This window comes from Knoellia pratensis, assembly GCF_042666395.1.
In the GTDB taxonomy this organism is placed as follows: Bacteria; Actinomycetota; Actinomycetes; order Actinomycetales; family Dermatophilaceae; genus Knoellia; species Knoellia pratensis.
In genome coordinates, this window is the sequence record NZ_JBHTDJ010000004.1 from 340306 (window position 1) to 396883 (window position 56578).

Consider the following 56578-nt stretch of genomic DNA (forward strand, 5'->3'; position numbering starts at 1 on the left):
CGTCGTGGTGGTGATCGGTGTGGTGATCATGGGCGTGGTCGCGTTCGACGGATCGAATCTCGACCTCGAGGCCCTCGGTCTCTGGTGGCATCGTGACGATGAGGGCGCCGACGGTCCCACCGATGTCGAGCAGGACCGAACCTTGGCCCGCCCACGGGTTCTCCGAACTGGGCATGATGACCTCCGCCCTGCGTCAGGCGGCCGGCACGCCGGGCGCGGACTGGTAGCCGCCCGCCGGGTCGCCCAGGTAGGGGAAGTGATCCAGGTACGGCAGGTTGGTGTTGGTGGTGCCGTCCGTCAGACCACCGCTGGCCGCGTCGGGCGTGAACGTCGGGTCGACGAGGGGAATCGTCGCCCCGGCCACGGCGCGCAGCTCGATGGCCACGACGTCGTCGATGATCCGTCGCCCGTTCGGGAAGCCGGCAGCGTCGCCCGCGATCAGCCCGATGGGGTTCGGGTTCGCGGTGGGCGGGACGGCCACGTTGAGGCGCAACATGTCCGCCTGGGTTGGCCCGGTGTAGTTCTGGAAGCCCGCAACCACGCCGGAAGGAATGCCGGTGAGCAGGATGGCAAGCAGGTCGGCGCGGTCCTTCGTGTAGGCGGCGAGGTTGGGAAACACCGTGGGATAGAGGACGGGGAGGAGGCGGGCGAGCTCCGGCTGCGCGACGTACTTCGCGAAGGCGGAATCGTCATACGGGCTCGACGTGTTCCACGCATCCTTGCGGGCCATCGGGGTGATGACCTCGTTGAAGAGCGGGTTGCCGAGACGGGACACCTGACTCCACGGGCCCTGGAAGACGTGCTTGGCCCGCTTTCCGTCCCAGATGCGGGACTTCTGTCGGCTCGCCGTGGCCCAGACGCCGATGACCGAGGTGGCCGCCGCAACATCAGTGGGCCGGATGCCGCCACGCGTGAGGTCGCGAATCGGCACCTGGATGGCGATGCTGTGGACGTTGAGGCCCTGGGTTCCGTTGACCCCGGCTGCCGTCGCGGACGGGATGAGGTGAGCCATCTGGAAGGGGCGCAGCGTCCCGAGGTCGAAGATGCTGCCGAGGTCCACGTGGAAGCCGTCGCTTCGCTGGCCCGCGAACACCTTGCGGCCACCCTGGATGGAGTGGACTGCCTGATCGGTGAACCGGGCATAGTCCGGCGTCGAGCGGGGCCCGATGTTGACCGGGGGGCAGGGCAGGTTGTTCGCCAGGACACTGCGCCGGTTGCCTCGCGTCAGCCGAGTGACCGAGTAGTGCTGCGGCCGGTTCCAGGCCGGGTCAGAGATCGAGCCGATCGGTCCGGTGTTGTAGAGGAACGTGTTCTCGTTGCGGATGGTGGTGTTGAACCGGAACTGGTACGTCACGTCCGCACGAGCATCACCCCGGTTGCTGACGTGGATCTGGTAGAGGACGTCGTCGCCGAACTCGTAGAAGTTCGGTCCCCCTTGGGGGTTCTGGAACGGGATGAAGTTCGCGACGAGGGTCACGGTGTCGGGCGCGTCCGGGCTGACGAACGCGTAGACGTCGGTGTTGTCGGCGACAGGGTCCTTGGAGACCTCGGGCGCTTCGCGGTGGGAGGACATGGCGTCAGCCCCTTGCCGCGCGGGTCAGGCGAGCGATGAGGTCGGGATCATGGACGGTGACTTCGTCCTCCCCGAGCATGAGGGTCAATCGACCGGTGTGCGGATCGTCGACCCAGGCGACGAGTTTTTCGAGTGCAACGCCGGACTCGGTCGTGGAGGCGGCCTGCGCGGGGGCCGCGAACGCAGCCGTCGTCACCACAGCAGCAGCGGCACTGCCTCCGGCTCCGACGATGAACGACCGTCTGTTCGTGTCTTTCATTGTTCTCCTCCGCTCGAGCGCAGCCGAGATGTTCGGCTGGGCTACCGGGCCAATGAGCTCGAACGGGGATGCTCGCGCGTGCAGTGACCCACCTCACATTCGGAACCGACGGGGTGCGGATTGGAGTGATCACAGTTCATTTCAGGAGGTGCCGCCACCGGACTTGGGGGCCATGCGGAAGTCGAGGTGCGCCGGCACGGGTTCGCCCGGGCACAGGCGCTCCCAGAGCTGCGACAGGGTCTGGTCGCCCTCGGCGAGGTCGGGCACCTCGATGTCCTCGAGGATCGTCAGTGCTGCTGCGTTTGCACCTGCCATCGCGAGGGCCTCGGCGAGCAGCATCTGGCTGCGGCCGTGGGTGCGCACCGGGTCCGGGAGCGCTGCCACGGTGGCCACGACCTGGTCGGCACGTCCGGAGTCGAGCAGGTCGGTGAGCAGCTCGACGGCCAGGCGACGGTCGTCCGGCGCGAGGGCGAGCGCCCGCCGGTAGAGGTCGGCGCGCTCGGTCGCGTCCGCGGTGAGGAGAGCCAGTCCTCTCAGTGCCACTGCCGTCGGGGCCAGTTCAATGCTTTGCCGGTATGCCGTGTGCGCACCTTCCGTGTCGCCCCGCACGTGCCGCGCGGTGCCGAGGGCGTAGTGGGCCCACCACCCGGCTCCCGAGTCGGCCACTGCCGCTGCCGTCAGCCGGGCCAGCCACCGGTCCGAGGTGACCGGCAGCGTCGGCCGGTGCCCCGAAATGTGCTCCAGGGCAACGGAATCGCCCTCCTGAGCGAACCGAAGCAACGGCATGCTCTCGTCGTCGACTTCCGGGAACGGTGTGCCTGTGGGGCCCGCGGCCCCGCGCAGGGCGAGCTCCGCGCGACCCCAGCCGGATCCGGTGTGGACCAGCTCGGTCGGAGCGACGTCAGCCACCTCCGAGAGCCACCGGTCGTGTTGTTCGGCGAGCCACGCCGGTGGTGCGGCAGCATGCACAGCCCGCTGGACGGCATACGCGGCAGTGTCGTAGTCCGCTGCCACCTCGGCAGGTGAGAGTTCGATCGGCAGGAACGCCTCGGTCCACGACCGGCTCGCGTTCCCGTCGAGGAGGTCGCTCTCCATCTGGGTCGTGCACACCCCGGCCTGGATCTCGAGGTAGCGACTGCCACGTGCGCCGAGCCAGTCCTGCCATCGCTGCCCACCGGGTCCGTGCCCCCAGAGGAAGAGCTTGCGACCGTGCAGGGCCTCGGTGGAGGTCTGCGCCAGGCCACGCCCATCGGGTTCCACGGCGCAGATCAGGCGGCCCTGACGTTCGCCGACCTCGTAGAAGTAGTCAGCGGGGTAGCGGCTCGCGCTGGGGACGCTCACGTCAACCGAACCGTCCGGGAAGGGAACGGCCACGCGCTCCAGGACACCGGTGTAGTCGGTGCGCCACGCGGTGGCGGCGGGCGTGAGCACCCGGGTCCCCGGGGTCTCGGGCACGGCGATGTTGGTCCAGTAGTACAGGGGCTTGGGTTCGGGGTCGGGGTTCATGACGCGGGTCGACGCCATCAAGCGGGCGCCACTGAGCCACAGGTCGACCTGGAGGATGAGGTCGCGGGTGCGCTCCCACTCCCACAGGCGCACGACCGGCCCGAGGGCAGTGTCGACGATCGCGGCGTGCATGGGCTGGTTGCCCAAGGTGGTGTGGCCGGTGGAGCCGAGGTTCCACTCGATGCCGCCGGCGAACCACGCGTCGGTGAGGCCGAAGTTGGCCCAACGCAGTTGCGGGTTGACGTGGACCAGCTCGCGAGCGCCGGCGTCGGTGGTCAGGGTCAGCGACCAGACCCGTCCGCCGAGGGAGGGAAGTATGGTGGTATGGACCAATCCGTTGTCGAGCTCGATGGCCTGGAGCTGCACCTCGTCGTCGGCGCGGTCGTAGTCGCTCAGGACGCCGTACGGCAACGGCGAGGAGAGGCGGCCCTGGTTGATGCGCTGAACCATGTCGTGCGGGGCCTCGTCGCTCACCTGCGACGTCGTGATTCGACGCACCGGGGCAACTGCAGCCATCACGCTCGGTTCACCCGGTAGCGTGCCCATAAGGGCCAGGGGCCGGATGCGCGCGTGCGTCGTTCGGGGGATTGTCACGCGCCTAGAGTGATTGATTGTGAGTGGTTTGGTCAATATCCTTGACACAAACGATCATGCACAGCACGATGTGGCCATTACGACACATCACCATGTGTTGCCCAATGACGGGCCTAGAGCGCCCGCCCTCGACTGGAAGTAGGCAGTGGATGAACCCTCGAGGTAAGCAGGTAGAACGGCGCACGATCCTTCAGTTGGTCACGGCGGGGGCGCTCGCAGTTCCTGCACTGTCACTCGCTGGATGCGCCACGGGAGGCGGGAGCGACGAGCCCACCGCCACGGCAGCTGGTGGCGCCAAGAGCGACACCAACCCGTTCGGGATCGCCGACAAGGCCACTGTCGAGGCAGTCATCTTCAACGGTGGCTACGGCTTCGACTACGTGACCTTCGCCGCGACCCTGGCGCAGAAGAACCACGCCGGCAGCACCTTCACGGTCAAGCCGTCCACGCAGATCGCGCAGGAGCTCCAGCCGCGCTTCGTGGGTGGCAACCCGCCCGACCTCATCGACAACTCGGGCGCGAACGCGATCGGTCTCAACACGATCGCGGACCAGCTCGAGGACCTCAAGGAGGTCTTCGAGTCGAAGAACCTCGAGGGCACGGTCATCAAGGACACCCTGTACCCCGGTGTCGAGGCCCCCGGCACGATCAACGGCAAGCTCGTCGCGATCAACTACGTGCAGACGGTCTACGCGATCTGGTACTCCAGTGCCCTCTTCGAGGCCAACGGCTGGACCGCACCGAAGACGTGGGACGAGGCCATCGAGCTCGGCGCCAAGGCCAAGGCCAAGGGCAAGTTCCTCATGCTCTGGGGCAAGGAAGCCGCCACGTACTACCAGACCCTCGCGATTGCCTCGGCAATCAAGGAAGGTGGCGACGACGTCCGCCTCGGCCTGGAGAACCTCAAGCCCGACAGCTGGTCCCACGCTGCCGTCCAGGGTGTCTTCAAGGCACTTGAGACGATCATCAAGAACGGCTACATGAAGCCCGGTGGTGGTGGCACGCAGTTCACCGCCGCCCAGGCTCAGTGGAGCAGCGAAGAGGCCGCCCTGCTCTACCCCTCGGGCTCGTGGATCGAGAACGAGATGAAGAAGCAGACCAAGGACGGCTTCAAGATGACCGGCGCGCCCGAGATGACGCTCACGGCCGGCTCGAAGCTTCCCTACACGGCGCTGCACTCCGCTGCGGGCGAGCCCTTCATCGTGCCGTCGAAGGCCAAGGGCGCTGCTGGTGGCAAGGAGCTCCTCCGGGTGATGTTGTCCAAGGAGGCGGCGACGAACTTCGCGAAGACCAAGCTGTCGCCGACGATCGTCAAGGACACCGTCCCCGAGGACGGCTTCGGCTCCACGGCCCTCCAGGCGCAGGGCAAGATGCTCAAGGAGGCGGGTTCCGACGTCTTCACGTGGAACTTCATCGACAACTACGGCATGAACCAGGACATGCTGGTTCCCTGGAACGCGTTCCTCTCGGGTCAGATCAATGCGGCCAAGCTCACCAGCGAGCTGCAGAAGATCACCGACAAGGTCGCGAACGACTCCTCGGTCAAGAAGGTCGAGGTCAGCTGACCCCTGTGCCCGGCCCGGTGTACCACTGCCGGGCCGGGCACACTCCTATCCGCCGCCCCATCCGTGTGCCCGTCGGTGCGTGGTAGGTCGGGGGCCGGGCTCTGACGCGCGACGATCACGTGCCGACCCGGCGCAATCCAGACAAGGACTCGCATGACCGCAGTAGTCGTTCCCAAGAGCTCCAAGAAGGTGAAGGTCCGACGCAAGCGCATGCCGCTGGCGCGCAAGATCTTCCTTCTCGTGACCCTGGGACTCCCCTTCGCCTTTTACTCGGTGTTCGTCCTGTGGCCGTTCGTCCAGGCGTTCATCTACTCGCTCACGAACTGGAGCGGGTTCACCGACACCTTCGCCTTCATCGGCTTCGAGAACTACACCAAGTTGCTCCATGACGACATCTTCCTCAAGGCGCTGCGCAACAACCTGCTGCTCGCCCTCGTCGTCCCCTTCGTGACGATCGTGCTCGCGCTCGCCCTCGCGACGATGGTGACGGTCGGCGGCTCCAGCACCGGCACCGTCAAGGGTCTGTCGAAGTCCTCGGTCTATCGGGTCGTCTCGTTCTTCCCCTACACGATCCCCGCGATCGTCATCGGCCTCGTGTGGGCCCAGATGTTCGACCCTTCCAGCGGGCTGGTCAACGCCGTGCTGACGGGAATCGGCCTGGACAAGTTCGAGTCGTTCGCGTGGCTCGGCGAGGTCTCCACGGCGATGCCGGTCACCATGTTCGTCATCATCTGGGGCTTCGTCGGCTTCTACATGGTGCTGTTCATCGCGGCGATCAAGGGCATCCCCGCCGAGCTCTATGACGCAGCGCGCGTCGACGGCGCCGGGCGCATGCGCATGACGATGATGGTCACGCTGCCGATGGTGCGTGACACCATCCAGACCGCCTACATCTACCTCGGCATCCTCGCCCTCGACGCCTTTGTCTACATGGCGGCCCTCAACGCCAGCGGTGGTCCGCAGAACTCCACCCTGACGATCACGCAGGACCTGTTCAACACGGCGTTCAAGAAGGGCCAGTTCGGCCTGGCGAGCGCGATGGGTGTCGTCCTGGCAGTCCTCACGCTGAGCTTCGCCGGCATCGTCTTCACCATCAACCGCTTCACCGGCGGAAAGGACCGTTGATGTCCACCGCATCCGACGTACGCAGCGCCGTGACCACTGCTCACAGTGACAAGCCGGTGCCCCTCGGCAAGGGCGACCGCAAGTTCACGATCGTGGCCCACATCGTTCTGACGATCTGGGCGATCATCGTCGTCCTGCCCCTGTTGTGGGTCTTCCTGTCGTCCTGGAAGACCACCGGCGAGATCTTCCAGTCGCCGCTGGCCCTGCCTCAGCACTGGTCGTTCGACAACTACATCAAGGCGTGGACCGACTCCAACATCGGTCGCTACATGCTCAACTCGGTCATCGTGGTGACCGTCTCGTTGGTCATCGTCATGATCCTGGGATCCGCGGCGGCATACTCGCTCGCTCGCTATCCCTTCCCCGGCAGCGGCATCGTCTACTACCTCATCCTCGCTGGCCTGACCTTCCCGGTCTTCCTCGCGATCGTGCCGCTGTTCTTCGTCCTCAAGAACCTCGGGTTGCTCAACACGTTGCCAGGGCTCATCGCGACCTACGTGGCGTTTGCGTTCCCGTTCACCGTGTTCTTCCTCTATCCGTTCTTCCGGGCGCTGCCCGAGGAGATCGCCGAGGCCGCCGAGCTCGATGGCGCAGGGGAGTGGCGGATCTTCGCGCAGGTGATGCTGCCCATGGCCAAGCCCGGCATCATCGCCATCGCGATCTTCAACTTCCTCGGCCTGTGGAACCAGTTCCTGCTTCCGGTGGCGCTCAACACCGACGAGAGCAACTACGTCCTCTCGCAGGGCATGGCACGCTTCGCGTCACAAGCTGGGTATGCCGTGGACTTCGGCCAGCTCTTCGCGGCCGTCGTCATCACGATCGCCCCGGTCCTCGCGGTCTACATCTTCACGCAGCGACAACTCCAGGGTTCCCTGTCCCAAGGAACGATGAAGTAGTCAGGACCCCACTCGCGGGAGCCGTGACCGCACGAGCAGTGGGATCACGAGCCAGTTGACGACGAACACGACGCCGGCCGCGGCAGCAGCGGTGACCGCAGCTCCGCGGCCGACGACGACGTCGAAGATGAGGTACGTCGCCGAGACGATGCTGATCGAGAGGGTCGCCAGGCCGACCCTGGCTGCCACGTCCGCGAACCCGACCAGTTGGTGCTTGGCGTGGCGACGAAACATCAGGCGGTGGGCGCTCACCGGCGCGACCAGCAGTGTCGTGGCGACGATGGCGGACGCGAGCGCCACGAGATAGGCAGTGCGTTGCGACTCGGTGATCGTCGCGAACCGTTGCTGGAAGGGCAGCGTCAGCAGGAAGCCGGCGAGGAGCTGGACGCCCGTCTGGGTGACGCGTAGCTCCTGCAGCAACTCGTCCCAGTTGCGGTCGAGGCGTTCCGTGGGCGTCTCATGACGATCGTTGTCGAGCGGTGAGGACTCCATGCCCCGACCGTACCCATCTCAGTCATCCGACGCGTTGCACGAGCAATGCCACGCCCTGCCCGCCGCCCACGGCGATGGTCGCGAGACCCAGTTCGCGACTGTCCACGCGCAGCATCTGGCTGAACAGTCGGACCGCGAGCACCGCGCCGGACGCGCCCCAGGGGTGTCCCAGGGCAAGCGCGCCACCCTCGATGCACACCCGGTCTTCGTCGAGGCCGAGCTCGTCGCAGCACGCGAGGACCTGGGCGGCGAAGGCCTCGTTGATCTCGATCGAGTCGATGTCGGCAAGCGTCAAACCGTTGCGGTGCAACAGGGTTCGCACCGCCGGAACCGGGCCGACACCGGGAAGGTTGGGGTCCGACCCGACCGTTGCCCAGTCGAGACAGGCCAAGCCGGGTATGCCGTCCGCCCGCCTTTGTGCCTCGGTCACCATCGCGACTGCGGCGGCTCCGTCGTTGATCCCGCAGGCGTTGCCTGCGGTGACGGTGCCGGCGGGTGAGAAGGCCGCGGGCAGGCGGGACAGAGTGCCGGGGGTGAGGTTGGCCCGGATGCGCTGGTCCCCAGCCAGGTGGGGGAGCGGCACGAGTTCGTCGTCGAACCGTCCGGCAGCGCGAGCTGCGGCGGCACGGGAATGCGAGCGGACGGCATACGCGTCCTGTCGTTCTCTGGTGATGCCCCAGCGGCGGGCGACGTCGTCGGCGGCCGGGCCCATTTCCGGGTCACCGATCTCGGCCGGCGCGAAGGGCGCGCGTGAATAGCGCCGCGGCTCAGCGCCATCGATGGGCGGCCACAGGCGCCACGGTGCGCTGCTGGCGCTCTCAGCGCCTCCGGCAAGGACCGACTCGGCAGAGCCCGACTTGATGAGCGCGCAGGCCGTCGTGAGTGCGGCGAGTCCACTGCCGCACTGCAGGTCAACGGTCATCGCCGGGGTCGTGACGTCGAACCCGGCGGCCAGCGCGGCGACGCGGGCGACGTTTCCGCCCGGGCCCATGCAGTTGCCCAGGACGACCTGTGACGGTGCGGCGAGGTTGGCGTCATCGGAGACCGCGCGCAGAGCCGGAGCGGCCAGGCCCACGACGTCGACGTCTCGCAGGGCCAGTCCGGCCGTGCCGATCGGAGTCCGGCGCGCGGCCACGATGACGGGGGTGCGGTCGTCGATCACGGTGACGCCTCCAGAGCTCGATCTGCCGCGAGACGACGTCGCACCTCGGCACGGTCGACCTTGCCTGCGGGCGTCAGGGGCAGCTCGGACCAGACATGCCAGCGTCGAGGGATGTGGGTGCGTGACACGAGTTCGGCTGTGTGAGAACGCAGTTCATCAAACCCATCGGCGAATGCGCCAGTGACGACGACCTCGAGCACTTCACCGAGCGCTGCGTGAGGGGTCCCGATGGCCACGGCTGCGGTCACCGCCGGGAAGGCCAGGACGGCGGCCTCGACGTCAGCACACAGCACCGTCGCACCGCCTGTCGTCACGGATTCGTCGCCTCGACCGAGAACGACCAGGCCCAGCTCGTCATGGAAGCACCCACGGTCACCGACGGTCGCCCAACCGTCGGCATCGCTCACCAGGGGCACTGTCTGCCCGTGTGCATATCCGTCAGCGAGCCATGGGCTGCGCGCCCAGATGACACCGCCGCGCAGGTCCACCTCAACCTCGGGGAACGGATCCAGCCGAGCCCCGACCCGCATTGCCACGAAGCTCAGTTCGGCAGCGCCGTAGTAGTCGACCACCTCGACGCCGGCGTCCTGAGCCCGCTCGCGCACGGACCGGGGGAGTGCCGCCCCTGCACACACGACCGTGCGCAGCCGCCCGAGGTCTCGGTCGAGCAGACCGGTGAGCATCGCCGGGGTGACGTGGGCGATCGTGCAGGACGCAAGTGCAGCCTCGGCGTCGCGCAGGCTCCACCGGTCCAGAGCCACGACCTCGGCGCCGACGTGGGCGGCATGTGCGTGCGCGAACGCGAACATCGAGCCGCTCGGCGGTGCGGGCACCAGCACCACGTCCGACGCCACTGTCCGGGTGAGGCGGCTGACGTGGTCGAAGCTCCTCTCCCACGACGCGAGCGAGCGACGCACGGTCCGGGGAGCTGCGGCCGTCCCGGAGGTGCTCAGCTCGAGCCAGGACCGACCATCGGCCTCACGAAGGAAGCCCATCTGCCGCAGGGCTGCCCGGGCCGGAGTGTCGCGCACGGCGCCACGCTCTCACACGAGGTCAGGCTGAGGGGCGGACTCGCTGCTCTGCGGACCGTGATCACGTGACCACGCGACGGCGAGCTGGTCGGCAAGGAGGAAGGCCATCCGGAGCGAGGCCTCGGAGGGCCGAGAGACGTGAGCCGACGCCACCAGGTCGACGCGGCCGAGAGTTTGGCCCGTCAGGTTGACCGGGAAGCGAGACGGCCGTGTCGGTGGGGAACCCCTGGTGGCCGCCGTCTTGAGCCACCCCCGCCCCGACGATGACACCGTCGCGGCGCAGCACGGCAGCACTGGCGGCCGGTGTGCTCGGGATCCACGTCGCCCGGTCGAGGTCCAGCAGTGCCGTGAGCTGCTCCTCGACCTCTCGCACGATGAGCTCGCTCTCCTGGTGATCAGCGACCGAACGGGCGGTGGCCACGAGGACCTCCAGTCGTGCCGCGTTCTCGGCTGCGTCGGCGTGCCACCGCTGCCCCCAGAGCGCGAGTTCGGTGACCGCGACACCGACGACGAGCGCGAGGACCACCGTGGCGTGCGGGATGCTGTCGCGCCAGATCGCGAGAGTGCCACTCACGACGAGCGGTGCGAACACGGCATACGCAACGATCGTCGGTAAGCGTGACTCCCAGGTTTGCGTGAGTCTCATGAGGCCATGACGCGCCCCGGAGCGACTGGCAGTCAAGGGCCTTGACGCCATCTGTACGCCCCCACGTCAAGAAGTCGTCAACGCCTGTCAGGGAGCCGTCAAGGGCGGTCCGGCCCTTGTCGCGGAGTCGTTGACTGCAGAGGTGATCGAAAACCTCATTGGCGCAATCGCCGGCATCGCCGTCCTGGCCTACCTCGTGTATGCGCTCATCCGACCGGACAAGTTCTGATGAGCGACACCGTGAGCGGTCTGCTCACCCTTGGAGTGCTCATCGCCCTGCTCGTGGCCGCGGGGCTCCCGCTCGGCGCGTGGCTGGCGAAGACGCTGACCGACACCTCGCACTGGAGGGTCGAGCGCATGGTGCACCGCCTCGTGCGGGTGGACGCGTCCGCCGAACAGAGCTGGAAGTCGTATGCCGTGAGCGTCATTGCGTTCTCCCTCATGGGAATCGCGGTGCTCTTCGCGCTCATCACGAGCCAGGGTCACCTGCCCCTGGCGCAGGGAACCGACGGCATGTTCTGGCACACGGCGCTCAACACGGCGGTCTCGTTCGTGACGAACACGAACTGGCAGTCGTATGCCGGTGAGATCGGTGTGGGTCCCCTCGCCCAGACCGTGGGGCTCACCGTCCAGAACTTCGTCTCGGCGGCCGTGGGCATCGCGGTGGTGGGCGCCCTGATGCGTGCCATCGCGCGCTCCAGCGGGCAGACGATTGGCAACTTCTGGGTCGACATCACCCGCATCGTGGTGCGGATGCTGCTCCCCGGTGCGTTCATCGCTGCTGTGGTCCTCATGGTCGGTGGGGTCATCCAGAACCTGCGGTCTCCCTTGACGGTGACGGGCCTGGACGGGGTCGAGCAGGTCATTCGCGGCGGGCTCGTCGCTTCGCAGGAGGCGATCAAGCAGTTCGGCACCAACGGCGGCGGCTACTTCAACGCCAACTCCTCCCACCCCTTCGAGAACCCGACCGCGTTGACCAACCTCTTCCAGATCTTCCTCATGCTCGTCATCCCTTTCGCGCTGACCCGCACCTTCGGGATCGTCGTGGGCGACCGCCGTCAGGGCTGGGCCCTCGGCGCGTTCGCCGGCATCCTCTGGCTGGGCAGCATCGCCCTCACCACGTGGGCCGAGGTCAGCGCCGCATCTGGTGCCACGGGTTCGATGGAGGGCAAGGAGGTGCGGTTCGGCCTCTGGAGCTCGACGATCTTTGCCGCCTCGACGACGGGCACGTCGACGGGTGCGGTCAACTCGATGCACGAGAGCTACAGCCCCCTCGGCGGAGGGGTCGTGCTCGGCAACATGCTCCTGGGCGAGATCTCGCCCGGTGGGGTGGGTTCGGGCCTCTACGGGATCCTCATCATCGCGATCCTGTCCGTGTTCGTCGCTGGCCTCATGGTGGGCCGCACGCCGGAGTACCTCGGCAAGACGATCGGACGCCGCGAGATCACCTGCGCCGCGCTCTACTCACTCGTCATGCCCGTGCTCGTCCTCGGCTTCACCGGTGCCTCGTTGGCGATGTCCGGTCCGCGCGAGACGATGACCGCCAGTGGGCCGCACGGCCTGTCAGAGGTGCTCTACGCCTATGCGTCGGCCGCCAACAACAACGGCAGTGCCTTCGCAGGCCTGGGTGCCGACAACCCCTGGTACAACCTCACGCTCGCACTCTGCATGCTCCTCGGACGGCTCCTCCCGATGCTGCTCGTGCTCCGTCTCGCCGGCCTGCTCGTCGAGCAGAAGAAGCGGCCGGACACGGTGGGCACCATGCCCACGCACACGCCGCTCTTCGTCGGACTGCTCATCGGAATCGCCCTCATCCTCGCCGGCCTGACCTTCTTCCCGGCACTCGCACTCGGTCCCCTCGCGGAGGCACTCGCATGAACACCTCAACCATCGCCGCTGTCGCTCCCCAAGCCCTGCTGAAACTCGACCCCCGCCACGTGTGGAGGTCCCCGGTGATCTTCGTCGTGTGGATCGGATCGGTTCTCACGACAGCACTGGCCCTCGTCGACCCGAGCATCTTCGCGTGGTCGATCGCTGTGTGGCTCTGGGCCACGGTGCTCTTCGCCAACGCGGCCGAGGCCGTCGCCGAAGGGCGCGGCAAGGCCCAGGCAGCCAGCCTGAGGGCGTCGAAGCGTGACGCCGTGGCTCGCCGTCTGACCGCCTCCGGCGAGGAGAGCGTCCCGGGCAGCGAGCTCCGCATCGGCGACGAGGTCGTCGTCGAGGCGGGCGAGGTCATCCCCGGTGACGGTGACGTCGTCCAAGGTGTCGCCACGGTCGACGAGTCGGCCATCACGGGGGAGTCCGCCCCCGTCATCCGCGAGTCAGGCGGCGACCGCAGCGCGGTCACCGGTGGCACGACGGTGCTCTCGGACCGCATCGTCGTGAGGATCACGACCAAGCCGGGGGAGAGCTTCATCGACCGGATGATCGCGCTCGTCGAGGGTGCCGAACGTCAGAAGACGCCCAACGAGGTCGCGCTGACCATCCTGCTCACGACGCTCACGATCATCTTCCTGGCCAGCGTCATGGCGATCCAGCCCTTCGCTGCGTACTCCGGCGAGCTGCAGCCGGTCATCGTGCTCGTCGCCCTGCTCGTGTGCCTCATCCCGACGACGATCGGCGCGTTGCTCTCTGCCATCGGGATCGCCGGCATGGACCGACTCGTGCAGCGCAACGTGCTCGCCATGTCCGGTCGTGCCGTCGAGGCCGCCGGTGACGTGTCGACGCTCCTGCTCGACAAGACGGGAACGATCACCTTCGGCAACCGGCAGGCCCGCGACATCGTGGCCGTGCCCGGATCGCAGGTCGCCGGAATGTCATTGACGGAGGCGACGCTCCTGTCCTCGCTGGCGGACCAGACGCCAGAGGGCCGGTCCATCATCGACCTCTGCCGCATCGACGGGCAGGTCGACGACGGCCGCACGGCCGAGTCGCTCACCCGCGAAGGCGCCCTCTTCCACGAGTTCACGGCGACGACCCGCATGAGCGGCGTCGACCTGCCGGACGGCACCCGGGTCCGCAAGGGCGCGTCCTCGGCGGTCGCGTCGTGGGTCACGGACCAGGGCGGCACGGTTCCTCCCGAGGTCGGCGAACTGGTCAACGGCATCTCCGAGCAGGGTGGGACCCCGCTGGTCGTCGCCCTCGCGCGCCCGGGTCAGCAGGCAGAGGCCATCGGCGTCATCCACCTCAAGGACGTGGTCAAGCCCGGCATGAAGGAGCGCTTCGACACGCTCCGGGCGATGGGTATCCGCACGGTGATGATCACCGGCGACAACCCGCGCACGGCTGCCGTCATTGCCCGCGAAGCCGGCGTCGACGACTTCCTCGCCGAGGCCACACCGGAGGACAAGATGGCCCTCATCCGCAAGGAGCAGGAGGGTGGCCGGCTCGTCGCGATGACCGGCGACGGCACCAACGACGCACCCGCCCTGGCCCAGGCCGATGTCGGCGTGGCCATGAACACCGGGACCTCGGCCGCGAAGGAGGCCGGCAACATGGTCGACCTCGACTCGGACCCCACCAAGCTCATCGAGATCGTCGAGATCGGCAAGCAGCTGCTCATCACCCGCGGCGCCCTCACGACCTTCTCGATCGCCAACGACATCGCGAAGTACTTCGCGATCATCCCCGCGATGTTCGTCATTCTCTTCCCGGGGCTCGATGCCCTCAACATCATGGATCTGAGTTCACCCAAGAGCGCCATGCTCTCGGCCGTGATCTTCAACGCGCTGATCATCCTTGCGCTGATTCCGTTGGCGCTCAGGGGAGTTCGCTACCGACCCTCCTCCGCGGCCGCACTCCTGCGCCGCAACCTCCTCGTCTACGGAGTCGGAGGAGTGATCGTGCCGTTCATCGGCATCAAGCTCATCGACCTCGTCGTCTCCCTGCTTCCTGGAATGAAGTGATCGCCATGCCCCTCATCCGCCAGCTCGTCGCCTCCGCGCGCATGATGCTCGTCCTCACGCTCGCCCTTGGCGTCCTCTATCCCGCGCTCGTGTGGGGCATCGGCCGCGCCGTCCCCGCCCAGGCAGACGGCTCGCTCATCACGCGCAACAGCCAGGTGATCGGCTCCAGCCTGCTCGGCCAGGCCGTCACGGACCCGACGCTGTTCCACCCCCGTCCCTCGACGAGCGAGTATGCCGGCGGCACCAGTGGCGGTTCCAACCTCGCCGAGTCGTCGAAGGACCAGGCGACCGCGGTCGCGGAGCGGCACGCGGCATACGCAAGGGTCGCCGAAGGCGAGCCCACGGCAGACGCACTGACCACGTCAGCCAGCGGGCTTGACCCCGACATCAGCCCGAAGTTTGCTCAGGCACAGGTGGTCCGGGTCGCGACCGCGACCGGCCTCGACCCGGCCCGGGTGGCTCGACTCGTCGAGGAGCACACGGCCGGACGACAGCTCGGATTCCTCGGTGAGCCGCGGGTCAACGTCCTCGAGCTCAACCTCGCGCTCGATCGCCTTCGCTGACAGGCACAATCAACCCATGACCAGAGGAGTGCTGCGCGTCTACCTCGGAAGCGCGCCCGGTGTCGGCAAGACCGTCGCCATGCTCTCCGAGGCGCAGCGCCGGATCGAGCGCGGCACCGATGTCGTCATCGGGGTGTGCGAGAGCCACGGCCGCGCCTACACCGCGTCGATGATGGCCGACATCGAGGCACTGCCACTGCGAGTTGTGACCCATCGAGGGTCCGCCCTGACCGAGCTCGACGTTCCGGCCGCCATCCAACGGCGGCCCGAGGTCGTCCTCGTCGACGAGCTGGCCCACACCAACGCCCCCGGGTCGCCGCACGAGAAGCGGTGGCAGGACGTCGAGGAGCTCCTCGACGCGGGGATCGACGTCATCTCCACGGTCAACATCCAGCACCTCGAGTCCCTCAATGACGTCGTCGAATCCATCACCGGCGTGCGCCAGCTCGAGACCGTGCCCGACGAGTTCGTGCGAGCCGCTGACCAGGTCGAGCTCGTCGACATGTCCCCTGAAGCCCTGCGTCGACGGCTCGCTCACGGCAACGTGTATGCCGCGGAGAAGGTCGACGCGGCCCTGGCCAACTACTTCCGGGTCGGCAACCTGTCGGCGCTGCGCGAGCTGTCACTCCTGTGGGTTGCAGATCGGGTCGAGGAGGGCCTGACCCGCTACCGCGCCGACCAGGGGATCACCGAGTCCTGGCCGACCCGCGAACGCGTCGTCGTGGCCCTCACCGGCGGTCCCGAGGGTCGCACCTTGCTGCGACGCGGTGCCCAGATCGCCTCTCGGGGGTCTGGCGGTGAACTCATCGCCGTCCACGTCACCAGGTCCGACGGCCTGGTGGCCGCCGAGATCAACGAGATGGAGGCTCTGCGACGGCTGACGGGTGAGCTTGGCGGGACGTTCCAGACCATCAAGGGCGATGACACGGCCCAGGCGATCCTCGCGTTCGCTCGTGGGGTCAATGCGCGTCAGGTCGTCCTCGGAGCCTCGCGCCGCAAGCGTTGGCAGGAGCTGTTCAGTCCCGGCGTCGGGCAGCGCGTCGTCGAGGAGTCCGGGGACGTCGACGTCCAGCTCGTGACCCACGACTGGACGCGCTCGGTGCGAGCGCCCCTGCGGATCGGACCCGAGCTCGGTCATGCGAGGTCGTCGGTCGGCTGGGCCATGGCCCTGCTGGGCACGCCTCTCCTCACCTGGCTGCTCACCCTGACCGACGAGTGGCACGACCTGCCGCTCGAGGTCCTGCTCTTCCTCGTGCTGACGGTCGGCACGGCCCTCGTGGGTGGTCTGTGGCCGGCGCTGGCCGCTGCCGCCGTGTCGAGTCTGCTCATCAACTGGTTCTTCACCCCGCCGGTCTCCACGCTGAAGATCTCGGACCCCCAGAACCTCGTGGCGCTCATCGTCTTCCTCGGGGTGGCCGTGGCGGTGTCCTCGGTCGTGCACCTCAGCGAACGCCGTGCCGCGGCGGCCCGAGCGGCCCAACGTGAAGCGGCTGCCCTCGCCTCGTCTGCGGAGTCCTTGCTGGGTGAGGAGGATCAGCTGCGGGCTCTGCTCGTCCAGGCGGTGGAGTTCTTCGGGCTCGAGTCGGCAGCGGTGCTGTCCCGAGCCAGCGTTCGGCAGGAATGGGCCGTGGTGGGGGCCACGGACGGTTTCGACATCGAGAAGGTCCGGCGGGCGTCCGTCCAGGCGAGCATCGATGACGAGAACTCCCTCGTCCTCATCGGCGGAGTCCTGAGCGGTGACGATCGCCGTCTGGTGTCGGCCTTCACGACCCGGGCCGAGGCGATCCTGCACCGCGCCGTCCTCGTGCGTGAGGCGGCGCGGGCCAAGTCGCTCGCCAAGGACAACCGGGCCCGCACCGCCCTGCTCGCTGCCGTGTCGCACGACCTGCGCACCCCCTTGGCGTCCATCAAGGCAGCGGCATCGAGCCTTCGGGCCAGCGACGTCTCCTTCAGCGAGGCCGACCGTGACGACCTGCTCGAGACCATCGAGGAGTCCTCGGACACGCTCACCGGCCTCGTTGCCAACCTGCTCGACATGTCCCGTCTGCAGAGCGGAGCCGTGGCTCCGCGTCTGGAGGCGCTGCACGTCGCGGAGGTCCTGTCCGACGTGACTCAGCTCCTCACCACCTCGGGTCGGCTGCGATCGACCGCTGCAGCGGACACGCCACTCATCGAGGCCGACCGCGGTCTGCTGGAGCGCGTCCTCGTCAACGTCATCGAGAATGCCCACCGGCACTCCTCGGGTGAGGTGGTGGTCACCGCCGCCGCGATGGCCGAGCGGATCCAGCTGCGGGTGGTCGACCGTGGGCCGGGGGTCCCGCGGGACGCCAAGGAGTCGATCTTCGCCCCGTTCCAACGCTTGGGCGACGCGCCACAGGGCAACGGTCTGGGCCTCGGTCTGGCCGTTGCGCGTGGTCTCATGGAGGCCATGAACGGGACGATCACGGCCGAGGACACCCCCGGTGGTGGCCTGACGATCGTCATCGAACTGCCTCGGCTCGAACCGGCCCGCAACGTCGCCGCCCGGAAGACGTGGTCATGAGCCGGATCCTCGTCGTCGACGACGAACCGCACCTCGTCCGCACTCTCGCGATCAATCTGCGCGCCCGGGACTACGAGGTCGAGACGGCGGGTGACGGCCGCTCTGCGTTGCAGGCCGTGCACGATCAGTTGCCCGATCTCGTCATCCTTGACCTGGGCCTGCCCGACATCGACGGTGTCGACGTGCTGCGCCGGATCCGCGAGATGTCACAGACGCCCGTGATTGTCCTGTCCGCGCGCGCCGACTCCATCGACAAGGTGGAGGCGCTCGACCTCGGCGCCGACGACTACGTCACCAAACCCTTCGCTGTCGACGAGCTCCTGGCCCGGATCCGGGTGGCGCTGAGGCGAACCCACGACGAGACGATCCCTCCCATCGCAGCGTTCGTGACGCAGCACTTCGTCCTCGACTTCACGGAGCGACGGGCCGTCGTCGCGGGAGAACTCGTGCGTCTCACCCCGACCGAGTGGAGTCTCCTCGAGGTCCTGGCTCGGCACGCGGGACACCTCGTCCCGCAGAAGGACCTGTTGCGGGAGGTATGGGGGCCGCACTACGGCCGCGAGTCGAACTACCTGCGCGTCTACGCCAACCAACTGAGGCGCAAGCTCGAGCCCGACCCGTCCGATCCGCGCTACCTCCTCACCGAGCCCGGGCAGGGCTATCGCCTGATGGGTGACGGGTCCGCCGATGCCGTGGACACCGCCTAGCATCGACGCGTGGCATGGGCGAGGTTCAGCTCCCTCGATGGGGGAGTCATCGAGGGCAGCGGCGTCGAGGCCGTCACTCATGACATCGACGACCTCACCGCTGGCTTCTGGGCGGTCACCGTCACGTTCGAGGGCCACCTCACCGCAGTTCGCCTGTCCGAGGTCTCGCGTCGTGGCGCTGGCGCGCCGTCGGGCCGGGCGGACGCCACCTGGCCGGGAGCCGAAGGCGAGTGGACCAACAGCCTGGACGACACGGCATACGTCGAAGGGGTTGACGAGATCCGCGAGCGGATCGCGCGCGGCACGGTCTACCAGGTCAACCTGTGTCGCGTCCTGAGCGCTGCTGTCGGCGACGTGAGTGTCCGAGCGCTGGGAGGCGTTCTCGCACAGGGCAATCCGGCTCCGTATGCCGCGACGATCGACATCCCCGAAGCCGGACTGGAGATCGCGTGTGCCTCGCCGGAGGCCTACCTCGTGCGACGCGGGAACACCCTGACGTCGAGTCCCATCAAGGGCACGGCGGCGACGGCGAGCGAGATGCTGCCCAAGGACTTTGCGGAGAACGTCATGATCGTGGACCTCGTCCGCAACGACCTCCAGCACGTATGCCGTCCGGGCACCGTTCGTGTGGACCACCTGTGCCGCGTGGAGCAGCACCCGGGGCTGGTGCATCTGGTGTCGGACGTGACGGGGGAGCTGCGTGACGGTGCGACGTGGCACGAGATCCTGGACGCGTCGTTCCCGCCGGGGTCGGTCTCGGGGACGCCGAAGCACACGGCGGTGCAGGCCATCACCGATCTGGAGCCGGTCGCGCGGGGGCCGTATTGCGGTGCGATCGGGTGGATCGACGCCGACCGCGACGAGGCGCTGTTGGCCGTGGGGATCCGCACTTTCTGGATCGAGCGAGAGGCATCGGGTCAGCGGATGCTGCACTTCGGCACCGGCGCCGGGATCACTTGGGGATCGGATCCTGAAGGGGAACTGCGCGAGACCGAGCTCAAGGCATCCCGACTCGTGTCTCTCGCGCGAGGGCCATCTGGAAGGGTAGGAGCATGAACACGATCCAGGTGTGGGTGGATGGTCAGATCGTCGATGCGGACGTGCCGTCGGTGCGCGCGCTCGACCATGGGGTGACCGTCGGGGACGGCGCCTTCGAGACGTGCAAGATCGTGCGCGGTGAGGCGTTTGCGCTGACGCGCCACATGCGCCGACTCGGACGGACCTTGGCTGGGCTGGGGTTGCCCGCTGTCGACGAGGGTCGGGTGCGTGACGGTGTCGCGGCCGTCCTCGGGGCCGGGGAACCCATCGAGTTCGGGCGCGTGCGCATCACCGTCACCGGCGGGGCTGGTCCGCTGGGTTCTGACCGCAACGACTCACCGGCCACCATCATCGTCGCGGCCACGCCATCAGCGCCACATGCACCGTCGGCGGCCGTGGTCACGGTCCCGTGGGTCCGCAACGAACGCGCCGCGACGGTCGGCCTCAAGACAACCTCATATGCCGAGAACGTCATCGCCGTCACCCATGCCCGATCCCTGGGCGCCGAGGAGGCGCTGCTCGCCAACACGCGTGGTGAGCTGTGCGAGGGCACCGCGTCCAACGTCTTCGTCGTGACCGACGGCGTCCTGCGCACCCCGCCTCTCGACAGTGGATGTCTGGCTGGCATCACCCGCGAGCTGGCGATCGAGTGGTGCCGTGCCGCGGGTATGGAGGTGGTCGAGGAGGTCCTGCCGTTCGACGTGCTCAGGACGGCCGACGAAGTCATCATCACCAACTCCTCACGCGACGTCCAGGGGGTCCACCTGATCGATGACCGCCAGCTCGTGGCGCCCGGGCCGGTGACTGCGCGCGCGGTCGACGTGTGGCGCACCGCAGAGGCCGACCTGGGGATCGACCCGTGAGCCAGCCCCCTGCGTCAGGAGATTCGCCTGAGGCCCGCGCTGCGAACGAGGACCTCGACAGGGATGCCCTGATCGACGCCGAGGAGGACGACTGGGCCTGGCGCCGACGCATCCGCGCCAACCCCGCGACGGCCAAGGTCTATCGCGTCGCCGTGTTCATCGTCGGACTGATCATCGTCGTCGTGGGTCTGTTGCTCATCCCGTTCCCCGGCCCCGGCTGGCTCATCGTCATCGCCGGCCTCGCGATCTGGGCCACCGAGTTCGAGAAGGCGCAGCGTGTCCTCGAGTTCGTCAAGAGCAAGCTCCGCATCTGGGAGGAATGGGTCAAGCGCCAGAACCTGTTCGTCAAGGGCATCGTCGGCATCGTGGGGGTCGCGTTCATCGCCACGGTCCTGTGGCTGACGTTCCACTTCTCCGGCATCCCCGGGTTCTTCCCCGACGACCTCGCGAGCTGGATGCGGACGACCGCCAGGATCTGAGGGGTCTCGGCGTCTCGGACCCTGATTTCGTCGGGGGAGAGGCGCCGGGTATTCTCGGTCCGCCCGCTCAGCAGCGGGTGCCGGACGTGTAGCTCAGCTGGTTAGAGCGCTCGCCTCACACGCGAGAGGTCAGGGGTTCGAGTCCCTTCACGTCCACAATCAAGACCTGGTTGGCGCTGGCGCGCCACCAGGTCTTTCTTGTGTCCGTGTTGGGGCCCGCCTTCACGTCGTCGCCGGCGCGATGGGGACTTCTTCGTGGGCGGACGTGTTGAGGCCCGCCTTCACTCCACCCCTCACGACCCGGTCTCTGCACCAACGGACATGCAGAGGGGCTGGTCTCGGCCTAGGCCCCGCACGGGAGCGGTTGGACCGGCGGCGCACTGCATGTCCGAAGGCACGCGCGGCCGCGCTGAGAACCAGCAGAACGGCATACGCGCACGTCAGCGGCCTGTCCCACAAGCTGTCCAGTCCGACACGCACAACTGACGCGACGGACGTCACACCAGAGGCGTAACGTGCGCAACATGGAGAGAACCCTCCCGGTTTCGACGCACACCGCAGGGGAGCGACGGCTGCTGCACAGCTTCGCCGCCATCCCGCCGACCGAGCGCGTGCGTCTGGCCAAACGCACGTCGAACCTGTTCCGTGAACGCACGCGGACGACGACACCGGGCCTTGACACCTCCGGCCTCACGGGCGTGCGGGTCGTCGATGTTGGTGCTCGCACAGCCGACGTCGACGGGATGTGCACCTACGAGGACCTCGTCGCCACCACCCTGCCGCTGGGCCTCGTGCCACTGGTCGTGCCCCAGCTGCGCACCATCACCCTCGGTGGCGCCGTCACCGGGCTCGGCATCGAGGCGTCATCGTTCCGTAGCGGGCTGCCCCACGAGTCCGTCATCGAGATGGACATCCTCACTGGGTCAGGCGAAATCGTCACGGCGCGCCCGGACAACGAGCACGCCGACCTCTTCCACGGGTTCCCCAACTCCTACGGCTCCCTCGGCTACGCCACCCGGCTGCGCATCGAACTCGAACCCGTCAAGAAGTTCGTGGCCCTGCGCCACCTCCGCTTCCACGACATCACCACCTTGTGCGCAGCAATCGACACCATCGTCGACGCCGGGACCCACGACGGTGAGCAGGTCGACTACATCGACGGCGTGGTGTTCACCCGCGACGAGGCCTACCTGACGCTGGGGCAGCAGGTCGACGAGCCGCCCGCCGGTGGGCCGAGCCGCCCGAGTGACTACACCGGCCAGCAGGTCTTCTATCGCTCGATCCAGCACGACGGCGTCGGGCCGAAGAGAGACCTGCTCACGACCCTCGACTACCTGTGGCGTTGGGACACCGACTGGTTCTGGTGCTCGCGGGCGTTCGGCGCGCAGAACCCGCGGATCCGTCGTCTGTGGCCGAGCCGGTGGCGACGCTCGAGCGTCTACTGGAAGCTCGTCGCCCTCGATCAGCGTCACGGCATCTCTGACCGGCTCGAAGCTCGCCAGGGCAACCCTGCGCGCGAACGGGTCGTCCAGGATGTCGAGGTCCCGTTGGAGCACACCGCCGAGTTTCTCCACTGGTTCCTCGACGAGGTGCCCATCGAGCCAATCTGGTTGTGCCCGTTGCGCCTTCGCGGCGACACCACTTGGGATCTCTACCCACTGACTCCTCGCCGTACCTATGTCAACGTCGGCTTCTGGTCCACCGTCCCCGGGGGAGAGCCCGGCGCGACCAACAAGGCCATCGAGCGACGGGTCGGCGAGCTCGACGGGCACAAGTCTCTCTACTCCGACTCCTACTACTCGCGCGAGGACTTCGACGCCCTCTACGGCGCAGACGGGTATGCCGGCCTCAAGGACTTTTACGACCCTCTCGGACGTTTCCCCCATCTCTACGACAAGGCGGTGCGACACGCATGAGCAGCACGACCCGCGAGACCCCGACGATTGCCGAACTCATCGACGCGGCGGTGGAGGGACCCCTCCCGCTGCGCATCACGGCATACGACGGATCGAAGGCCGGACCGGACAGCTCGCCGCGCGCGCTCCACATCGCCAACCACCGCGCCTTCTCCTATCTTGCGACGGCTCCCGGCGACTTGGGGATGGCTCGTGCGTACACGACCGGCGACCTCGTCGTCGAAGGCGTGCACCCGGGCAACCCCTACGAGGCCATCGTGGATCTTGAGCGGCTGAACTTCCGTCGGCCTGATCCACGGCTGGTGCTCGACCTCGCGCGCATCCTCGGGCCGCGCGGCCTCACCCCGCCACCGCCCCCGCCGCAGGAGGCGCTGCCACGCTGGCGCCGGGTCACGGAGGGTCTGCGGCACTCCTTCATCCGTGACAAGGAAGCGATCCACCACCACTACGACGTCTCGAACCGGTTCTATGAACTCGTGCTAGGCCCGTCGATGGCCTATACGTGTGCGGTCTTCCCCGAGCGTGATGCCGGACTGGATGCCGCTCAGGAAAACAAGTACCGCCTCGTCTTCGACAAGCTGGGACTCAAGCCGGGGGACCGGCTTCTCGACATCGGTTGCGGTTGGGGAGGCATGGTTCGGTATGCCGCGCGTCAGGGTGTGCACGCCGTGGGAGTCACGCTGTCGAGGGAGCAGGCAACCTGGGCGCAGGAGGCCATTGAGCGCGAAGGACTCGCCGATGTCGCGTCCGTGCGGTTCGACGACTACCGCAACGTAGCTGAGACCGGGTTCGACGCCATCTCGTCCATCGGCATCACCGAGCACATCGGTATCCGCAACTACCCGGCGTACTTCCAGTGGATGCTCGACCACGTCAAGGAGGGCGGGATGGTCCTCAACCACTGCATCACCCGTCCGGACAACCGCCCCCGGAGCACCGGTCCCTTCATCGACCGCTACATCTTCCCCGACGGGGAACTCACCGGATCGGGTCGCATCATCACGACGATGCAGGACACGGGGTTCGAGGTCCTGCATGAGGAGAACCTGCGTGAGCACTATGCGCTGACCCTCGCCGGTTGGTGCGAGAACCTTGTCGAGCACTGGAACGAGTGCGTCGACGAGGTCGGTGAGGCCACGGCCAAGGTCTGGGGTCTCTACCTCGCGGGATCGCGTCGCGGCTTCGAGCGCAACGTCGTCCAGCTCCACCAGGTGCTGGCCACCAAACTTGACCAGTCGAAACTGCCCAACGTGCCGCTGCGTCCTTGGTGGAAGGCATGAGCACGGGCGGGCCCGTCGCCATCGTCGGTGGCGGTCTGGCTGGAGCCACCGTCGCGGAGTCGCTGCGCGAGCGGGGTTTTGATGGCGAGATTGTCGTCTTTGCCGCGGAGCGGCACTTGCCCTACGAGCGGCCACCGCTGAGCAAGGGCGTTCTGCTCGGCGACAAGGAGTCGGACTCCGCCTTCGTCCACGACGACGCGTGGTGGCGTGAGCATGACATCGACGTGCGCACAGGCACGGAGGTCCAGTCGATCGACTTGGCCGGTCGCCGAGTCGTGACGACTACTGGTGAGCAGCCCTACGAATGGCTGGTCCTCGCGACCGGCTCCGAGCCACGCCGCCTTCGCCTGGCCGATGAGTCGGGCAAGCCCGTGCACTATCTGCGCACGCTGGAGGACTCGCTCGCCCTCAAAGCAGCGCTGACCGACGGCGCGCGCATCGCCATCATCGGCGGTGGTTGGATCGGGCTCGAGGTGGCCTCGGCGGCACGTCAGGCTGGGGCGGCCGTGACCGTTCACGAGGGTGCCGATCTACCGCTGCTCGCCGTCCTCGGCCCGGAGGTGGGGCAGCTCTTCGCCGACCTGCACCGCGGCCATGGTGTCGATCTGCGGCTCGGTGCACCGGTCACGGCGGACGATCTGTCCGATGCCGATCTCGTCGTCGTGGGGATCGGTGCGTCTCCGCGGACGGCGTTGGCCTCCGCCGCGGGGCTCGAGGTCGATGACGGTGTCCTTGTTGACGAACTCCTACGCACCTCTGATGAGCACGTTCTCGCCGTCGGAGACATCGCCAGTCAGGCTCATCCCGTGCTCGGTCGACGCGTGCGAGTCGAGCACTGGGATAACGCGATTGGTCAGGGCAAGGCGGCTGCAGCGACGATCGCGGGTTCGGTCGAGCCCTACGCGAAGCTGCCCTACTTCTTCACCGACCAGTACGACCTCGGCATGGAGTACTTCGGGAGCGTCGGCCCGGACGGCTATGACCGCGTCCAGACCAAGGGTGACTTCAGTGGTCCGTTCCGAGCCTGGTGGATCCGAGATGACGTCGTGGTCGCCGCGATGCAGGCCAACGACTGGGACGCGAGCGACGCGACGCGCGAGAGCGTCGGTCAGCCCCCGCCGGAGGCGTGACGAGTCGGGGGTCGTGTGACGGGTCGGGATGTGCGGATCTGGCGACTCGTCACACAAGGCCCGACAGGTGAACTGACGTCAGCGAGAAGGTGAGGACGCAGCGCTGAGTAGCCACACGGCATACTCCGAATTCGCTGGGTGGAGTTCGTAGCTGCCAGCGCGCAGGTCGACCTTCAGCCCGACCGCGTCGACGTCCGCCATGAACTCCTCGGGCGGGTAGGTGCGGCTGCCCGACGGACCCGCGGCGAGGTGGAATCCGATGAGCATCCGTCCTCCTGGTGCCAGCAGCCCACGCAGGGTCGTGAGCGCGCGGCGCTCGGTGTCCTCGGCGAGCAGGATGAAGACATTGCCAACGGCAACGACGACGTCGTATGCCGTGGGGCGACCGTGCGCTTCCAGCGCAGCAGGCGTGAGCTCGAGGATGTCGAGAGGCAGCAGCCCGATGCCGGGATAGGTCTCCTCGGCCTGGGCGACGAGGGTGCGGTCCGGCTCGATGCCGGTCACGTCGTGACCTCGCGCGCGCAGCGCAGCGGTGACGCGACCCATGCCCGCTCCGGCATCGAGGATGCGAGAACGCCTGGGGGACAGGGCATCTGCGAGCCGCGCCTCCCCGTCGACGTCCTCGCCCTGCGCGACGAGCTCGGCGAAGCGGGGACCGTAGCCGCGGGTGGCCTCGCCGCCGAGCGCCCAACGGCTGAGGGGGATCTCACTCACGCGTTGCTCATTCGTCGCGCACGGTCGGCAGCGGCTCGAGGAGCTGTGGCGCGCCCAACCAGGCATCCGGGATGGCGAACGCGTCGACGAGGGTCCGGGCATGTGGCGCGAGGTCCTTGCACAGGACGCCGACGCTGCGGATCACGGCCTTGGAGCCGGTCGGGGTGAGCCGTCCGTGCTCGAGGTACCAGCCCCGGTGACGTTCGACCGTCGAGAGGGCGAAGAGGTCCGTGACGCTGTCGAGCAGCTCCTTGACGGGACCGTCCTCGCAGGCCTCGACCGCCTGACCCAGCGCCTCGAGGAGGACCCGGTCGATGTGCGCCTCAGCAGCCGCCAGCAGGTGGTCCTGCGCGTTGTTGAAGATGCGCAACGCGACATCTGGCTCGGCCTTCGCGGCCTTCCCGAGGCGCAGGGCGGCGCCTTCGAGGATGTGCTTCTCGCGGTCGACGAAGAGCGACAGCTGCCGTCCGCGGTTGAGTTCGGCCTCATCCGTGTCGTCGCTCGGGGCACGTGACTTGAGGCGTGCGATGAGCCCGGCAGCCGGGGTCTTCTCGAGGATGGACGACGCCGTGAAGCGCGATGCGAACGCGATCATGGCCAACGGTGAGTTGTCCTCGAACGTCTCCTGGAACTCGGTGAGCAGACCCTTGGCCACGAGCTGGAGAAGGACAGTGTTGTCACCCTCAAAGGTCGTGAAGACGTCCGTGTCGTCCTTGAGCGCGGTGAGTCGGTTGTCGGCCAGGTAGCCGGCGCCACCGCACGCCTCACGGCACATCTGGATCGTGTCCGTCGCGTGCCGCGTGGCGATCGCCTTGATGCCCGCGGCCCGCGCCTCGAGCTCGCGCTGACCCTCCTCGGGAGCGTTGCCCTCGTGGCCGGCGACGTCGTGCATCATCATGACGAGCTGGTTCTGGGCGAGCATGAGTGCGTAGCTCTTGGCGATGGCCGGCAGGAGCTTGCGCTGATGGGCGCGATAACTCATGAGAGTGAGCTCCTCGCCCCCGCCCGGAGCGCTGAACTGCCTTCTGTGAAGGGCGTATCGGGTCGCCAGGGTGAGCGCGGACCTTGTCGCGGCCCCTGCGCCGCCGGCCACTGAGACGCGCCCGCGGACCAGCGTGCCGAGCATGGTGAAGAAGCGGCGGGACGAGTTGTCGATGGGGGAGGTGTAGCTGCCGTTCGCGGCGATGTCGCCGTAGCGGTTGAGCAGGTTCCAGCGCGGTACGCGCACGTTGTCGAACTCGAGGGTGCCGTTGTCGACGCCGGGCAGGCCACCCTTGGCGCCGCAGTCGCCGATGGTGACACCGCGCGCCGGCTCACCGGTCTCGTCGCGGATGGGCACGAGCACGCAGTGGACACCGTGTCCCTCACCATCGGCGGTGATGAGCTGTGCAAACACGGCGGCCATGCGTCCGTCGCGCGCGGCGTTGCCGATGTAGTTCTTCTGCGCGCCGGGCGTGGGGGAGTGCACCACGATCTCGTCCGTCGTCGGGTCGTGGGTGGCCGTGGTCTCGAGGTGCTGCACGTTGGAACCGTGCCCGGTCTCCGTCATCGCGAAGCAGCCGAGGAGCGTGCCGTCCAGCATTCCGGGCAGGTATGCCGTGTGGTGCCGTTGCGTGCCGAGGTTGGCGACCGCGCCGCCGAAGAGGCCGAACTGGACCCCGGCCTTGACGAGCAGTGACAGGTCGCCGTGTCCGAGCATCTCGAAGGCGGTGACCGAGGCGCCGAAGTCACCTGTGCCGCCCATGCCCTTCGTGAGCCCGTCCGGGGCGAACGGTTCGCTCGCGAGGGCGAGCAGCTGGCGCTTGGTGTATTGGCGGTGCTCCTCCATCGACAGGGGAGTCGCTGGAGGAGCGAACCGACTTGTGTCCTCGTGGGCGCGTAGGCGCTGCCGCACGTGCCCCCAGCGTCCGTCGAGAATCTGCGTCAGGGCGGGGGCAAGGTCGTCCACGATCACTCCTTGTCGGATGTGGCGTCCACAGTCGGCCAGGCCGAGGAGAGACCGCCCCAGATGAGCTCGGTGAGGTGCTCCTTCAATGTCTCACGCGACGTGCCCGAGGCGGCGGCTCCGGCACGAAGCCATTCGTCCCCGGCCGCCCGAGCCATGCCCACGACCGCGTGCCCCCACGTTGCAGCCGGCGCGGTGCTGCGACCCGCGGTGGCGAGCGCCGCCGCGATGAGGTTGCCGATCTGGAGGGCCATCGCCTGCGCGACGGTCGAGGCGAGGTCGATGGTCTCCGTGCGCTCCGACGGCGGGACCAGGGGAGCGGCGACGATGAAGCGATAGACCTCGGGATCGTGCTCGACGAGGGCGAGGTAGGCGTCGACGGCCGCGGCCAGCAGGTCGCGCGGCGAGGAAGCCGGCCCCTCGGCCTGTCCGGTGAGGGCGTTGATGTCACCGACAGCGCGAGTGATGTCGCGCAGGATCAGCGCGTTGACGCGCTCGGCCACGGCGCCGTAGAGCCCGGCACGGTCGGTGAAGTGTCGGTAGTAGACGGTCTTGGACGTCCCCGCCACCGCAGCGATGTCATCCATGCCGACGCCTGCCCCGCGGCTGCGGATGGCGCGCAGCGTCGCCTCGACGAGTTCGGTGCGGCGCTTGGCGCGGTGCGTGTCCCACCGGCTGCTGCGGCCGTCGATGGCGACGTCACCGACATCACCGGGGGCGTCGTCCTGGGACGTCGTGCCGGTGGCGGTCGTCTCGCTAGCAGAGCCCGTGGTGCTGGTCACAGGTCGGACCGTAGCAGGTGGAGCGAGGTACCTGCTACCGTCAGTACCGGATATGTGTCGCGTCCCACGTGACCCGCTTCGTCCCCTTCTCGACAGACTTCAGGAGCCCACGGTGACCTCAACCAGTCCCCGCCGCGCCGCCATCCTCGGCGGCAACCGCATTCCCTTTGCCCGCCAGTTCGGGCCCTATGCGAACGCGTCGAACCAGGACATGTTCACGGCAGCTCTCGAGGGCCTCGTCGCCCGTCACGGCCTCGGCGGAGAGCGCCTCGGCGAGGTCGTCGGCGGTGCGGTCATCAAGCACTCGCGCGACTTCAACCTCACCCGCGAGGCAGTCCTCGGGTCCAGCCTCGCCCCCGAGACCACGGCCTACGACGTCCAGCAGGCCTGCGGCACCGGCCTCGAGAACGCGATCCTCGTCTCCAACAAGATCAAGCTCGGCCAGATCGAGTCCGGCATCGCCGGTGGTGTCGACACCGCCTCTGACGCGCCGATCATGGTGACCGAGAAGTTGCGCCGCAAGCTGCTCAGGATCAACCGCGCCAAGTCCACGGTCGACATGGCCAAGGCCGCTCTCAGGATCCGCCCCGGCGACATCGGCATCGAGACCCCGGCCAACACCGAGCCGCGCACAGGCCTGTCCATGGGTGACCACATGGCCATCACGGCCAAGAAGTGGGGCATCACCCGCGAAGCCCAGGACGAGCTCGCCGCAGCCAGCCACCAAAATCTCGCGGCGGCATACGACCGCGGTTTCTTCGACGACCTCATGACGTCCTACCTCGGCCTCGCCAAGGACCAGAACCTGCGCGCCGACTCCACCGTCGAGAAGCTGTCCAAGCTCAAGCCGGTCTTCGGCAAGGGCGAGGGCGCGACGATGACGGCCGGCAACTCGACGCCGCTCACCGACGGCGCATCCGCGGTCCTGCTCGGCAGCGAGGAGTGGGCGGCAGAGCACAACCTGCCCGTCCAGGCGTGGTTCGTCGATGGCGAGGTCGCCGCAGTGGACTACGTCCACGGCGACGAGGGCCTGCTCATGGCTCCCGCGTATGCCGTGCCCCGCCTTCTCGCGCGCAATGGACTGACGCTCCAGGACTTCGACTACTACGAGATCCACGAGGCCTTCGCCTCGACCGTGCTCTCGACGATGAAGGCCTGGGAGGACGAGGACTTCTGCACCCAGCGTCTCGGCCTCGAGAAGCCCCTCGGCTCGATCGACCGCAGCAAGCTCAACGTCAACGGCTCGTCGCTCGCCGCGGGCCACCCGTTTGCCGCGACCGGCGGCCGCATCGTCGCGTCGCTGGCCAAGATGCTCCACGGATCAGGCCCGGGCAGCCGCGGTCTCATCTCCATCTGCGCTGCCGGTGGGCAGGGCGTCGTCGCGATCCTCGAAGGAGCCTGATTCATGGCGTTCAACTACGGACAGTTCGTCAGCGGTGGCGTGGGCAAGCAGCTCGCCACGACGCTGGGTCTGCCCCGACCGAGCCGACTGCGCCGCCACAAGGTGGGCGGCTCGCTCGTCCCCGGTGCCGTCCTCGTCGCCGGCCACGGTGACGCACCCGTCGCCGAGCGGGTTCGACACCTGCTCGGGGAGGTCGGCGTGCTGGTCGCTTCCCAGCCGTCGACCTCGGTCGCGGGCGTGGTGCTCGACCTGACCGCGATCGAGACCCCGGCCGACCTCGAGACCCTGCGTGGTGTCGTCGGTCCGGCGCTCAAGACCTTGGCGCCCACCGGTCGCATCATCGTCATCGGGCGCCCGCCCGAGTCGGCGACCTCGGTCGCCCAGGCCGCAGCGCGTCGTGCCATCGAGGGCATTGTCCGCTCCGTCGGCAAGGAGATGCGCGGTGGCGGCACGGCCAACACCGTCCTCGTCGCCGAGGGTGCCGATGCCGGTGTCGACGCGACGGTGCGCTTCCTGCTCTCCGGTCGCTCGGCCTATGTGTCGGCGCAGGTCTTCCGCGTCGCCAAGTCGGTCGCCGACATCGTCGCCCCTGCCGACTGGGACCAGCCGCTCGCCGGCAAGGTCGCCATCGTCACGGGTGCCGCTCGCGGTATTGGCGCGGCCATCGCCGAGACCCTGGCCCGCGACGGCGCGACGATCGTCGCCGTCGACATCCCCGCAGCTGGTGGACCTCTCGCCGAGGTCGCCAACAAGCTCGGTGGCTCGGCCCTCCAGGTCGACGTCACCGCCGAGGACGCCGGCGCCAAGATCGTCGAGCACGCCACGGCGCGGCACGGCGGCTTCGACATCGTCGTGCACAACGCTGGCATCACCCGCGACAAGCTGCTCGCCAACACCGAGGCCGACCGTTGGGACTCCGTCCTCCAGGTCAACCTCCTGTCGATCCTGCGGATGAACGAAACGCTCATCCCCGCGATCAACGAGGGTGGGCACATCGTCAACGTCTCCTCGATCGCCGGCATCGCGGGTAACCGTGGTCAGACCAACTACGCCGCCTCCAAGGCCGGCGTCATCGGCATGACCCAGTCGCTCGCCGCCGACAAGGCCATCCTCGCGAAGGGCATCACCGTCAACGCGGTGGCGCCCGGCTTCATCGAGACCGAGATGACCGCCAAGATCCCTCTCGCGACCCGCGAGATCGGGCGTCTGACGAACTCTCTGCAGCAGGGCGGCCTGCCCATCGACGTCGCCGAGACCATCGGCTACTTCGCGTGGGACGCCAACCGCGCCATGACGGGCAATGTCGTGCGCGTCTGCGGCCAGATGATCCTGGGGGCCTGATGTCCCAGCAGGAGACGTTCAGCTCAGCGCCGTCCCTGGCCAAGGTGTTCGTGCGGGCCGCCATCGCCGGCAAGAAGTCCGGCGGTGCGCTGCCCACGAGCGAGCTCGTCCTCACCGGCCACAAGGTCGACCGCGAGCACCTCATGGACTACCAGCGGCTGTGCGGGTTCGGCGTCGATGACGTTCTCCCGCACACCTACCCGCACATCCTCGGGTTCCCGCTGCAGGCCGAGCTCATGGCACGCAAGGCGTTTCCCCTGCCGCTGGTCGGGCTGGTTCACGTCGAGAACACCATCACCGTGCGACGGACCGTCTCGGTCGACGACGTCCTCGACATCGCCGTCCACGCGGAGAACCTGCAGGACCACGCCAAGGGTCGTGTGGTCGATCTCGTCACCGAGGTGAGCGTCGAGGGTGAGTCTGTGTGGAGCGGTCGCTCGACCTACCTCGCTCGCGGCAAGGGCAACCCCGACGCCGAGCGTGGCACCGCATCCCCGTCCATACCGCAGGGTGTTGCTGCTGCCCAGTGGTCGCTCCCGGGTGACCTCGGTCGGCAGTATGCCGCCATCTCCGGTGACGTGAACCCGATCCACATGCACGCACTCACGGCGAAGGCGATGGGCTTTCCGAGCGCCATCGCTCACGGCATGTGGACCTCCGCCCGCGTGCTGGGTGCTCTTGGTCGCTCCGTCAACGGGCCGAGCACGTCCCACGTGTGGTTCAAGAAGCCGGTCCTGCTGCCGGGCAAGGTCGACTTCGTCGTCGACCGCAGCCAGCCGCTCGTCGTGGCAGGTCTGCGCTCGACACGCAAGCCCGAGAACGAGCACCTCGTGCTCACCCTCGAGACACCCGCCCACTGACCGGGCCAGCTCCGACTTCGTGCCCCAGACGGACAGGGGAGGGCGGCCTTCGGCCGGCCGGACCATGTCCGTCTGGGGCACGAAGTCGGGAGAGCGAGCGTCAGTTCGGGGCGGGGGTGAAGCCCAGGACTCGGCCGTAGAAGGCGAGTTCGCGCGACAGTGAGTCCTCGATCGCCGAGGCTGCGCGGAACCCATGACCTTCGTCCGGATAGATGACGAGGTCCACCTCTTCGCCAGCAGCTCGCATCCCAGCGGCCATCGCCTCGGCCTGCGCCTGCGGTACCACCTCGTCGATCCCGCCCTGGAGCAACAGGACCGCACCCTGCACCTGGTCGGCGTGATTCAGCGGGGAGCGGTCGACGTAGGTCGCCTTGTCCTGCGGATAGGGACCGATCAGGCGGTCGAGGTAGCGGGACTCGAACTTGTGGGTGTCCGTGGCGAGCGCCTCGAGATCGGCCACCCCGAAATAGCTCGTGCCCGCCGCGAACGCATCACTCGTCGTGAGGGCGCGAAGGACGGTGTAGCCACCAGCGCTGCCTCCACGGATGGCCAGCCGGTCGCCGTCGACGTGCCCCGCGTCGGCCAGTGACCGTGCACCGGTCACCACGTCGTCGATGTCGATGACTCCCCACTGTCGCAGGAGCCGGTCGCGATAGGCCCGTCCGTGTCCCGTGCTTCCCGAGTGGTTGACGTCGAGGATGGCGAACCCGCGCGTCGTCCAGAACGCGCGTGCGAGCTGCAACCCCGCCTCCGTACGGCTCGTCGGCCCGCCGTGCACGAACACGAGCAGCGGCGGCAACTCCCCGTCGGGGCCGGTTGCCTCGGGGTGCGTCGGTGGGAGGAACACACCGTGGACCTCGTCGCCTCCGCTGTTGGTCCAGGTCCACGGCTGCGCCGTGCTGGCGTATGCCGGGTCGAGACCTTCGTCGCGACTGCGCCGAAGCGTGGTGAAGGGGCCGCCCACCGGCCCGCGCACGATGAAGGGAAGCTCCGAGAGGGTGCCGACGCGGACGACGATCTCGTCGCCCACGGCCTGGACCTGGTCGAACTGGACGCCCTCGAGCGCCACGTCCACGGTCTCGCCGGAGGAGGGGTCGAGCACGCCCAGGCGCCCCACCCCGTCGGCCCACCAGTGGAGGAGCACTCGGCCGTCCGCGAGCAGAGCGAAGTCGCTCATGCCCAGGACCCACTGCGGAAGCATGAAGTCGGCCTCCTCAGAGTGGACCGAGGTCACGCCAGAACCACTGTCGCGCTTGAGGTTCCACCACCCTGACTCGTCGGAGACGAACCAGAGCGAGCCATCCGCATCGAACTGGGGCTGGCCCACCGAGACGTCCTCGCGTCCCTCGACGACGGTCCACTCGAGCGGTCCGTCAGCGACCAGAGTCGCGCGGCGCAGGGTCGTCGTGTCCCACGGCATGTTGGGGTGCTCCCAAGTGACGACCGCGACGTGCGAGCCGTCGGGAGACACGGCGGGGCGACCGACGAAGTCCGAGCCTTCCCAGAGGACGACGCCACCGTCGGCGTTGTCGCCCTCGAGGTCCAACCGGACGAGAGTGTTGACCGCTTCACCGGCTCCTGAGTGGTCCTCACGCACGGCCAGGACGAACCCGTCACCGAGCACGAGGCCGCCGTAGCGGTACTCACCCTGGGGCGTGATGGCGCGCAGCGACCCGTCGGCCTCGACGACGTGGACGACGAGGTCCGGCATCGTCGTGACGACAACGGTTCCGGACCGGACGGCATACGCCCCACCGCCGTATTCGTGGACGCGGGAGCGCACGTTGACACCCTCACCGACCACGTCCTCCGCGACACCGGAGGTGCCGACGTGGCGCACCAGCACGACTCGCCCGCCCTCCCACGGCCGGGACTCGAGCCAGTAGGTGTCAGGTCCATCGACGCGGACCTCGTCGAGCCCACGAGTGGCGGAGGTGAGGGAACGTGGGGACAGGGGAGACGGCCAGGAGCCGAACGGCGAACTCATGACCGCCACGCTAGCTCTCAGAGGCCGTGGTGCACCCACACTCCGGGCTCGACATAGACCGCGTGGTCGTGTTCGACGCTCACATGGACCGGGTTGAGGGCGAACGGCACCTCGACGTCACCCGTCTGGTCGAAGGGCAGCCCGGTCCACCCCCGCCACTGCGCCAACGTCCCAGAGATCGTCATCGCCCGCGGACACACGCCCACGATCGTCCCGCCGACGCGGGCGTGGAGTCGCAGCCAGGGGTCCTCCGGGAGTCCGTCGTCGCGCACCCGAGCCACGTAGTCGGCCATGGGGAGGTGGGGTTGGAGGTGCTTGCGGTTCGGACGCACCGGCGCCACCAGGTCGTGGAAGCCGTGGCGAGCAGCGTTGCGCCGCTTGGCTTCCAGCATCACGGAGGCGAGCCCGGAGCCCTGGAGGTCGGGCCGGATCGCGACTTCCAGGGCCGACACGTGCGTGGGTGCGCGGCCAGCGAGCTCGTCGTACCAGGCCCAGAGGATGACGCCGTCCCAGCCGTCGTCGGGAAGCGTCGGGCGACCAATGTCATCGCCCATGGCAAAGGGGATCGAGTGGGACTTGGCGACCAACCGACCAGGCTCGGCGGCGTCCCACGCGACGAGGGTCCAAGCCGCGAAGGTCGTCGACACCCTTGAGTAGTAGATGTCGCTGACGGGGTCCCACTTCATGAACTCCGGCCACGGGTCATCGAAGTCACGCAGGAGCGGGGCGAGGTCCGGCCGCTCGGCGAGGCTGGCGATGACGAGGTCCATCCCTCGACCGTACGACTCCACGAGGGTGCCGCGCCTGTGAGATGTCCTCGATGCGGGGGTATGCCGCCCGGCCGTTTAGGGTCGCTCAGATGCCCACTCTCTCTCGCGACGACACCCTCATGGTCGTGAAGGCCACCGTGGCCACAGTCATCGCCTGGGTCGTCGCTGACCGCTTCATGGGCAGCGCCACGCCGTTCTACGCGCCACTGGCCGCCCTGCTTGTCGTCGACAGGACGATCGTGCGGTCTCTTGGTCAGAGCGTGCGCCGGATCTTCGCAGTGGGACTGGGGATGGGCCTCGCGTGGCTCGTCGGCACGACGCTGGGGCTGCACTGGTGGAGCATGGGGGTCGTCATCCTCGGCGCTCTCGTCATCGGTCGCTGGCCGCGCCTCGGGGACCACGGGATCCAGGTGCCGTCAATGGCCCTGCTGTCCCTCCTCACCGCTGGTGGGACGAGCGAGGACTTCACCGCCATCACCCTGCTGGAGACGCTCGTCGGCGGGGTCATCGGCATCGCGGTCAACGTCCTGGTGTTCGCGCCGCTGCACGTCGAAGAGCCTCGCGAGAGGGTCCTCGACTTCACCCGTCGGGTGCGCGCGCTCCTCGACGAGGTGGCCGAAGGTCTGCGTGGGGACTGGGACAAGGACGCGGTCGACGGCTGGCGCAGCACGGCCGACACGCTCCACGAAGAGGCGCCCACGGTCATCGACCTCATCGAGCTGGGCCGCGAGAGCCAACGGCTCAACCCGCGCGACGAGTTCCAGAAGGTCAAGCCGGCCTGGGACGGATACCAACTCACGGTCGAGGGACTCCACCGGTCGACGTGGCACGTGAGCGGGCTGACCCGCACCCTGCGTGACAACCTCGACGATCAGAACCGGGGATCACATCCCAGCCATGACTTCCTCGGCGGGATCGCTGACGTCCTGGACGAGGTCTCTGCTGCCTTCGACGACTTCGGGGTCGATGCCGACGGTGCGCTCGAGTCGGTCGGGTCCCGCCTCGGCGGGGCCGTCGGCAAGCTCGAGGACCTGGCAACCCTGCTGCACGACACACCCCTCGACGACCCGCGCGCCTGGCCGGTGCACGGGGCCCTGCTCCACGACTGCCGGCGCCTCGTCGAGGAGCTGCGGACGCGCGCCGACGACGCCGTCGTCCCGCTGGCTGACTGAACCCGCGCAGGGCCGCCCATCGAGAGAAAGGCGCGCGCGGTGCCGTGAACCGGACAGATAACATCGGTATGCCGTGTCGGGACGTCCGCACGCGGCATACCCCCGTCTTGTGTCACCCCAGGAGAAGCCGCTGTGTCATCACAGATCACCGTTCATGTCGCCGGAGACGAGCGATCGGTGGCAAGCACGGCGACCTGTGCTGAGCTTTTTGACGGCCAGCGCGACGTTCTGGTGGCCCGTGTCAACGGTGAGCTGCGCGACCTCGCCCACGTCCTCGGCGACGGTGACACCGTCGAGCCGGTGACCGCCCAGGAGCAGGACGGGCTCGATGTGCTGCGCCACAGTGCCGCTCACGTCCTGGCCCAAGCCGTCCAGCAGCTCAAGCCGGACGCCAAGCTCGGCATCGGCCCGCCGGTGCGCGACGGCTTCTACTACGACTTCGACGTCGCCGAGCCGTTCCAGCCTGACGACCTCAAGGCCCTCGAGAAGGCCATGCAGAAGATCATCAACGAGGGCCAGACCTTCGTCCGTCGTGAGATCAGCGACGACGATGCGCTCGTCGAGCTCAAGGACGAGCCCTACAAGTGCGAGCTCATCGGGCTCAAGGGCGGTGCAGCTGCGGAGGTTGCGGACGGCGCGGACGTTGAAGTGGGCGGTGCCCAGCTCACCATCTATGACAACGTCCGCCGCGACGGCACCAGGGCGTGGGGCGACCTCTGCCGTGGCCCGCACGTGCCTTCGACCAAGGTCCTCGGCAACGCGTTCAAGGTGATGCGCAGCGCCGCCGCCTACTGGCGTGGGTCCGAGAAGAACCCCCAGCTGCAGCGCGTCTACGGCACGGCGTGGGCGACCAAGGACGAGTTGAAGGCCTATCTCGAGCGCCTCGCCGAGGCCGAGAAGCGCGACCACCGCAAGCTCGGCGCCGAGCTCGACCTCTTCTCCTTCCCCGACGAGCTCGGCTCGGGCCTGCCGGTCTTCCACCCCAAGGGTGGCGTCATCAAGCGCGAGATGGAGGACTACGTTCGCCGCCGGCACATCGAGGAGGGATTCGACTACGTCGGCACCCCGCACATCAGCAAGGACGGGCTGTTCCACACCTCCGGTCACCTGCCCTACTACGCCGACACGATGTTCCCGCCGATGGAGTTCGAGGGCTCGAAGTACCAGCTCAAGGCGATGAACTGCCCGATGCACAACCTCATCTTCAGCTCGCGCGGTCGCTCCTACCGCGAGCTGCCGTTGCGGTTCTTCGAGTTCGGCTCCGTCTACCGCTACGAGAAGTCCGGCGTCGTGCACGGCCTCACCCGCGTGCGAGGGATGACGCAGGACGACTCGCACTCCTACGTCACCGCCGAGCAGGCACCCGCCGAGATCAAGCACCTCCTCGACTTCGTCCTCTCGCTGCTGCGCGACTTCGGACTCGAGGACTTCTATCTCGAGCTGTCCACGCGTGACACCGAGGGCGAGAAGTCGGCCAAGTTCATCGGCAGCGACGAGCAGTGGGAGGTCGCGACCTCGGTCCTTCAGAAGGTCGCGACCGACTCCGGGCTCGAGCTCGTCGCCGACCCCGGTGGTGCCGCGTTCTATGGCCCCAAGATCTCGGTCCAGGCCCGTGATGCCATCGGCCGCACCTGGCAGATGTCGACGATCCAGTACGACTTCAACCAGCCCGAGCGCTTCGGTCTCGAGTACCAGGCGTCCGACGGCTCGCGTCAGCAGCCGGTGATGATCCACTCGGCGAAGTTCGGCTCGATCGAACGCTTCTTCGGCGTCCTCGTCGAGCACTACGCCGGCGCGTTCCCGGTGTGGCTCAGCCCTGTTCAGGTCCTGGGCCTGCCGGTGGCCGACGAGTACAACGACTACCTCTGGGACGTCCTCACGCAGATGAAGGCCAAGGGCATCCGGGTCGAGCTCGACGACAGCGACGACCGCTTCCCCAAGAAGATCCGCAACGCGAGCAAGGCCAAGGTCCCGTTCGCGCTCATCGCCGGTGAGGACGACCGCAGCAACAACGCCGTGTCGTTCCGCTATCGCGACGGGTCGCAGAAGAACGGCGTGCCGATCGAGGACGCGATCGCCGAGGTCCTCACCGCCATCGAGACGCGCGCCCAGGTCTGAGCCGACGATGTCAACGGTCATCCGCCTCGCCCTTTCGCGGGACGCGCTGGCCGTCGCCGCTCTCACGATGCAGGACGATCGTGAGAGCGGCGCAACCATCGAGGAGGGCTTCCTCGACCGCTACGCCGCCGCGTGGCTCGCAGATCGTTCCCGGGTGACGTTCCTCGCCGAAGCGCCCGATGGCCGACCCCTCGGCATGGTGACCGCCGCAGTGATCACCAAGCTCCCGAGCTCCCGGCGACCGCAGACACGATGGCTGCACGTGTCCCTGCTCTTCGTCACACCCGATGCGCGCGGTGCCGGAATCGGCGCCAGTTTGCTCGAGGCACTGCGCTTCTGGGGTGACGCGCACGACGTGGACCGGATGCAGCTCAACGCGGTCCCCGAGGCCCACACGCTCTACGAACGAGCCGGATTCGGCCCTCCCACACCGAGATTCATGGAGTGGCGCGCTGACAGCGATCGGTGAGCGGACGGCATACCCAGAAATTGCGTGGGTATGCCGTCCGCTTACGTCACGGGAGCGGCTCGTGTGCCGTTTCCTTGACCGCAAAGACGTAGACGAGCAGCGAGATGAGGCAGAGCGCGCTGATGTAGATCGGGAACGCCTCGCCCCAGCCCTGGCTCTTGAACCACGTGCCCATGTAGGGCGCGGTGCCACCGAAGAGGGCGACGGACAGGGAGTACGGGAAGCCGATCCCGGACGCACGCACCCGCGACGGGATCGTCTCGGCGTTCACGGCTGCGGCGATCGATGTGTACATCGCGAGGAAGACCATGCCGATGCACTGGACGAGCAGCAGTCGCGACATCGAGGTGTCGAGCAGCCGGAGCAGGGGCACGGTGGCCACGACGAAGAACGCCGCGAAGGTGATGAGCAGGGGCTTGCGCCCGATGCGGTCCGAGAGGATGCCCATGAGGGGTTGGAGCGCGGCGAAGAAGAACAGCGCGATCGTGCCCGCGGTGAGCGCGTCGGACTTGCTGACGTCGGCATACGTCTGCGCGTAGGTCGGCAGGTAGGTCGTCCACGTGTAGTACGCGATCGTGCCCGCGATGGTGATGCCGACGATGAGCAGCGACTCTCGCGGGTGGTGCTTGAGCGCATCGAAGATTCTTGGACGCTGCGAGGCGTCGGCCTTCAGGTCGTCGACGCTCTCGAGGGTCTCGTGAGCGCCGGCGCGAATCGCGAGTCCGACGAGGGACAAGGCGGCGCCGACGAAGAACGGCACGCGCCAACCCCACGAGTTCATCGACGACTCGGTGAGGGTGGACGCGAGGTAGGCCGCGAGCCCGGACGCGATGAGCTGACCGGCGGTCGTGGAGACGTACTGGAAGCTCGAGAAGAACCCGCGCCGCTTGGGAGGGGCACTCTCGACGAGGAAGGTTGTCGCAGCCGCGAACTCGCCGCCCACCGACAGGCCCTGGATGATGCGGGCGAGGACGAGGAGGATCGGCGACAGGATGCCGACCGAGGCGTAGGTGGGCAGCACCGCGATGAGCAGCGACCCGGCGCCCATGAGCAGGATCGTCGCCGTGAGCGCGGGCTTGCGACCGAAGCGGTCGGCCACCGCGCCCATGAGCAGGCCACCGATCGGGCGGAAGAAGAACCCGACGGCGAAGATCGCGAACGTGTTGAGCAGGGCCGTCAGGCCGGACTCGGACTCAGGGAAGACCTGGGTCGCGAAATAGACCGCGAGGAAGCTGTAGGCGTACCAGTCGTACCACTCGACGAGGTTGCCGATCGAGGCCGCGGCGAGCTGTCGAGGGGAGTGGGCGCGGGCGCGTTCGACGGCGCTCGTGGTGGTTGTCGAGGACGTGGTCATGCCTCCCCACCCTGCGCGGCTGGGCAGATTCTCACAACCGGAGACCGCAGTTCGAGACAAAAGACCACAACGCCCAAAAAGCTTTCGGAGCCGCGCAACCTTTGGGTCGGCTACGGCGTCTCAATGGTTGGAGGGTCCGGGGCGTCGCGCAGGGGCCGACGCCCCGGCCCTCCGATCGGTGAACGCCACCCTGTCTAGGATCGTGGCCATGAGTGATGTTCCGACGACAGCCGCCGAGGACTTCGCGGGGGTGCCGGACGGTTTCGACCGACTCTGGACTCCTCACCGGCTCGCCTACGTCACCGGGGAGCGCCCGTCCAAGGACGCCGGTGACGGCTGCCCGTTCTGCGCGGCACCGGGACGCGACGACGAGGACGGCCTCATCGTCCACCGGGGCGAGCACTGCTACGTCGTGATGAACCTCTTCCCCTACAACCCGGGCCACGTCCTCGTCTGCCCCTATCGTCACGTCTCCCTCTACGTGGACCTGACGCACGAGGAGACGACCGAGTTCACCGCCCTCACCAAGGCCGCCATCTCCGCATTGCAGGAGTCGTCCGGCCCGCAGGGCTACAACATCGGGATGAACCAGGGCGACGTGGCGGGCGCGGGAGTCGCCGCGCACCTCCACCAGCACATCGTCCCCAGATGGGGTGGCGACATGAACTTCCTGCCGGTCATCGGTCAGACGAAGGCGCTGCCGGTCCTGCTCGAGGACGCGCGCCGACGCCTCGCCGCGGCCTGGCCGGGGGAGTGACGTCAGCCCACTAGGCTGACCGCACCATGCTCAACAAGTACGCGCGCCCCGTCTTCACGAAGCTGTTCACCCCGTTGGCCTCGCTCCTGCTGCGCCTCGGGGTGAGCCCTGACGTCGTGACCGTCGTCGGCACCCTCGGGGTGAGCCTCGGCGCCCTGATCTTCTATCCGCGCGGTGAGTTCCTCATCGGCACCCTCGTCATCACGGCGTTCGTGTTCTCCGACACCGTCGACGGCATCATGGCCCGCCGGTCCGGCCGTTCGAGCCTGTGGGGTGCCTATCTCGACTCGACGCTCGACCGCGTGGCCGATGCCTCGGTCTTTGGTGGCCTCGTCCTGTTCTATGCGGGTGGGCAGAGCGTGCGGGACGACAGCATCCTCCAGGCCCGGCCCGGCATCATGGCCGCTCTCGCGCTGGCCTGCCTCATCCTCGGCATGGTCGTGTCCTACGCCAAGGCCCGCGCCGAGGGACTCGGCATGACGGCCAACGTCGGCATCGCCGAGCGCGCCGAACGCCTCGTCGCCGTCCTCCTCACCACCGGCCTCGTCGGGTGGTTCCTGCCCGAGATCTTCCTCACCGTGGTGCTGGCTCTGCTCGCCCTCGCGAGCCTCGTCACCGTGGTGCAGCGGATGCTCGAGGTTCGCCGACAGGCCCTCGACGTCGCGTGAGCCCGCTTCCCTCAGGACTCGTCTCCCACGCCACCGACATCGCCACGGTGGCTGGCTTTCGTCTGGGTTGGACCGTCATTCGGCGTATGCCGGAGCGCGCGGCCTACGCGTTGTTCGACCGGATCGCTGATCTCACCGTCGCCCGTGGTGGGGGAGCGCGGCTGCGCGCCAACTACGCGACGGTGCGACCGGAGCTCGACGATGCCGCGCTGGATGCGTTGGTGCGACATGGCATGCGGGCCTACATGCGCTACTACTGCGAGTCGTTCCGCCTGCCCGTGCTCTCCGCCGATGAGCTAGCTGCTCGCGTTCGGGTGGAAGGTGATGGGCCGGTGCGCGAGATCCTTGCGGCTGACGGGTCGCTGATCTGCTTCCTCGGTCACCTCGGCAACTGGGACCTCGCGGGAGCCTGGGGTGCGGTGCACCTCGGTCCGGTGACGACGGTGGCCGAACGCCTCGAGCCGGAGGAGGTCTTCGAGGAGTTCCTCGAGTTCCGCACCGGTCTGGGCATGACGATCCTCCCGCTCACCGGCGGACCGGCGCCGTTCCCGTTGCTGCGCGAGGCCACCGGGCGGCGCGGACTCATTCCGTTGCTCTCGGACCGCGACCTCTCTCGTGATGGTGTCGAGGTCGACTTCTGCGGTGAGCCAGCGCGGATGGCTGCTGGTCCGGCCGCGCTCGCCCTGACCACGCGCCGACCGCTCTTCCCCGTGTCCATCCGGCACGAGCGTCGGGACGGTGGTGGCTGGGGGATCGTCATCACCTTTCACGAGCCGGTGGCGGTGCCCACGTCCGGGACGACCCGCGACAAGGTGTCGGCCATGACCCAGGCCTGTGCCGACGTGCTGGGTGTTGCCGTCCGCACCCACACCGCGGACTGGCACATGCTTCAGCCGGTCTTCACCAAGGACCTCGATGCCGACCGCCTGGCCCGGGCTGGAGCGTCATGAGGATCGGCCTCGTCTGCCCCTACGCCTTCGACGTGCCGGGCGGCGTGCAGTTTCACGTCCGAGACCTCGCCGAGTACTTCATCGCCCAGGGGCACGACGTCTCCGTCCTCGCACCGGTCGACGACGACACAAAGTCGCTCCCGGCATACCTGACGTCGTGTGGTCGGGCAGTTCCGGTGCGCTACAACGGATCCGTGGCGCGCCTGACCTTTGGGCCCGTCACGTCATCGCGTGTGAGCCGTTGGCTCGAGGGGGGCGACTTCGACGTCCTCCACCTGCACGAGCCGGTGACACCGAGCGCCTCGGTCATGGCGCTGTGGGCCTCGTCCGAGCCGGTCGTCGCGACCTTCCACACGGCCAACCTCCGCTCACGCGCCATGCATGCCGCGAACCCGCTGCTGCGGCCCTCGACCGAGAAGATCCGGGCCCGGATCGCGGTCTCCGAAGAGGCTCGTGGCACGGTGCGCCGTCACCTCGGTGGCGATGCCTACATCATCCCCAACGGCGTCGACACCAAGCGGTTCACGCCCGACGGTGCTGTGACCCAGTGGTCGGGAACGCCGCAGCGCCCGACCTTGGCCTTCCTCGGCCGGATCGACGAGCCGCGCAAGGGTCTGGCCGTCATGGTTGCCGCCATGCCCGCGATCCTTGACACGCTGCCGGGCGCCCGACTCGTGGTCGCCGGGCCCGGCGAGGTCGAGGAGATCTCGGAACGCCTCGACCCGCGGATCCGGGCCGCGACGGAGTTCCTCGGCGCGGTCTCCGAGGCCGACAAGGTCGCCCTGCTGCGGTCGGCCGACCTCTATGTCGCACCGCACACAGGCGGCGAGAGCTTCGGGATCGTCCTCGTCGAGGCGATGGCCTCGGGTGCTCCCGTGCTCGCCAGCGACCTCGAGGCCTTCACCGCAGTCCTGGGTAGTGGCCTCGCAGGGCCCGCTGGCCGCACGTTCCCCGTCGGCGACAGTGCTGCCCTGGCCAGCGCCGTCATTGACCTCGTCGGGTCGCCCGACGAACGTGCCCGGTTGCGCGAGCTCGGGCTCAAGCGGGCCAGATCGTTCGACTGGAGCGTGGTCGCCGAGCGCGTCATGGCTGTCTACGAGACCGTGATCGAGGGAGCCGACAACTCCCCGGTCGAGTCCAACCTGCGCGCGGGGCTGCTCAGCCGCCTGCGTTGGCCCGCGAGAGGTGAAGCGTGATTGATGTCCTGCAGGTCTCCACGATCATCGCCCTGGTGCTGCTCGGCGCGGCCTGGTACCTCTCCTACTCGGCGTCGCGCCTCGACCGGCTCCACGCCAAGGTCGAGGGAGCCGTGTCGGCCCTGGACGCCCAGCTCGTGCGTCGTGCGGAGGCCACCCTCGAACTTGCCACCAGCGGGTCGGTGGACCCAGCCACGTCGTTGCTCCTGGCCGATGCCTCGAGTGAGGCGCTCGACCGGCACACCCACCAGCCGCTCAGCCACGACCCTCTTGACGGGCAGACCTTCGCCGGACGCGAGAGCACCGAGACCGATCTCACCGAGACCCTGCGGGCCGCCCTGCAGCAGGACACCGTCGACGCGCTGCGCAGTGAGCCGGGAAGCTCCGGTGCCGACGCCCTGGGCAGGGTCGAAGCCAGTGCCCTGAGAGTTCAGCTCGCCCGCCGCTTCCACAACGATGCCGTGCGTGAGGTGCGCCGGGTGAGGGCCAAGAAGGTCGTGCGGCTGTTCCGACTGGCCGGTCACGCGGCCCTGCCCCAGCCGGTCGACTTCGACGACGACCTTCCGCCTGCAGTGCTCGACTGACTCGCCTCTACACTTGCGCGCATGAGTGAGACCACCACCACCCCCGCCGCAGACTCCCCGACCCCCTCGAACACCGGAACGACCCGGGTGAAGCGCGGCATGGCCGAAATGCTCAAGGGCGGCGTCATCATGGACGTCGTCAACGCCGAGCAGGCCAAGATCGCCGAGGACGCCGGAGCCGTTGCCGTCATGGCCCTCGAGCGCGTCCCCGCCGACATCCGTGCCCAGGGCGGCGTGTCACGCATGTCCGACCCAGACATGATCGAAAGCATCATCGCGTCCGTCTCCATCCCGGTCATGGCCAAGGCCCGCATCGGCCACTTCGTCGAGGCCCAGGTCCTCCAGTCCCTCGGTGTCGACTACATCGACGAGTCCGAGGTGCTCACCCCGGCCGACTACGCCAACCACATCGACAAGTGGAACTTCACCGTGCCCTTCGTCTGTGGCTCGACCAACCTCGGCGAGGCCCTGCGCCGCATCACCGAAGGCGCGGCGATGATCCGGTCCAAGGGTGAGGCCGGCACCGGCGACGTCTCCAATGCCACGACCCACATGCGCCAGATCCGTCAGCAGATCCGCCACCTCCAGAACCTTCCCGAGGACGAGCTCTATGTCGCGGCCAAGGAGCTGCAGGCGCCGTTCGAGCTCGTCAAGGAAGTTGCCGCTGCCGGCAAGCTCCCCGTCGTGCTCTTCACCGCTGGCGGCATTGCCACCCCGGCCGACGCCGCGATGATGATGCAGCTCGGCGCCGAGGGTGTCTTCGTCGGCTCCGGCATCTTCAAGTCGGGCAACCCGGCACAGCGCGCCGAGGCCATCGTCAAGGCGACGACCTTCTTCGACGACGCCGACGTCATCGCCAAGGTCTCGCGCGGTCTCGGTGAGGCCATGGTCGGCATCAACGTCGACGAGATCCCCGAGCCGCACCGCCTCTCCGAGCGCGGTTGGTGAATTGAGGCCGCTCACCGCTCTCCTCTGGGTCGTGCAGATTGCCGTCATGCTCGGCGGGCTGTACTTCCTGTATCGCGTCTTCGGTCACGGACGACGCGTCCAGGAGAGCGGTGCGCCCGGATTCGTGCCGGTGACGCCCGGCGACGCCACCGGGTCATGGAACGCTGTCGTCACCTCCGAGGGGAAGCACCCGAACTTCTCGGGGCAACGGGGCCACCTGCGCATCGAGAACGGATGGCTCGGGTTCCATGAGGAGAACGCCGAGCAGCCCACGTGGGTCGTGCCGGCGAACCAGCTCCGAGGCGGCCGCAACACCTTCCTCGCCATGTCCGAGGTGTGGCTGGAGTCCGCGGAGACGGGGCGCGTCAACCTCACGGTCAGCCACGAGCACATCAACACGTTCGTCGACAACGACTTCAAGGACATGCGCGAGCGTCGGTATGCCGGGGAGTTCCTGAGCATGCTGGCGCACTACGGCGCCCAGGTCAGCTTCTAGCTCACCACGCCCAGACGACCTGGTCTTGGTGAGACGACCACCTCGGGGTGGTCGCCTCACCAAGAAGTGGTCATCTCGACCGGCGGATCAGTGGGGGATGCGGTGCGAGTGGGTGTAGACGTTCATTCGGCGGCCACGCGCGAACGCCACGAGGGTGACACCCAGCCGGTCTGCAGCCTCGATGGCGAGCGACGACGGTGCCGACACACAGGCCAGGACCGAGACTCCGGACACCGCGGCCTTCTGCACGAGCTCGAAGCTCGCCCGACTCGATACGACGAGCAACCCGCCAGCCGTCTCGACCTCGGTGATGAGCGCCGCGCCGAGCACCTTGTCGACCGCGTTGTGGCGTCCGATGTCCTCACGCACGATGGCGAGTTCACTCCCCCCAACGGGCACCAGGCCGGCCCCGTGCACTCCGCCCGTCTTGTCGAACACGGTCTGACGAGAGCGCAGCTCACCCACGGAGTCGGCGATCTGCGAGGCCTCCCACAGCACCTCCGGCGGTCTCTCGTCGACAACAGCCTCGGTGGCCTCGACCGCGGTCGTGCCGCAGAGCCCGCAGCCGCCGAGTGAGGCGAGGTTGCGGGTCGATGTCACCGCTGCGCGCCCTTCCCGACCGGACGACAGCGTCAGGTTGAGCACGTTGAGGGTGTCGAGGTCCGAGCAGAACTGCGCCGACACCACGTCGTCGCGGCGGGCGATGATCCCCTCCGCGCGCAGCAATCCGTGTGCCAGGTCGATGTCCGAACCAGGCGTGCGCATCGTCACCGTGAAGGTCTCGCCGTTGACCCGGATCTCCAGCGGCTCCTCACCGGCGACGGTGTCGATCGCCCGGGACACGTCGCCGTCGAGGTCGATGCGGACGACCTTGTGGCGTGAGGTGACCCGACCCATCAGCGGGCCTCCAACCGGATGACGACCGACTTGGACGTCGGGGTGTTGCTGCCCCGGGCGGTCGAGTCGAGCGGGACGAGGACGTTGGCCTCGGGGAAGTACGCCGCTGCGCAGCCGCGAGCCGTCGGATAGGCCACGATCCGGAACTCCTCGGCGCGCCTCTCCGTCAGCGCATCGCCGCCCTGCACCCCGTGCCACTCCGAAATGATGTCGACCATCTGCTCGTCGGCCAATCCCAGAACAGTCAGGTCGGAGGGATTGACGAAGACCACGCGTCGCCCGCCAGTGATCCCGCGATAGTGATCGTCGAGCCCATAGATCGTGGTGTTGTACTGGTCGTGGCTGCGAATCGTCTGCAGGAGGAGCCGCCCGGGAGGACACTGCGGGTACTCCATCGAGTGCACCGAGAACCGAGCCCGGCCACCCTCGACGTTGAACTCGCGTTGGCGCGGCGCAAGCGGCAGCTGGAAGCCACCCTTGTCGAGGATGCGCTCCTCAAAACGGTCGAAGCCCGGCACGACGCGCGAGATGTGGTCGCGGATGACCCGGTAGTCGCCGCGCATCCCTGACCAGTCAACCGAGGAGTCGGGCAGCACTCGCCGCGCCAGTTCGCACACGATCGCGACCTCGCTGAGCAGGGTGTCGCTGGCGGGAGGGAGCCGGCCGCGAGAGGCGTGCACCATCGCCATCGAGTCCTCGACGGTGACGACCTGCTCGCCCGTCACCTGCGAATCCCGCTCGGTGCGTCCGAGCGTCGGCAGGATGAGCGCTTCGCGGCCGGTGACCGTGTGGGACCGGTTGAGCTTGGTCGAGACGTGGCAGGTGAGTTCCGCTGCCTCCAGGGCCGATTCAGTCACGTGGCTGTCGGACATCGCGCGCACGAAGTTGCCGCCCATCGCGAAGAAGACGGTGGCCCGCCGATCACGCAACGCCCGCACGGTGTCCACCGCGTCCACTCCGTGCTCGCGTGGGGACGCGATCGAGAACTCCGCGTCCAAGGCGTCGAGGAACGCCGCTGACGGACGCTCGAAGATCCCCATCGTCCGGTCACCCTGGACGTTGGAGTGGCCGCGCACGGGGCACACGCCCGCGCCCTCGCGACCGATGTTGCCCCCGAGCAGCAGGACGTTGACCATCTCCTGGATCGTCGCCACCGCGTGCCGGTGCTGCGTGATGCCCATGGCCCAGCAGACGATGATCGAGTCGGCAGCCGCGACCTCGTCGGCCAGTGCCCGGATCTCGGCCTCCGTCAGACCGGTGGCAGTGAGCGTGGCGGGCCAGTCCAGCGTGGCGCGCGCCGCGGCATACGCCTCGAAGCCAGAGGTGTGCTCCTCAACGAATTCACGATCCACGCACCCACGCTCGAGCAGCAGGTGACCGACGGCCTGGAAGAGGGCCTGGTCGCCGCCAAGCCGCACACCGACATGGCGATCAGCCAGGGGAGTGCCGCGCCCGACGACCCCGCGCACGGTCTGCGGATTGCGGAACGTCATGAGCCCAGCCTCGGGCAACGGGTTGACCGCGATGACGCGAGCACCCTTCTCCTTGGCTGATTCCAGCGTGGACAGCATGCGCGGATGGTTGGTGCCGGGGTTCTGCCCGACAACGAGGATGAGGTCGGCCCTGGTGAGGTCGTCGATGGTGACGGTGCCCTTGCCGATGCCGATCGTCTCGGTCAGGGCAGTGCCGCTCGACTCGTGGCACATGTTGGAGCAGTCGGGCAGGTTGTTGGTGCCGAACTCGCGCACGAACAGCTGGTAGGCGAACGCTGCCTCGTTGCTCGTCCGCCCGGACGTGTAGAAGATCGCCTCATCCGGACTGCCCAGCGAGCGCAGGTGACCCGCCACGATGTCGAGCGCCCGCTCCCACGTCACCGGCTCGTAGTACTCAGCCCCCGCTGGCTTGTGCATCGGCGTCGTGAGTCGGCCCTGCGAGCCGAGCCAGTAGTCGGACTTCTCGCGCAACGCCGAGAGCGAGTGCTCGGCAAAGAATGCCGGCTCGACCCGTCGCAGCGTGGCCTCCTCGGCAACGGCCTTCGCGCCGTTCTCGCAGAACTCGGCGCGGTGCGACTCCGCGGGGTCGGGCCAAGCACAGCCGGGGCAGTCGAAACCCTTGTCCTGATTGACGCGAAGCAGCGTCCGCGCCGTCCTCACGACACCCATCTGGTCGAGCGACATCCGCATCGAGCGCACCACGGCGGGCACTCCGGCTGCGGAGTCCTTCGGCGAGCTGACCTCGAGGTCGGCGTCGCCCTTGTCTTCGGTCGGTGCGTTGCGTGCCATCAGAACCATTGTCTCCCTGTCAGGTCACAGTCGCACGGGAGCGGAACTGCTCCTGCTCGAACTCGCGCCCGACAATGACATCGCGCACGTGCACAGCCGCCCCGAGAGCATCCTCGTGCGACAGGTACAGCGGCGCGAATCCCAGTCGCACGATGTCCTTTTCACGGAAGTCACCAATGACTCCGCGGGCAATCAGGGCCTGCACCACGGCATACGCATCGGGGTGCCGCAGACTCACCTGGGAGCCGCGGGCACCATCGCTCGGCGTGACGACCGGAAGGTCGACGCCGAGGGCGTCGAGACACTCGACGAAGAATCCGGTGAGCGAGAGCGAACGCCGCCTCACGTCGACGACATTCAATCCGTCGTATGCCGTGAGCGCACCTTCCAGCGCGGCGATCCCGAGCACCGGGGGAGTTCCGACGCGGGCCCGGGTGATGCCGTCGGCGGGCACGTGGTCGGGCGACATCGTGAACGGCGACGCGTGCCCGTTCCAGCCGAGGATCGGGTTGGTGAACTCACCGAGGTGTTGCGGGGCCACGAAGAGGAACGCCGGAGCGCCCGGGCCACCGCTCAAGTACTTGTAGCCGCACCCCACCGCGAAGTCCGCGTCGCCCTCGGTCAGCCCGACCTCGACCACGCCGGCCGAGTGGCAGAGGTCCCAGCACGCGAGCGCGCCGACATCGTGGGCGGCGGTGGTGATGGCGGCGAGGTCCCAGAGTTCACCGGTGCGGTAGTCCACCTGCGAATACGCCGCGAGGGCAACGTCATTCGACCCCTCGAGCCGCGCGACCACCTCGCCGGGGGAGACGAGTTCCAGGGTGAGGCCCAGCTGGTCACACACCCCACGTGTCACGTGCACGTCGGTCGGGAACGAGTCCGGATCGGTCAGCACCACACGGCGGTCCGGGCGCAGTCGAGCCGCCGCGTGCACGGCCTTGAACAGGCTCACGGTGGTCGAGTCACCGACGACGACGGTTCCGGCAGGGGCGCCGATGAGCTCTGCGATGCGGTCACCCACACGTTCGGGTGCACTCCACCACGCGGAGTCATTCCAGGCGCGGATGAGTTGTTGGCCCCACTGCCGGGTCACGGCGTCGGCAGCCGCATCCCGCGCCGCGATGGACATGGCGCCGAGCGAGTTGCCATCGAGATAGATGACACCCTCCGGCAGGACGAACGCATCACGACGATCAGTCGCGGCATGCTCGGCATCGAGGTCACGTGCGCGCTCACCCAGCGCGGTCAGGGCATCGTCGCTCATGCTTCGACTCTCTCATCAGACACGGCCACGGGAAGCACCATGAAGGCAACATCCGGCTGCCCATCCGGGAGCCACTGCGGGCGAGCGTGGCCGGCCACGGTCCAACCTCGACGGCGATAGAAGCGACCCACCTTGGTCTCCTCGCCGACGACATCGAGGACCGGTTCGCGTCCGAGCGCCCGGATCTCGGTGACAGCGCGCTCCAACAGGGCACCTCCCACACCCGAGCCCGCGAGGGTGTGGTCCACGAAGAGGATGGACACCTCTCCGAGCTCGTGGCCGGGACGACCGAGCACCGCCGTCCAGTGCTCCGCCATCCAGTTCGCACTGACGTCGGTCGTGGCCACGTGCCCAGCGATCCTGCCGTCGACCTCCGCCACCCACGCCCCGAGCTCACCCGGGCGCACGAGGAACTCCTCCACGGGGAAGGGGAGTGGCCAACGGTGGGGATATCCCGACGAGGGCGCCTGGGCGCTCAGGACCTCCACGAGTTCAGGGATGTCATCGGGTCGGCGTTCTCGGATCGTCATGGCCACGCTTGTCAGGTTAGGCGCAGCGCGAAGCAGGCCGCTCGTCGCCGTAACATTCGGACGTGACCGCTCAGCCGACCATCGGAGTCCTCGCCGTCCAGGGTGACGTGCGTGAGCACCTCCAGGCCCTCAAGTTGGCAGGCGCGCGCACCATCGCCGTCCGGCGCCCGAGCGAGGTCGAGGCGATCGACGGACTGGTCATCCCCGGCGGCGAGTCGACGACGATGGACAAGCTCGTGCGCATCTTCGACCTCCATGAACCGCTCGTCGCGCGGCTGCGTGCCGGTCTTCCTGCCTATGGCTCGTGCGCCGGGATGATCATGCTCGCCGACCGGATCCTCGACGGGCACCGTGACCAGCAGACCCTGGGTGGACTCGACATCACCGTGCGCCGCAACGCCTTCGGGCGGCAGGTCGACTCCTTCGAGGAGGACCTGCGCATCCGTGAACTCGGCCCCGAGCCGGTCCGCGCCGTCTTCATCCGAGCGCCGTGGGTCGAGGAGATCGGTGACGACGTGCAGGTCCTTGCGTCGGTGCACGTGCAGAACGCTGACCACCCCGTGGCCGTGCGCCAGGGCAACCTCCTCGCCACGAGCTTCCACCCCGAGGTCACCGGCGACCACCGCGTCCACGCCTACTTCGCTGACGTCGTGCGCCGCGCCTGACGCAACTCGCAGCGGCTCGCGAGCCGGATGTGGTCCTCTCCGTCGCGACAGCGGGCGCGGCACCCTCACCGGCCGGACCGGCATACGACATAGGATCGTCGGCGAGTCCTGAACGTTCGACAGCACGAGGAGACACCTTGTCCGGCCACTCCAAATGGGCGACGACGAAGCACAAGAAGGCCGTCGTCGACGCCAAGCGCAGCAAGCTCTTCGCCAAGCTGATCAAGAACATCGAGGTCGCAGCCCGCACCGGCGGCGGGGACATCACCGGCAACCCGACGCTCTATGACGCCATCCAGAAGGCCAAGAAGAGCTCGGTCCCCAACAACAACATCGACAACGCGGTCAAGCGCGGCTCGGGTGCGACGGCGGGTGGCTCCGACTGGGAGACCATCACCTACGAGGGCTACGCGCCCGGCGGTGTCGCGATCCTCATCGAGTGCCTCACCGACAACCGCAACCGCGCCGCCGCCGAGGTCCGCACGGCGCTCACCCGCAACGGTGGGCAGCTGGGTGACCCGGGCTCGGTGGCCTACGTCTTCGACCGCAAGGGCGTCGTCGTCGTCCCCAAGGGTGACAAGAGCGAGGACGACATTCTCGAGATCGTGCTCGAGGCCGGAGCCGACGAGGTCAACGACCTGGGCGAGGCCTACGAGATCGTGTCCGAGGCGACCGACTTCGTGGCCGTCCGCAAGGCCATCCAGGACGCCGGCATCGACTACGACTCCGCCGAGGCTTCGTGGGTCCCCAACCTCCAGATCGAGCTCGACCTCGACGGTGCCAAGAAGATGATTCGCGTCATCGACGCCCTCGAGGACTCCGACGACGTCCAGGACGTCTTCGCCAACGGCGACATCCCCGACAACGTCCTCGCGGAGTTGAACGACGAGGAGTGACCAGCGTGTTGCTGCGCGCCGCCCTCCATCACGCTGTGTAGCGTGGCACCGAACACCTGTTCGGTTCTGATTGGAAGGCGGCGCGCGTGCGCGTTCTCGGCATGGATCCCGGACTCACCCGGTGCGGCCTCGGCGTCGTCGACGGGCGAGCCGGTCGCGCGACGATGGTTGCGGTGGGCGTGGTCCGCACCCCTTCGGATGCCGAGCCGTCGCAGCGCCTGATCTTCCTCGAGCGCGAGCTCAACGGCTGGCTCGACAAGTTCACTCCCGACGTGATGGCGGTCGAGCGGGTCTTCGCCGACACCAACGTCACCCAGGTCATGAACACCGCCCACGCGACGGCGATCGCGCTGCTCACGGCCGGCAAACGCGGCATACCCGTCGTCTTCCACACGCCGACCGAGGTCAAGGCGTCGGTGACCGGCAGTGGTCGCGCCGACAAGGCACAGGTCACCGCGATGGTCACGCGCATCCTCAAGCTGGACTCACCGCCCAAGCCGGCCGACGCCGCTGACGCGTTGGCGCTGGCGATCTGTCACCTGTGGCGCGGGGCAGCGACCGCTCGCCTCGAAGCTCTCGCGAAGGCACGCATCCGATGATCTCCTCCCTCTCCGGCAAGGTCGGTCACGTCGGCCTCGACCGCGTCGTCATCCAGGTCGGCGGCGTCGGCATGCTCGTCCACACGACGCCTCGCACCGCCGGTGAAGTGCGCACGGGCCAGGACGTCACGGTCTCGACGACGTTGGTCGTGCGCGAGGACTCGTTGACCCTCTTCGGCTTCGGCTCTCCTGCTGAGCGCGACATGTTCGAGACGGTCCAGACCGTGTCGGGCGTGGGGCCCCGGCTCGCGCTGGCCATGCTTTCGGTGCTCACTCCCGATGCGGTCAGCGCTGCCCTGCGCGCCGGAGACCTCGCCACCCTCACCAAGATTCCCGGCGTGGGCAAGAAGAGCGCCGAACGTCTCGTTCTCGAGCTCAAGGACAAAGTGGGTATGCCGTCCGGCTCGCCGGGTGCCGGCGTCACCCCGTCTGCCGCGTCCCTCGGCGACGCCAAGCGCGACCAGGTCGCCGAGGCCCTCGTCGGACTCGGTTGGTCCGCCAAGCAGGCGACCGATGCCGTCGCCTCGGTGACGACGGCGGCGGATCCCGAGGCCTCCGTGGCGGCGCTGCTGAGGATGGCTCTGCGCGAGCTGGGCCGATGAGTGCGTCCGCGATGAGACCGACAGACACGAGCGAGGACGACCTCGGCGGCAGCACCAAGGGCTTCCGGTCCGACATCGTCGAAGCCGGGATGTCCGAGGTCGGTGAGGACAGGTACTCCGACGGCTCACTCGACGCCACCGCGCGCATCGTCGACGCCGGGGCCGACAGCGATGACGAACGCGTTGTCGAGGCGGCGCTGCGACCCAAGCGCCTCTCCGAGTTCCCGGGGCAGACACGAGTGCGCGACCAGCTCGGGCTCGTCCTCGAGGCGGCGCGACGCCGGGGGAGCGTGCCCGACCACATCCTGCTGTCCGGTCCGCCCGGGCTCGGCAAGACCACCTTGGCGCTCATCGTCGCTGCCGAGCTCGAGCGGCCGATCCGGATCACTTCGGGCCCGGCCATCCAGCACGCCGGTGACCTCGCGGCCGTGCTGTCGTCGCTCGACGAGGGGGAGGTGCTCTTCCTCGACGAGATCCACCGCATGTCGCGTGCTGCCGAGGAGATGCTCTACCTCGCGATGGAGGACTTCCGGGTCGACGTCATCGTCGGCAAGGGCCCGGGTGCCACCGCGATTCCGTTGGAGCTGGCGCCGTTCACGGTCGTCGGCGCGACGACTCGATCTGGCCTGCTGCCCGCGCCTCTGCGGGACCGGTTCGGATTCACTGGTCACCTCGACTACTACGACGCCAGTGATCTCACGACGATCCTGCGGCGCTCCGCCGGCCTCCTCGGTGTCGATGCCGACGAGGCGGGCATCACCGAGATCGCCGGGCGTTCCCGCGGCACACCCCGCATCGCCAACCGCCTGCTGCGCCGGGTGCGCGACTGGGCCCAGGTCCACGGGTCGGGCCATGTCGACCTCGAGGCGGCCCACCAGGCGCTGAGGCTGTTCGACGTCGATGACGCCGGACTCGACCGGCTCGACCGCGCCGTGCTCGACGCCCTGTGCCGTCGGTTCGGTGGCGGCCCGGTCGGGTTGTCGACCCTGGCCATCGCCGTGGGGGAGGAGTCCGACACGGTCGAGACCGTCGCCGAGCCCTATCTCGTGCGCGAGGGCTTCATGGTGCGCACCCCTCGAGGGCGGGCCGCGTCGGGCAAGGCGTGGAGGCATCTCGGTCTCACTCCGCCTCGTGACGTCCTCACCCAGGACGTCCTGCCCCTCAACGACGGCCCCGGGCGGCTCGGCGGCTGAAGTCGGGCACTCGTCCCGGGTGTCGCGCGTTGGTGGCTGATGAACCCGTCACCTATGCTGACTCGGCCCGGCGTTGCCCGGGCCACTGACGTGCCCTGCAGTGTGGCGGGCGCTCTGATCCAGACTCGAAGGACTCTTCATGAACTCCGGTGCCGGCTTCGGCAACCTCCTCGTGCTCGCCCTGCCCCTTGCCCTGCTGGCGTTTCTCGTGCTCAGCCAGCGCAAGCGCGGCCGCCAGACGCAGGACTTCCAGGCAGGACTCACCGTCGGTGACAAGGTCGTGCTGACCTCGGGTCTCTACGGCACGATCATCACCCTCGACGACGTGACCGCGACCCTCGAGATCGCCCCCGGCGTCCAGGTGCGCGTCGACCGCCGCGCGATCGGGCTCAAGCAGCCCGGCGCCGACACGGTCACCGACGCCACGCCCGAGGTCGACTGACATGGCTCAGATGAGTCACACGACTTTCGCGCGCCGTGCGCTGGCTGGCGTGGCAGCCCTGGCGATTGCTCTGATCGGTCTGCTCGTCGGGGCCAACCAGCTGAGCAACGGCAGCTATGCCCCGAAGCTGGGCCTTGACCTCGAGGGCGGCACGCAGATCATCCTCAAGCCGAAGCTCACGGGCGGCAAGACGGTGTCGCCCGAGCAGATCACCGAGGCCCGCGACATCATCGTCCAGCGTGTGGATGCCGGCGGTGTCGCCGGAGCCGAGGTCACCACCCAGGGTGGCCGCAACATCGTCGTGAGCATGCCGGGCAACCCGACCAAGCAGCAAGAGGATGCGATCAAGCGCTCCTCGCAGCTGCAGTTCCGCCCGGTGCTCGCCATCGGCCCCGGCTCACCTCAACCTGTTCCCTCGGCCACACCGAGTGGCTCGGCGAGCCCGACGCCGAGCGGGTCGGTGTCCCCGAGTGCTTCGCCGAGCGCGTCTCCGTCTCCGTCCGCCTCGGTCCCGTCCGCCAACGCGGCCAGCCCGAGCGCCAGCAACAACTCCGCGATTCCGCGCGCGCTCACCACAGGGGTCAGCCCCTCTCCGTCGGCCTCAGCCACGAACAGCCCGAAGCCCAGCGCGTCGCCGAGCCCGAGCCCGAGTGCCTCCGCCTCGGCCCCCGCGGGCAGTGACCCGTTCGACCTCGCGCAGATCACCCCCGAGCTCACCGAGGCGTTCACGGCCCTGGACTGCAGCAAGGACGGTGCGCTCGACAAGCTCGTCGACGACGACGCCAAGCCGCTCGTCACCTGCGACGCCGATGGCGCCGCCAAGTACATCCTCGGCCCGGTCGTCGTCTCCGGAGACAAGATCTCCGACGCCAGCGCCGGCTACACCACGAACGCGCAGGGTCAGCAGACCACCACGGTCGAGATCCAGCTCAGCCTCAACGGCGAAGGCGCCAAGCAGTACGCCGACGTCTCCCGCAAGATGGTCGCCCTGGAGCAGCCGCAGAACCAGCTCGCCGCAACCCTGGACTCCCGGGTCATCGTTGCGCCCAGCTTCAACGAGGCGATCCCCAACGGCAAGGCAAGCATCACCGGCAACTTCACGATCACCGGTGCCCGTGACCTCGCGCAACAGCTGAAGTTCGGTGCCCTGCCGATCTCGTTCGATGTCCAGACCAACGTCAAGATCAGCCCCACGCTCGGTGGTGAGCAACTGAAATACGGCCTCTACGCCGGGCTCGTCGGCCTCCTGCTCGTCGTGCTCTACTCGTTGGCCCAGTACCGCGTGCTCGGTTTCGTGACCATCGCCTCGATCGTCGCAGCGGGAGCCTTGACCTATCTGGCCATCACGATTCTGGGTTGGTCGCACAACTACCGGCTCGACATGGCTGGTGTCACTGGTCTGATCGTCGCCATCGGCTTCACC

Annotated in this window: 53 protein-coding genes and 1 tRNA gene (2 of these 54 running past the window's edge); 36 read left to right on the forward strand and 18 right to left on the reverse strand. The window is 68.1% G+C overall.

Annotation, left to right across the window (positions count from 1 at the left end; translation table 11 throughout):
* The 4 genes from ACFQRE_RS17765 to ACFQRE_RS17780 form a co-directional block, all read right to left on the reverse strand.
* A protein-coding gene (locus ACFQRE_RS17765) for a hypothetical protein (protein WP_380124991.1) crosses the window boundary here: on the reverse strand, window positions 1–175 show its 5' portion. It extends 221 nt beyond the left edge of the window; the window shows 175 of its 396 coding nt (coding positions 1–175); it begins with the start codon at window positions 173–175; its stop codon lies beyond the left edge, outside the window.
* 18 nt (window positions 176–193) lie between these two features.
* A complete protein-coding gene (locus ACFQRE_RS17770; RefSeq protein ID WP_380124993.1) occupies window positions 194–1573 on the reverse strand; it encodes a DUF4331 domain-containing protein in 1380 nt (459 codons plus the stop codon).
* A gap of 4 nt (window positions 1574–1577) precedes the next feature.
* On the reverse strand, window positions 1578–1832 hold the full coding sequence (locus ACFQRE_RS17775; RefSeq protein ID WP_380124995.1) for a hypothetical protein: 255 nt from the start codon (window positions 1830–1832) through the stop codon (window positions 1578–1580).
* A 141-nt stretch (window positions 1833–1973) separates the two neighbouring features.
* Window positions 1974–3932 carry a DUF5107 domain-containing protein gene (locus tag ACFQRE_RS17780; protein WP_380124997.1) on the reverse strand — a complete coding sequence of 653 codons (1959 nt, stop codon included), beginning with the start codon at window positions 3930–3932 and terminating at the stop codon, window positions 1974–1976.
* Between the two features lie 149 nt (window positions 3933–4081).
* Here ACFQRE_RS17780 and ngcE point away from each other — a divergent pair, with 149 nt between their 5' ends.
* From ngcE to ACFQRE_RS17795, 3 genes are all read left to right on the forward strand, one after another.
* Window positions 4082–5497 (forward strand): N-acetylglucosamine/diacetylchitobiose ABC transporter substrate-binding protein, encoded by a 1416-nt coding sequence (gene ngcE / locus ACFQRE_RS17785; protein WP_380124999.1) that lies wholly within the window; start codon window positions 4082–4084, stop codon window positions 5495–5497.
* Window positions 5498–5650: 153 nt separating this feature from the next.
* Window positions 5651–6622, forward strand: a complete 972-nt coding sequence (locus ACFQRE_RS17790) for a carbohydrate ABC transporter permease (RefSeq protein WP_380125001.1) — start codon at window positions 5651–5653, stop codon at window positions 6620–6622.
* Window positions 6622–7518, forward strand: coding sequence for a carbohydrate ABC transporter permease (locus ACFQRE_RS17795; protein ID WP_380125003.1), 897 nt, complete (start codon window positions 6622–6624; stop codon window positions 7516–7518). The genes ACFQRE_RS17790 and ACFQRE_RS17795 overlap by 1 nt, the downstream gene beginning before the upstream one ends.
* Here ACFQRE_RS17795 and ACFQRE_RS17800 read toward each other — a convergent pair whose 3' ends face one another.
* The 4 genes from ACFQRE_RS17800 to ACFQRE_RS17815 all read right to left on the reverse strand — a co-directional run bounded on the left by ACFQRE_RS17800 (window position 7519) and on the right by ACFQRE_RS17815 (window position 10849).
* On the reverse strand, window positions 7519–8010 hold the full coding sequence (locus ACFQRE_RS17800; protein ID WP_380125005.1) for a DUF6328 family protein: 492 nt from the start codon (window positions 8008–8010) through the stop codon (window positions 7519–7521).
* 22 nt (window positions 8011–8032) lie between these two features.
* Window positions 8033–9172, reverse strand: a complete 1140-nt coding sequence (locus tag ACFQRE_RS17805) for a thiolase family protein (RefSeq protein WP_380125007.1) — start codon at window positions 9170–9172, stop codon at window positions 8033–8035.
* The gene (locus ACFQRE_RS17810) at window positions 9169–10203 is read right to left on the reverse strand and encodes a class I adenylate-forming enzyme family protein (protein WP_380125009.1); all 1035 of its coding nucleotides are present in this window, start codon (window positions 10201–10203) and stop codon (window positions 9169–9171) included. Before ACFQRE_RS17810 ends, ACFQRE_RS17805 begins: the two co-directional genes overlap by 4 nt.
* 61 nt (window positions 10204–10264) lie before the next feature.
* Window positions 10265–10849, reverse strand: coding sequence for a hypothetical protein (locus tag ACFQRE_RS17815; protein WP_380125011.1), 585 nt, complete (start codon window positions 10847–10849; stop codon window positions 10265–10267).
* Between the two features lie 130 nt (window positions 10850–10979).
* On the opposite strand from ACFQRE_RS17815, the gene kdpF reads away from it, so the two are divergent.
* The 13 genes from kdpF (at window position 10980) to ACFQRE_RS17880 (ending at window position 25272) form a co-directional block, all read left to right on the forward strand.
* Window positions 10980–11078 (forward strand): K(+)-transporting ATPase subunit F, encoded by a 99-nt coding sequence (gene kdpF / locus ACFQRE_RS17820; RefSeq protein WP_353950190.1) that lies wholly within the window; start codon window positions 10980–10982, stop codon window positions 11076–11078.
* Window positions 11078–12727, forward strand: a complete 1650-nt coding sequence (kdpA, locus tag ACFQRE_RS17825; protein WP_380125014.1) for a potassium-transporting ATPase subunit KdpA — start codon at window positions 11078–11080, stop codon at window positions 12725–12727. Before kdpF ends, kdpA begins: the two co-directional genes overlap by 1 nt.
* Window positions 12724–14754: a potassium-transporting ATPase subunit KdpB gene (gene kdpB / locus ACFQRE_RS17830; protein WP_380125016.1), complete on the forward strand. Its 2031-nt coding sequence runs from the start codon at window positions 12724–12726 to the stop codon at window positions 14752–14754. The genes kdpA and kdpB overlap by 4 nt, the downstream gene beginning before the upstream one ends.
* A 5-nt stretch (window positions 14755–14759) precedes the next feature.
* Window positions 14760–15317 (forward strand): K(+)-transporting ATPase subunit C, encoded by a 558-nt coding sequence (kdpC, locus tag ACFQRE_RS17835; RefSeq protein WP_380125018.1) that lies wholly within the window; start codon window positions 14760–14762, stop codon window positions 15315–15317.
* A gap of 16 nt (window positions 15318–15333) precedes the next feature.
* Window positions 15334–17859 (forward strand): DUF4118 domain-containing protein, encoded by a 2526-nt coding sequence (locus tag ACFQRE_RS17840; RefSeq protein WP_380125020.1) that lies wholly within the window; start codon window positions 15334–15336, stop codon window positions 17857–17859.
* Complete coding sequence (locus ACFQRE_RS17845; RefSeq protein ID WP_380125022.1) at window positions 17856–18566, forward strand: response regulator transcription factor; 711 nt, start codon at window positions 17856–17858, stop codon at window positions 18564–18566. The genes ACFQRE_RS17840 and ACFQRE_RS17845 overlap by 4 nt, the downstream gene beginning before the upstream one ends.
* 9 nt (window positions 18567–18575) lie before the next feature.
* Entirely contained in the window at window positions 18576–19622 is a 1047-nt protein-coding gene (locus tag ACFQRE_RS17850) for a chorismate-binding protein (protein ID WP_380125024.1), read from the forward strand.
* Window positions 19619–20467 (forward strand): aminotransferase class IV, encoded by an 849-nt coding sequence (locus ACFQRE_RS17855; RefSeq protein ID WP_380125026.1) that lies wholly within the window; start codon window positions 19619–19621, stop codon window positions 20465–20467. The genes ACFQRE_RS17850 and ACFQRE_RS17855 overlap by 4 nt, the downstream gene beginning before the upstream one ends.
* Entirely contained in the window at window positions 20464–20946 is a 483-nt protein-coding gene (locus tag ACFQRE_RS17860) for a TIGR02611 family protein (protein ID WP_380125028.1), read from the forward strand. Before ACFQRE_RS17855 ends, ACFQRE_RS17860 begins: the two co-directional genes overlap by 4 nt.
* Before the next feature lie 82 nt (window positions 20947–21028).
* A tRNA-Val gene (locus tag ACFQRE_RS17865) sits at window positions 21029–21102 on the forward strand.
* Between the two features lie 368 nt (window positions 21103–21470).
* Entirely contained in the window at window positions 21471–22862 is a 1392-nt protein-coding gene (locus ACFQRE_RS17870; RefSeq protein ID WP_380125030.1) for an FAD-binding oxidoreductase, read from the forward strand.
* On the forward strand, window positions 22859–24142 hold the full coding sequence (locus ACFQRE_RS17875) for a class I SAM-dependent methyltransferase (RefSeq protein ID WP_380125032.1): 1284 nt from the start codon (window positions 22859–22861) through the stop codon (window positions 24140–24142). Before ACFQRE_RS17870 ends, ACFQRE_RS17875 begins: the two co-directional genes overlap by 4 nt.
* Entirely contained in the window at window positions 24139–25272 is a 1134-nt protein-coding gene (locus tag ACFQRE_RS17880; RefSeq protein ID WP_380125035.1) for an NAD(P)/FAD-dependent oxidoreductase, read from the forward strand. The genes ACFQRE_RS17875 and ACFQRE_RS17880 overlap by 4 nt, the downstream gene beginning before the upstream one ends.
* A 78-nt stretch (window positions 25273–25350) precedes the next feature.
* Here the strand turns inward: ACFQRE_RS17880 and ACFQRE_RS17885 are convergent, their stop codons facing one another.
* From ACFQRE_RS17885 to ACFQRE_RS17895, 3 genes are read right to left on the reverse strand one after another with little or no spacing between them, the layout of a single operon-like run.
* Complete coding sequence (locus ACFQRE_RS17885; RefSeq protein ID WP_380125037.1) at window positions 25351–25986, reverse strand: class I SAM-dependent methyltransferase; 636 nt, start codon at window positions 25984–25986, stop codon at window positions 25351–25353.
* 7 nt (window positions 25987–25993) lie between these two features.
* Window positions 25994–27934, reverse strand: coding sequence for an acyl-CoA dehydrogenase family protein (locus ACFQRE_RS17890; protein ID WP_380125039.1), 1941 nt, complete (start codon window positions 27932–27934; stop codon window positions 25994–25996).
* Between the two features lie 2 nt (window positions 27935–27936).
* Complete coding sequence (locus ACFQRE_RS17895; protein ID WP_380125041.1) at window positions 27937–28713, reverse strand: TetR family transcriptional regulator; 777 nt, start codon at window positions 28711–28713, stop codon at window positions 27937–27939.
* 112 nt (window positions 28714–28825) lie between these two features.
* On the opposite strand from ACFQRE_RS17895, the gene ACFQRE_RS17900 reads away from it, so the two are divergent.
* The 3 genes from ACFQRE_RS17900 to ACFQRE_RS17910 are packed head-to-tail and all read left to right on the forward strand — an operon-like array spanning window position 28826 to window position 32316.
* The gene (locus ACFQRE_RS17900) at window positions 28826–30115 is read left to right on the forward strand and encodes an acetyl-CoA C-acetyltransferase (protein ID WP_380125043.1); all 1290 of its coding nucleotides are present in this window, start codon (window positions 28826–28828) and stop codon (window positions 30113–30115) included.
* Window positions 30116–30118: 3 nt separating this feature from the next.
* Window positions 30119–31456 (forward strand): 3-oxoacyl-ACP reductase, encoded by a 1338-nt coding sequence (locus ACFQRE_RS17905; protein WP_380125045.1) that lies wholly within the window; start codon window positions 30119–30121, stop codon window positions 31454–31456.
* Entirely contained in the window at window positions 31456–32316 is an 861-nt protein-coding gene (locus ACFQRE_RS17910) for a MaoC family dehydratase (protein ID WP_380125047.1), read from the forward strand. Before ACFQRE_RS17905 ends, ACFQRE_RS17910 begins: the two co-directional genes overlap by 1 nt.
* Window positions 32317–32416: 100 nt before the next feature.
* On the opposite strand, the gene ACFQRE_RS17915 is transcribed toward ACFQRE_RS17910, so the two are convergent.
* Both ACFQRE_RS17915 and ACFQRE_RS17920 read right to left on the reverse strand, forming a co-directional pair.
* Window positions 32417–34303 (reverse strand): alpha/beta hydrolase family protein, encoded by a 1887-nt coding sequence (locus ACFQRE_RS17915; protein WP_380125050.1) that lies wholly within the window; start codon window positions 34301–34303, stop codon window positions 32417–32419.
* 17 nt (window positions 34304–34320) lie between these two features.
* A complete protein-coding gene (locus tag ACFQRE_RS17920; RefSeq protein ID WP_380125052.1) occupies window positions 34321–35073 on the reverse strand; it encodes an N-acetyltransferase in 753 nt (250 codons plus the stop codon).
* Window positions 35074–35162: 89 nt separating this feature from the next.
* Here ACFQRE_RS17920 and ACFQRE_RS17925 point away from each other — a divergent pair, with 89 nt between their 5' ends.
* From ACFQRE_RS17925 to ACFQRE_RS17935, 3 genes are all read left to right on the forward strand, one after another.
* Complete coding sequence (locus ACFQRE_RS17925) at window positions 35163–36245, forward strand: FUSC family protein (RefSeq protein ID WP_380125054.1); 1083 nt, start codon at window positions 35163–35165, stop codon at window positions 36243–36245.
* 132 nt (window positions 36246–36377) lie between these two features.
* Window positions 36378–38363 (forward strand): threonine--tRNA ligase, encoded by a 1986-nt coding sequence (gene thrS, locus ACFQRE_RS17930; protein WP_380125056.1) that lies wholly within the window; start codon window positions 36378–36380, stop codon window positions 38361–38363.
* Between the two features lie 7 nt (window positions 38364–38370).
* On the forward strand, window positions 38371–38832 hold the full coding sequence (locus tag ACFQRE_RS17935) for a GNAT family N-acetyltransferase (protein ID WP_380125058.1): 462 nt from the start codon (window positions 38371–38373) through the stop codon (window positions 38830–38832).
* Window positions 38833–38878: 46 nt separating this feature from the next.
* On the opposite strand, the gene ACFQRE_RS17940 is transcribed toward ACFQRE_RS17935, so the two are convergent.
* Window positions 38879–40186 carry an MFS transporter gene (locus ACFQRE_RS17940; RefSeq protein WP_380125060.1) on the reverse strand — a complete coding sequence of 436 codons (1308 nt, stop codon included), beginning with the start codon at window positions 40184–40186 and terminating at the stop codon, window positions 38879–38881.
* A 208-nt stretch (window positions 40187–40394) separates the two neighbouring features.
* Between ACFQRE_RS17940 and ACFQRE_RS17945 the strand changes: the two genes are divergently transcribed.
* From ACFQRE_RS17945 to ACFQRE_RS17975, 7 genes are read left to right on the forward strand one after another with little or no spacing between them, the layout of a single operon-like run.
* Window positions 40395–40943, forward strand: coding sequence for an HIT family protein (locus tag ACFQRE_RS17945; RefSeq protein WP_380125062.1), 549 nt, complete (start codon window positions 40395–40397; stop codon window positions 40941–40943).
* A gap of 26 nt (window positions 40944–40969) precedes the next feature.
* A complete protein-coding gene (gene pgsA / locus ACFQRE_RS17950) occupies window positions 40970–41611 on the forward strand; it encodes a phosphatidylinositol phosphate synthase (RefSeq protein ID WP_380125064.1) in 642 nt (213 codons plus the stop codon).
* Window positions 41608–42561, forward strand: coding sequence for a phosphatidylinositol mannoside acyltransferase (locus ACFQRE_RS17955; RefSeq protein ID WP_380125066.1), 954 nt, complete (start codon window positions 41608–41610; stop codon window positions 42559–42561). The genes pgsA and ACFQRE_RS17955 overlap by 4 nt, the downstream gene beginning before the upstream one ends.
* A complete protein-coding gene (locus ACFQRE_RS17960; RefSeq protein WP_380125068.1) occupies window positions 42558–43757 on the forward strand; it encodes a glycosyltransferase family 4 protein in 1200 nt (399 codons plus the stop codon). Before ACFQRE_RS17955 ends, ACFQRE_RS17960 begins: the two co-directional genes overlap by 4 nt.
* A complete protein-coding gene (locus ACFQRE_RS17965; protein ID WP_380125070.1) occupies window positions 43754–44341 on the forward strand; it encodes a hypothetical protein in 588 nt (195 codons plus the stop codon). Before ACFQRE_RS17960 ends, ACFQRE_RS17965 begins: the two co-directional genes overlap by 4 nt.
* A 21-nt stretch (window positions 44342–44362) precedes the next feature.
* On the forward strand, window positions 44363–45289 hold the full coding sequence (gene pdxS, locus ACFQRE_RS17970; protein WP_380125072.1) for a pyridoxal 5'-phosphate synthase lyase subunit PdxS: 927 nt from the start codon (window positions 44363–44365) through the stop codon (window positions 45287–45289).
* A gap of 31 nt (window positions 45290–45320) precedes the next feature.
* Complete coding sequence (locus ACFQRE_RS17975; RefSeq protein ID WP_380125074.1) at window positions 45321–45785, forward strand: hypothetical protein; 465 nt, start codon at window positions 45321–45323, stop codon at window positions 45783–45785.
* Between the two features lie 87 nt (window positions 45786–45872).
* On the opposite strand, the gene fdhD is transcribed toward ACFQRE_RS17975, so the two are convergent.
* Genes fdhD through ACFQRE_RS17995 form a run of 4 tightly spaced genes read right to left on the reverse strand, consistent with a single transcriptional unit; the run spans window position 45873 to window position 50758 of the window.
* Window positions 45873–46682: a formate dehydrogenase accessory sulfurtransferase FdhD gene (fdhD, locus tag ACFQRE_RS17980; protein WP_380125076.1), complete on the reverse strand. Its 810-nt coding sequence runs from the start codon at window positions 46680–46682 to the stop codon at window positions 45873–45875.
* Complete coding sequence (locus tag ACFQRE_RS17985; RefSeq protein WP_380125079.1) at window positions 46682–48964, reverse strand: FdhF/YdeP family oxidoreductase; 2283 nt, start codon at window positions 48962–48964, stop codon at window positions 46682–46684. The genes fdhD and ACFQRE_RS17985 overlap by 1 nt, the downstream gene beginning before the upstream one ends.
* Window positions 48965–48983: 19 nt before the next feature.
* Window positions 48984–50228, reverse strand: a complete 1245-nt coding sequence (locus tag ACFQRE_RS17990) for a kynureninase (protein WP_380125081.1) — start codon at window positions 50226–50228, stop codon at window positions 48984–48986.
* Window positions 50225–50758, reverse strand: a complete 534-nt coding sequence (locus ACFQRE_RS17995; protein WP_380125853.1) for a GNAT family N-acetyltransferase — start codon at window positions 50756–50758, stop codon at window positions 50225–50227. The genes ACFQRE_RS17990 and ACFQRE_RS17995 overlap by 4 nt, the downstream gene beginning before the upstream one ends.
* A gap of 62 nt (window positions 50759–50820) precedes the next feature.
* On the opposite strand from ACFQRE_RS17995, the gene pdxT reads away from it, so the two are divergent.
* The 7 genes from pdxT to secD all read left to right on the forward strand — a co-directional run.
* Window positions 50821–51423 carry a pyridoxal 5'-phosphate synthase glutaminase subunit PdxT gene (pdxT, locus tag ACFQRE_RS18000; protein ID WP_380125083.1) on the forward strand — a complete coding sequence of 201 codons (603 nt, stop codon included), beginning with the start codon at window positions 50821–50823 and terminating at the stop codon, window positions 51421–51423.
* A 137-nt stretch (window positions 51424–51560) separates the two neighbouring features.
* Window positions 51561–52319, forward strand: coding sequence for a YebC/PmpR family DNA-binding transcriptional regulator (locus tag ACFQRE_RS18005; RefSeq protein ID WP_380125085.1), 759 nt, complete (start codon window positions 51561–51563; stop codon window positions 52317–52319).
* An 86-nt stretch (window positions 52320–52405) separates the two neighbouring features.
* Window positions 52406–52918, forward strand: a complete 513-nt coding sequence (ruvC, locus tag ACFQRE_RS18010) for a crossover junction endodeoxyribonuclease RuvC (protein ID WP_380125087.1) — start codon at window positions 52406–52408, stop codon at window positions 52916–52918.
* Entirely contained in the window at window positions 52915–53520 is a 606-nt protein-coding gene (gene ruvA, locus ACFQRE_RS18015; RefSeq protein ID WP_380125090.1) for a Holliday junction branch migration protein RuvA, read from the forward strand. The genes ruvC and ruvA overlap by 4 nt, the downstream gene beginning before the upstream one ends.
* Window positions 53521–53609: 89 nt before the next feature.
* Complete coding sequence (ruvB, locus tag ACFQRE_RS18020) at window positions 53610–54713, forward strand: Holliday junction branch migration DNA helicase RuvB (RefSeq protein ID WP_380125855.1); 1104 nt, start codon at window positions 53610–53612, stop codon at window positions 54711–54713.
* A 139-nt stretch (window positions 54714–54852) separates the two neighbouring features.
* Window positions 54853–55155, forward strand: a complete 303-nt coding sequence (gene yajC / locus ACFQRE_RS18025) for a preprotein translocase subunit YajC (protein WP_380125092.1) — start codon at window positions 54853–54855, stop codon at window positions 55153–55155.
* Between the two features lie 10 nt (window positions 55156–55165).
* On the forward strand, window positions 55166–56578 hold the 5' portion of the coding sequence (gene secD / locus ACFQRE_RS18030) for a protein translocase subunit SecD (RefSeq protein ID WP_380125094.1). Its footprint extends 411 nt past the window's final position; only the first 1413 of its 1824 coding nucleotides appear in the window; its start codon is at window positions 55166–55168; the stop codon falls past the right edge of the window.

What these genes read in the sequence shown, in the direction of transcription:
- ACFQRE_RS17855 (WP_380125026.1), top strand. Translation starts at nt 19,619, where the DNA reads ATGAACACGATCCAGGTGTGGGTGGATGGTCAGATCGTCGATGCGGAC.
- ACFQRE_RS17945 (WP_380125062.1), top strand. Translation starts at nt 40,395, where the DNA reads ATGAGTGATGTTCCGACGACAGCCGCCGAGGACTTCGCGGGGGTGCCG.
- fdhD (WP_380125076.1), bottom strand. Translation starts at nt 46,682, where the DNA reads ATGGGTCGGGTCACCTCACGCCACAAGGTCGTCCGCATCGACCTCGAC.
- kdpA (WP_380125014.1), top strand. Translation starts at nt 11,078, where the DNA reads ATGAGCGACACCGTGAGCGGTCTGCTCACCCTTGGAGTGCTCATCGCC.
- ACFQRE_RS17910 (WP_380125047.1), top strand. Translation starts at nt 31,456, where the DNA reads ATGTCCCAGCAGGAGACGTTCAGCTCAGCGCCGTCCCTGGCCAAGGTG.
- ACFQRE_RS17875 (WP_380125032.1), top strand. Translation starts at nt 22,859, where the DNA reads ATGAGCAGCACGACCCGCGAGACCCCGACGATTGCCGAACTCATCGAC.
- ACFQRE_RS17990 (WP_380125081.1), bottom strand. Translation starts at nt 50,228, where the DNA reads ATGAGCGACGATGCCCTGACCGCGCTGGGTGAGCGCGCACGTGACCTC.
- ruvA (WP_380125090.1), top strand. Translation starts at nt 52,915, where the DNA reads ATGATCTCCTCCCTCTCCGGCAAGGTCGGTCACGTCGGCCTCGACCGC.
- ACFQRE_RS17920 (WP_380125052.1), bottom strand. Translation starts at nt 35,073, where the DNA reads ATGGACCTCGTCATCGCCAGCCTCGCCGAGCGGCCGGACCTCGCCCCG.
- ACFQRE_RS17915 (WP_380125050.1), bottom strand. Translation starts at nt 34,303, where the DNA reads ATGAGTTCGCCGTTCGGCTCCTGGCCGTCTCCCCTGTCCCCACGTTCC.
- ruvB (WP_380125855.1), top strand. Translation starts at nt 53,610, where the DNA reads ATGTCCGAGGTCGGTGAGGACAGGTACTCCGACGGCTCACTCGACGCC.
- ACFQRE_RS17985 (WP_380125079.1), bottom strand. Translation starts at nt 48,964, where the DNA reads ATGGCACGCAACGCACCGACCGAAGACAAGGGCGACGCCGACCTCGAG.
- ACFQRE_RS17940 (WP_380125060.1), bottom strand. Translation starts at nt 40,186, where the DNA reads ATGACCACGTCCTCGACAACCACCACGAGCGCCGTCGAACGCGCCCGC.
- yajC (WP_380125092.1), top strand. Translation starts at nt 54,853, where the DNA reads ATGAACTCCGGTGCCGGCTTCGGCAACCTCCTCGTGCTCGCCCTGCCC.
- ACFQRE_RS17790 (WP_380125001.1), top strand. Translation starts at nt 5,651, where the DNA reads ATGACCGCAGTAGTCGTTCCCAAGAGCTCCAAGAAGGTGAAGGTCCGA.
- ACFQRE_RS17775 (WP_380124995.1), bottom strand. Translation starts at nt 1,832, where the DNA reads ATGAAAGACACGAACAGACGGTCGTTCATCGTCGGAGCCGGAGGCAGT.
- ACFQRE_RS17870 (WP_380125030.1), top strand. Translation starts at nt 21,471, where the DNA reads ATGGAGAGAACCCTCCCGGTTTCGACGCACACCGCAGGGGAGCGACGG.
- ACFQRE_RS17880 (WP_380125035.1), top strand. Translation starts at nt 24,139, where the DNA reads ATGAGCACGGGCGGGCCCGTCGCCATCGTCGGTGGCGGTCTGGCTGGA.
- ACFQRE_RS17925 (WP_380125054.1), top strand. Translation starts at nt 35,163, where the DNA reads ATGCCCACTCTCTCTCGCGACGACACCCTCATGGTCGTGAAGGCCACC.
- ACFQRE_RS17770 (WP_380124993.1), bottom strand. Translation starts at nt 1,573, where the DNA reads ATGTCCTCCCACCGCGAAGCGCCCGAGGTCTCCAAGGACCCTGTCGCC.
- ACFQRE_RS17935 (WP_380125058.1), top strand. Translation starts at nt 38,371, where the DNA reads ATGTCAACGGTCATCCGCCTCGCCCTTTCGCGGGACGCGCTGGCCGTC.
- pgsA (WP_380125064.1), top strand. Translation starts at nt 40,970, where the DNA reads ATGCTCAACAAGTACGCGCGCCCCGTCTTCACGAAGCTGTTCACCCCG.
- ngcE (WP_380124999.1), top strand. Translation starts at nt 4,082, where the DNA reads ATGAACCCTCGAGGTAAGCAGGTAGAACGGCGCACGATCCTTCAGTTG.
- ACFQRE_RS17795 (WP_380125003.1), top strand. Translation starts at nt 6,622, where the DNA reads ATGTCCACCGCATCCGACGTACGCAGCGCCGTGACCACTGCTCACAGT.
- ACFQRE_RS17960 (WP_380125068.1), top strand. Translation starts at nt 42,558, where the DNA reads ATGAGGATCGGCCTCGTCTGCCCCTACGCCTTCGACGTGCCGGGCGGC.
- ACFQRE_RS17840 (WP_380125020.1), top strand. Translation starts at nt 15,334, where the DNA reads ATGACCAGAGGAGTGCTGCGCGTCTACCTCGGAAGCGCGCCCGGTGTC.
- ACFQRE_RS17905 (WP_380125045.1), top strand. Translation starts at nt 30,119, where the DNA reads ATGGCGTTCAACTACGGACAGTTCGTCAGCGGTGGCGTGGGCAAGCAG.
- kdpC (WP_380125018.1), top strand. Translation starts at nt 14,760, where the DNA reads ATGCCCCTCATCCGCCAGCTCGTCGCCTCCGCGCGCATGATGCTCGTC.
- kdpB (WP_380125016.1), top strand. Translation starts at nt 12,724, where the DNA reads ATGAACACCTCAACCATCGCCGCTGTCGCTCCCCAAGCCCTGCTGAAA.
- pdxS (WP_380125072.1), top strand. Translation starts at nt 44,363, where the DNA reads ATGAGTGAGACCACCACCACCCCCGCCGCAGACTCCCCGACCCCCTCG.
- ACFQRE_RS17815 (WP_380125011.1), bottom strand. Translation starts at nt 10,849, where the DNA reads ATGAGACTCACGCAAACCTGGGAGTCACGCTTACCGACGATCGTTGCG.
- ACFQRE_RS17845 (WP_380125022.1), top strand. Translation starts at nt 17,856, where the DNA reads ATGAGCCGGATCCTCGTCGTCGACGACGAACCGCACCTCGTCCGCACT.
- ACFQRE_RS17995 (WP_380125853.1), bottom strand. Translation starts at nt 50,758, where the DNA reads ATGACGATCCGAGAACGCCGACCCGATGACATCCCTGAACTCGTGGAG.
- ACFQRE_RS17800 (WP_380125005.1), bottom strand. Translation starts at nt 8,010, where the DNA reads ATGGAGTCCTCACCGCTCGACAACGATCGTCATGAGACGCCCACGGAA.